Source organism: Enterobacter sp. HK169, assembly GCF_001719105.1.
Classification (GTDB): domain Bacteria; phylum Pseudomonadota; class Gammaproteobacteria; order Enterobacterales; family Enterobacteriaceae; genus Enterobacter; species Enterobacter asburiae_B.
This window is the reverse complement of the sequence record NZ_CP017087.1, coordinates 2,052,352-2,110,022: the sequence shown is the minus strand read 5'-3', so window position 1 is coordinate 2,110,022 and position 57,671 is coordinate 2,052,352. Positions and strand designations below refer to the sequence as shown.

49 protein-coding genes, 3 tRNA genes and 1 pseudogene (2 of these 53 only partly in view) are annotated in these 57,671 nt (G+C 56.0%); 34 read left to right on the top strand and 19 right to left on the bottom strand.

Going from position 1 to position 57,671, the window contains the following annotated elements; translation table 11 throughout:
• A protein-coding gene (locus EnteroDNA1_RS09940; protein ID WP_047060044.1) for an amino acid permease crosses the window boundary here: on the bottom strand, window positions 1–104 show its beginning. It extends 1,126 nt beyond the left edge of the window; only the first 104 of its 1,230 coding nucleotides appear in the window; it begins with the start codon at window positions 102–104; its stop codon lies beyond the left edge, outside the window.
• A gap of 119 nt (window positions 105–223) precedes the next feature.
• Entirely contained in the window at window positions 224–685 is a 462-nt protein-coding gene (locus EnteroDNA1_RS09935; RefSeq protein ID WP_032660189.1) for a multidrug/biocide efflux PACE transporter, read from the bottom strand.
• Between the two features lie 105 nt (window positions 686–790).
• Between EnteroDNA1_RS09935 and EnteroDNA1_RS09930 the strand changes: the two genes are divergently transcribed.
• From EnteroDNA1_RS09930 to EnteroDNA1_RS09905, 6 genes are all read left to right on the top strand, one after another.
• Complete coding sequence (locus tag EnteroDNA1_RS09930; protein ID WP_069303270.1) at window positions 791–1,657, top strand: LysR family transcriptional regulator; 867 nt, start codon at window positions 791–793, stop codon at window positions 1,655–1,657.
• 93 nt (window positions 1,658–1,750) lie between these two features.
• Window positions 1,751–2,929 carry an acetyl-CoA C-acetyltransferase gene (locus EnteroDNA1_RS09925; RefSeq protein WP_038417283.1) on the top strand — a complete coding sequence of 393 codons (1,179 nt, stop codon included), beginning with the start codon at window positions 1,751–1,753 and terminating at the stop codon, window positions 2,927–2,929.
• A gap of 235 nt (window positions 2,930–3,164) precedes the next feature.
• A complete protein-coding gene (gene kduI / locus EnteroDNA1_RS09920; protein WP_039263316.1) occupies window positions 3,165–4,001 on the top strand; it encodes a 5-dehydro-4-deoxy-D-glucuronate isomerase in 837 nt (278 codons plus the stop codon).
• A 63-nt stretch (window positions 4,002–4,064) separates the two neighbouring features.
• Window positions 4,065–4,826, top strand: coding sequence for a 2-dehydro-3-deoxy-D-gluconate 5-dehydrogenase KduD (kduD, locus tag EnteroDNA1_RS09915; protein WP_064673498.1), 762 nt, complete (start codon window positions 4,065–4,067; stop codon window positions 4,824–4,826).
• Window positions 4,827–5,139: 313 nt separating this feature from the next.
• Complete coding sequence (gene araE, locus EnteroDNA1_RS09910) at window positions 5,140–6,555, top strand: arabinose-proton symporter AraE (RefSeq protein WP_032660200.1); 1,416 nt, start codon at window positions 5,140–5,142, stop codon at window positions 6,553–6,555.
• Between the two features lie 131 nt (window positions 6,556–6,686).
• Window positions 6,687–7,379, top strand: coding sequence for an aspartate/glutamate racemase (locus EnteroDNA1_RS09905; protein WP_064673499.1), 693 nt, complete (start codon window positions 6,687–6,689; stop codon window positions 7,377–7,379).
• Here EnteroDNA1_RS09905 and EnteroDNA1_RS09900 read toward each other — a convergent pair.
• Complete coding sequence (locus tag EnteroDNA1_RS09900) at window positions 7,374–8,300, bottom strand: LysR family transcriptional regulator (RefSeq protein ID WP_064673500.1); 927 nt, start codon at window positions 8,298–8,300, stop codon at window positions 7,374–7,376. The genes EnteroDNA1_RS09905 and EnteroDNA1_RS09900 overlap by 6 nt on opposite strands.
• A 121-nt stretch (window positions 8,301–8,421) precedes the next feature.
• Between EnteroDNA1_RS09900 and lysA the strand changes: the two genes are divergently transcribed.
• Window positions 8,422–9,684, top strand: coding sequence for a diaminopimelate decarboxylase (gene lysA / locus EnteroDNA1_RS09895; RefSeq protein ID WP_069303269.1), 1,263 nt, complete (start codon window positions 8,422–8,424; stop codon window positions 9,682–9,684).
• On the opposite strand, the gene EnteroDNA1_RS09890 is transcribed toward lysA, so the two are convergent.
• Entirely contained in the window at window positions 9,654–10,691 is a 1,038-nt protein-coding gene (locus tag EnteroDNA1_RS09890) for a LacI family DNA-binding transcriptional regulator (RefSeq protein ID WP_033146449.1), read from the bottom strand. The two genes, lysA and EnteroDNA1_RS09890, sit on opposite strands and share 31 nt — an antisense overlap.
• A 228-nt stretch (window positions 10,692–10,919) precedes the next feature.
• On the opposite strand from EnteroDNA1_RS09890, the gene EnteroDNA1_RS09885 reads away from it, so the two are divergent.
• Window positions 10,920–11,396 (top strand): GNAT family N-acetyltransferase, encoded by a 477-nt coding sequence (locus EnteroDNA1_RS09885; RefSeq protein WP_069303922.1) that lies wholly within the window; start codon window positions 10,920–10,922, stop codon window positions 11,394–11,396.
• Here the strand turns inward: EnteroDNA1_RS09885 and galR are convergent.
• On the bottom strand, window positions 11,357–12,373 hold the full coding sequence (galR, locus tag EnteroDNA1_RS09880) for an HTH-type transcriptional regulator GalR (RefSeq protein WP_069303268.1): 1,017 nt from the start codon (window positions 12,371–12,373) through the stop codon (window positions 11,357–11,359). The genes EnteroDNA1_RS09885 and galR overlap by 40 nt on opposite strands.
• A gap of 623 nt (window positions 12,374–12,996) precedes the next feature.
• Between galR and aas the strand changes: the two genes are divergently transcribed.
• Together aas and lplT are read left to right on the top strand one after the other, a co-directional pair.
• The gene (gene aas, locus EnteroDNA1_RS09875; RefSeq protein WP_048979860.1) at window positions 12,997–15,156 is read left to right on the top strand and encodes a bifunctional acyl-ACP--phospholipid O-acyltransferase/long-chain-fatty-acid--ACP ligase; all 2,160 of its coding nucleotides are present in this window, start codon (window positions 12,997–12,999) and stop codon (window positions 15,154–15,156) included.
• Window positions 15,149–16,342 carry a lysophospholipid transporter LplT gene (lplT, locus tag EnteroDNA1_RS09870; RefSeq protein ID WP_047060028.1) on the top strand — a complete coding sequence of 398 codons (1,194 nt, stop codon included), beginning with the start codon at window positions 15,149–15,151 and terminating at the stop codon, window positions 16,340–16,342. Before aas ends, lplT begins: the two co-directional genes overlap by 8 nt.
• A 93-nt stretch (window positions 16,343–16,435) precedes the next feature.
• Here lplT and EnteroDNA1_RS09865 read toward each other — a convergent pair whose 3' ends face one another.
• The 3 genes from EnteroDNA1_RS09865 to mutH form a co-directional block, all read right to left on the bottom strand.
• The gene (locus EnteroDNA1_RS09865) at window positions 16,436–17,476 is read right to left on the bottom strand and encodes an NADP(H)-dependent aldo-keto reductase (RefSeq protein WP_069303267.1); all 1,041 of its coding nucleotides are present in this window, start codon (window positions 17,474–17,476) and stop codon (window positions 16,436–16,438) included.
• Window positions 17,477–17,607: 131 nt separating this feature from the next.
• Window positions 17,608–17,826, bottom strand: a complete 219-nt coding sequence (locus tag EnteroDNA1_RS09860) for a YgdI/YgdR family lipoprotein (RefSeq protein WP_008499668.1) — start codon at window positions 17,824–17,826, stop codon at window positions 17,608–17,610.
• Window positions 17,827–17,954: 128 nt separating this feature from the next.
• The gene (gene mutH, locus EnteroDNA1_RS09855) at window positions 17,955–18,647 is read right to left on the bottom strand and encodes a DNA mismatch repair endonuclease MutH (protein ID WP_069303266.1); all 693 of its coding nucleotides are present in this window, start codon (window positions 18,645–18,647) and stop codon (window positions 17,955–17,957) included.
• A 683-nt stretch (window positions 18,648–19,330) separates the two neighbouring features.
• Here mutH and rppH point away from each other — a divergent pair.
• The 12 genes from rppH (at window position 19,331) to recD (ending at window position 37,647) form a co-directional block, all read left to right on the top strand.
• Window positions 19,331–19,861: an RNA pyrophosphohydrolase gene (rppH, locus tag EnteroDNA1_RS09850; protein WP_013098553.1), complete on the top strand. Its 531-nt coding sequence runs from the start codon at window positions 19,331–19,333 to the stop codon at window positions 19,859–19,861.
• 12 nt (window positions 19,862–19,873) lie between these two features.
• Window positions 19,874–22,120 (top strand): phosphoenolpyruvate--protein phosphotransferase, encoded by a 2,247-nt coding sequence (ptsP, locus tag EnteroDNA1_RS09845; RefSeq protein WP_023309047.1) that lies wholly within the window; start codon window positions 19,874–19,876, stop codon window positions 22,118–22,120.
• Window positions 22,121–22,313: 193 nt separating this feature from the next.
• Window positions 22,314–23,189: a prolipoprotein diacylglyceryl transferase gene (gene lgt, locus EnteroDNA1_RS09840; RefSeq protein ID WP_069303265.1), complete on the top strand. Its 876-nt coding sequence runs from the start codon at window positions 22,314–22,316 to the stop codon at window positions 23,187–23,189.
• Window positions 23,190–23,195: 6 nt separating this feature from the next.
• Entirely contained in the window at window positions 23,196–23,990 is a 795-nt protein-coding gene (gene thyA, locus EnteroDNA1_RS09835) for a thymidylate synthase (RefSeq protein WP_014885081.1), read from the top strand.
• Window positions 23,991–24,174: 184 nt separating this feature from the next.
• A complete protein-coding gene (locus EnteroDNA1_RS09830) occupies window positions 24,175–24,639 on the top strand; it encodes a prepilin peptidase-dependent protein (protein ID WP_048979875.1) in 465 nt (154 codons plus the stop codon).
• Window positions 24,630–25,190 (top strand): prepilin peptidase-dependent protein, encoded by a 561-nt coding sequence (locus tag EnteroDNA1_RS09825; RefSeq protein WP_048979865.1) that lies wholly within the window; start codon window positions 24,630–24,632, stop codon window positions 25,188–25,190. Before EnteroDNA1_RS09830 ends, EnteroDNA1_RS09825 begins: the two co-directional genes overlap by 10 nt.
• The gene (locus tag EnteroDNA1_RS09820; RefSeq protein WP_039263328.1) at window positions 25,187–25,588 is read left to right on the top strand and encodes a DUF2509 family protein; all 402 of its coding nucleotides are present in this window, start codon (window positions 25,187–25,189) and stop codon (window positions 25,586–25,588) included. Before EnteroDNA1_RS09825 ends, EnteroDNA1_RS09820 begins: the two co-directional genes overlap by 4 nt.
• Entirely contained in the window at window positions 25,573–25,896 is a 324-nt protein-coding gene (locus EnteroDNA1_RS09815) for a prepilin-type N-terminal cleavage/methylation domain-containing protein (RefSeq protein WP_023309042.1), read from the top strand. The genes EnteroDNA1_RS09820 and EnteroDNA1_RS09815 overlap by 16 nt, the downstream gene beginning before the upstream one ends.
• A gap of 12 nt (window positions 25,897–25,908) precedes the next feature.
• Complete coding sequence (gene recC, locus EnteroDNA1_RS09810) at window positions 25,909–29,283, top strand: exodeoxyribonuclease V subunit gamma (RefSeq protein ID WP_069303264.1); 3,375 nt, start codon at window positions 25,909–25,911, stop codon at window positions 29,281–29,283.
• A gap of 140 nt (window positions 29,284–29,423) precedes the next feature.
• Window positions 29,424–32,291 (top strand): pitrilysin, encoded by a 2,868-nt coding sequence (ptrA, locus tag EnteroDNA1_RS09805; RefSeq protein ID WP_069303263.1) that lies wholly within the window; start codon window positions 29,424–29,426, stop codon window positions 32,289–32,291.
• Window positions 32,288–35,830 carry an exodeoxyribonuclease V subunit beta gene (recB, locus tag EnteroDNA1_RS09800; protein WP_069303262.1) on the top strand — a complete coding sequence of 1,181 codons (3,543 nt, stop codon included), beginning with the start codon at window positions 32,288–32,290 and terminating at the stop codon, window positions 35,828–35,830. The genes ptrA and recB overlap by 4 nt, the downstream gene beginning before the upstream one ends.
• Window positions 35,827–37,647 (top strand): exodeoxyribonuclease V subunit alpha, encoded by a 1,821-nt coding sequence (gene recD, locus EnteroDNA1_RS09795; protein WP_064673504.1) that lies wholly within the window; start codon window positions 35,827–35,829, stop codon window positions 37,645–37,647. Before recB ends, recD begins: the two co-directional genes overlap by 4 nt.
• Before the next feature lie 54 nt (window positions 37,648–37,701).
• Here recD and argA read toward each other — a convergent pair whose 3' ends face one another.
• Entirely contained in the window at window positions 37,702–39,033 is a 1,332-nt protein-coding gene (gene argA, locus EnteroDNA1_RS09790; protein WP_039263334.1) for an amino-acid N-acetyltransferase, read from the bottom strand.
• Window positions 39,034–39,260: 227 nt separating this feature from the next.
• Here argA and amiC point away from each other — a divergent pair, with 227 nt between their 5' ends.
• Window positions 39,261–40,514 carry an N-acetylmuramoyl-L-alanine amidase AmiC gene (gene amiC / locus EnteroDNA1_RS09785; RefSeq protein ID WP_029740496.1) on the top strand — a complete coding sequence of 418 codons (1,254 nt, stop codon included), beginning with the start codon at window positions 39,261–39,263 and terminating at the stop codon, window positions 40,512–40,514.
• Window positions 40,515–40,602: 88 nt separating this feature from the next.
• On the opposite strand, the gene EnteroDNA1_RS09780 is transcribed toward amiC, so the two are convergent.
• The 3 genes from EnteroDNA1_RS09780 to EnteroDNA1_RS09770 form a co-directional block, all read right to left on the bottom strand.
• Window positions 40,603–40,679: transfer RNA gene (locus EnteroDNA1_RS09780), tRNA-Met, on the bottom strand.
• 44 nt (window positions 40,680–40,723) lie between these two features.
• A tRNA-Met gene (locus EnteroDNA1_RS09775) sits at window positions 40,724–40,800 on the bottom strand.
• Window positions 40,801–40,844: 44 nt separating this feature from the next.
• Window positions 40,845–40,921, bottom strand: a tRNA-Met gene (locus EnteroDNA1_RS09770).
• A 208-nt stretch (window positions 40,922–41,129) separates the two neighbouring features.
• On the opposite strand from EnteroDNA1_RS09770, the gene mltA reads away from it, so the two are divergent.
• Window positions 41,130–42,227 (top strand): murein transglycosylase A, encoded by a 1,098-nt coding sequence (mltA, locus tag EnteroDNA1_RS09765; protein ID WP_033146436.1) that lies wholly within the window; start codon window positions 41,130–41,132, stop codon window positions 42,225–42,227.
• 75 nt (window positions 42,228–42,302) lie between these two features.
• Complete coding sequence (gene tcdA, locus EnteroDNA1_RS09760; RefSeq protein WP_048979243.1) at window positions 42,303–43,109, top strand: tRNA cyclic N6-threonylcarbamoyladenosine(37) synthase TcdA; 807 nt, start codon at window positions 42,303–42,305, stop codon at window positions 43,107–43,109.
• On the opposite strand, the gene csdE is transcribed toward tcdA, so the two are convergent.
• Complete coding sequence (csdE, locus tag EnteroDNA1_RS09755; RefSeq protein WP_023333259.1) at window positions 43,100–43,546, bottom strand: cysteine desulfurase sulfur acceptor subunit CsdE; 447 nt, start codon at window positions 43,544–43,546, stop codon at window positions 43,100–43,102. The two genes, tcdA and csdE, sit on opposite strands and share 10 nt — an antisense overlap.
• Window positions 43,546–44,750, bottom strand: a pseudogene (csdA, locus tag EnteroDNA1_RS09750) (cysteine desulfurase CsdA). The gene csdE and the pseudogene csdA overlap by 1 nt, the downstream one beginning before the upstream one ends.
• A gap of 192 nt (window positions 44,751–44,942) precedes the next feature.
• On the opposite strand from csdA, the gene EnteroDNA1_RS09745 reads away from it, so the two are divergent.
• From EnteroDNA1_RS09745 to rlmM, 4 genes are all read left to right on the top strand, one after another.
• Window positions 44,943–45,170, top strand: a complete 228-nt coding sequence (locus EnteroDNA1_RS09745) for a YgdI/YgdR family lipoprotein (protein WP_008499648.1) — start codon at window positions 44,943–44,945, stop codon at window positions 45,168–45,170.
• Window positions 45,171–45,519: 349 nt separating this feature from the next.
• Window positions 45,520–46,437 carry a glycine cleavage system transcriptional regulator GcvA gene (gene gcvA, locus EnteroDNA1_RS09740; RefSeq protein WP_023309032.1) on the top strand — a complete coding sequence of 306 codons (918 nt, stop codon included), beginning with the start codon at window positions 45,520–45,522 and terminating at the stop codon, window positions 46,435–46,437.
• A gap of 39 nt (window positions 46,438–46,476) precedes the next feature.
• The gene (locus EnteroDNA1_RS09735) at window positions 46,477–46,872 is read left to right on the top strand and encodes a DUF423 domain-containing protein (RefSeq protein ID WP_023309031.1); all 396 of its coding nucleotides are present in this window, start codon (window positions 46,477–46,479) and stop codon (window positions 46,870–46,872) included.
• Window positions 46,865–47,965 (top strand): 23S rRNA (cytidine(2498)-2'-O)-methyltransferase RlmM, encoded by a 1,101-nt coding sequence (gene rlmM / locus EnteroDNA1_RS09730; protein ID WP_069303261.1) that lies wholly within the window; start codon window positions 46,865–46,867, stop codon window positions 47,963–47,965. Before EnteroDNA1_RS09735 ends, rlmM begins: the two co-directional genes overlap by 8 nt.
• 54 nt (window positions 47,966–48,019) lie before the next feature.
• On the opposite strand, the gene xni is transcribed toward rlmM, so the two are convergent.
• From xni to queF, 5 genes are all read right to left on the bottom strand, one after another.
• A complete protein-coding gene (gene xni, locus EnteroDNA1_RS09725; protein ID WP_048979245.1) occupies window positions 48,020–48,775 on the bottom strand; it encodes a flap endonuclease Xni in 756 nt (251 codons plus the stop codon).
• Window positions 48,776–48,887: 112 nt separating this feature from the next.
• Entirely contained in the window at window positions 48,888–50,255 is a 1,368-nt protein-coding gene (locus tag EnteroDNA1_RS09720) for an L-serine ammonia-lyase (protein ID WP_033146431.1), read from the bottom strand.
• Between the two features lie 65 nt (window positions 50,256–50,320).
• Entirely contained in the window at window positions 50,321–51,616 is a 1,296-nt protein-coding gene (locus tag EnteroDNA1_RS09715) for an HAAAP family serine/threonine permease (protein ID WP_029741560.1), read from the bottom strand.
• 514 nt (window positions 51,617–52,130) lie between these two features.
• On the bottom strand, window positions 52,131–53,495 hold the full coding sequence (gene ppnN / locus EnteroDNA1_RS09710) for a nucleotide 5'-monophosphate nucleosidase PpnN (protein WP_023309027.1): 1,365 nt from the start codon (window positions 53,493–53,495) through the stop codon (window positions 52,131–52,133).
• A 116-nt stretch (window positions 53,496–53,611) separates the two neighbouring features.
• Window positions 53,612–54,454, bottom strand: coding sequence for an NADPH-dependent 7-cyano-7-deazaguanine reductase QueF (gene queF / locus EnteroDNA1_RS09705; RefSeq protein WP_069303260.1), 843 nt, complete (start codon window positions 54,452–54,454; stop codon window positions 53,612–53,614).
• A gap of 69 nt (window positions 54,455–54,523) precedes the next feature.
• On the opposite strand from queF, the gene syd reads away from it, so the two are divergent.
• The 5 genes from syd to gudP form a co-directional block, all read left to right on the top strand.
• Window positions 54,524–55,069 (top strand): SecY-interacting protein, encoded by a 546-nt coding sequence (gene syd, locus EnteroDNA1_RS09700; RefSeq protein WP_045888075.1) that lies wholly within the window; start codon window positions 54,524–54,526, stop codon window positions 55,067–55,069.
• A gap of 630 nt (window positions 55,070–55,699) precedes the next feature.
• On the top strand, window positions 55,700–56,029 hold the full coding sequence (locus tag EnteroDNA1_RS09690; protein ID WP_023309024.1) for a YqcC family protein: 330 nt from the start codon (window positions 55,700–55,702) through the stop codon (window positions 56,027–56,029).
• On the top strand, window positions 56,026–56,802 hold the full coding sequence (gene truC, locus EnteroDNA1_RS09685; protein WP_069303259.1) for a tRNA pseudouridine(65) synthase TruC: 777 nt from the start codon (window positions 56,026–56,028) through the stop codon (window positions 56,800–56,802). Before EnteroDNA1_RS09690 ends, truC begins: the two co-directional genes overlap by 4 nt.
• A gap of 24 nt (window positions 56,803–56,826) precedes the next feature.
• Entirely contained in the window at window positions 56,827–57,276 is a 450-nt protein-coding gene (locus EnteroDNA1_RS09680; RefSeq protein ID WP_023333248.1) for a flavodoxin, read from the top strand.
• 295 nt (window positions 57,277–57,571) lie between these two features.
• Window positions 57,572–57,671, top strand: the 5' portion of a protein-coding gene (gudP, locus tag EnteroDNA1_RS09675) for a galactarate/glucarate/glycerate transporter GudP (RefSeq protein WP_023309021.1). The gene runs 1,256 nt beyond the window's last position; the window shows 100 of its 1,356 coding nt (coding positions 1–100); the start codon lies at window positions 57,572–57,574; the stop codon falls past the right edge of the window.

Here is a 57,671-nt window from a genome sequence, read left to right as displayed (position 1 = left end):
GCGGAGCCCAGCTGAATGGGCAAGAACAGCGTTCCTGCGCCCACGGCCGTGCCATAGAGAGCGAAACTCCATAGAGTCTCATCTTTTGACCAAATTTTCGACATTAGAGCAACGTATCAACTATCAAACCATCGGAATGGCGTGCAATTTACCATAGTTATGCCTGAAGAGCGCAGTTGCTTCGACGGAGTTTGGCCGGAACGGGCGTCCGGCCAGAGGCGGTTTAGCCTGCCAGGGCTCGCCGTTGCTGGCGACGCTTAAGAAATTTCTCGCGCAGGCAATCGTATGCCCAGTTATAGAACATGGTGTAGGGCAGGAAGAACAGGAAGAAACCTATTTCCAGCGTGAATGCCTGAAGCAGGGTAACGCCCAGCACGGCGGCGACAATCGACACGCCAATCACAATAAACCCGCATTCGAACCCCAGCGCATGCAGCGCACGTACTTTTGCGGTACGTTTGACGCGCTGAACGGGCCAGAAACGGTCGAAGCCGAAGTTATAAAGAATGTTCCAGAGCATGGCGGTAGTGGCCAGAATAATGGTCAACCCCCCCATCTCCACCACGGAACGCTGCATGAGCCACGCCGCCGTAGGGGCGAGGATAGCCGTAGCAATCCCTTCGAAACAGACAGCATGAAAGATCCGCTCCGGCAGTTTACGTTGGAGTGCATCCTGATGTTGCATAGTCATAGACCTCATTAATTCGCCGGTATGGGCGTTGATGCAGCCTATTTTCATCGCTAAAGCTGATATATTAAAGATAGTATCCATCGCTAAAGTAGATAGGTTATGCGCTATTCACCCGAAGCCCTTAAGGCGTTTGTCGAGACCGTTGCGGCGGGCTCTTTTTCCGCTGCCGCGCGAAGGCTGCGTAAAAGCCAGTCGACGATCAGCACGTCAATTGCCAATCTTGAAGCCGATCTGGGTTTTGAGCTGTTTGACCGCTCGGCGCGCCAGCCGGTGTTAACGGTCCAGGGAGAACAGGTGCTGGGCTACGTGCAGGCGATCCTGGCCGCCAGCACGCGGCTGGATGAGCTGGCGGTGTCGCTAACGGCGCAAACGGAGGCGCGCCTGACGTTTGTCCTTTCCGATACCCTCAACCCGGACGTGCTGGAAGATATGATGAAGCAGTTTGACGCGCATTTTCCCCATACGGAATTCGAATGTCTGATTGGCGAGGAAGAGGACGTGATCGATCTGCTGCAAAAGGAGCGAGCGCAGATTGGCCTGACGGAAGCGCGCGACAGTTACCCTACGGATATTGGCGTCACCCGCCTGCCGATGCAGACCCGCATGGCGATCTACGTCGCGACCACGCATCCGCTGGCCGGACAACATGACGCTCAGCATGACGAGCTGCACGGCTGGCGAGAGCTGCGGCTCAGCACCTATCTTGAGCGCGAGGCTGAGATCGCGCGCGGGCCCGTCTGGTCAGCACCGAATTACCTGTTACTCTTGAGTATGGCGGTACAGGGATTTGGCTGGTGCGTGCTGCCGTGCGCGCTGGTGGATGAATTTGCCGCCGCGAAATCCCTGGTACAGCTCAATGTTCCCGGCTGGCCGCGGGCGATCGGCATCGATCTGCTGTGGAATAAACGATCCCCTCCCGGCGTTGCCGGCAGCTGGCTGCGGCAGTATCTGCAGGATGCGCGCTGATCCTTGTGATTAAACTCACTATTTTTAAACAATTAAGATAATTGCCAGTAACAATCCTCTACTATCGTCATGTCATTTAACACAGAGGTCGTGATGAAAGATGTCGTAATAGTGGGTGCGTTGCGTACAGCTATCGGCTGTTTTCAGGGAGCGCTCGCGCGTCACTCGGCGGTTGACCTGGGCAGCGTGGTGGTAAAAGCGCTGGTGGAACGCAGCGGGATCGCAGCACATGAAGTTGATGAGGTGATCCTGGGACAGGTTCTCACGGCCGGTGCCGGGCAAAACCCTGCGCGTCAGGCGGCGCTGAAGGGCGGGCTGCCCAATACCGTTTCGGCCATCACCATCAACGACGTCTGTGGTTCAGGATTAAAAGCGCTGCATCTCGCGACGCAAGCCATTCAGTGTGGTGAAGCGGACGTGATCATAGCGGGCGGGCAGGAGAATATGAGCCGCGCGCCGCACGTGTTGACCGACAGCCGGACCGGCGCACAGCTTGGCAACAGTCAGCTGCTCGACAGCCTGGTGCATGACGGGCTTTGGGATGCGTTCAATGACTATCATATGGGCGTGACGGCGGAAAACCTGGCGCGCGAGTACGGCATCAGCCGTGAGGTGCAGGATGCCTATGCGCTAAGCTCGCAGCAAAAAGCGCGTGCGGCAATTGATTCCGGTCGCTTTCGCGACGAGATTGTCCCGGTCAGCACGCAGCGTCAGAGCGGCGAGCGTATCCTCGTGGATACCGATGAACAGCCGCGCACTGACGCCAGCGCAGAAGGCCTGGCGAGGCTGAATCCCGCGTTTGAAATGCAGGGCTCGGTGACGGCGGGAAATGCCTCTTCCATTAACGACGGCGCTGCCGCCGTTATGATGATGAGCGAAAGCAAAGCCCTTGAACTCGATCTTCCGGTCCTGGCCCGCATCAAGGCGTTCGCCAGCGTAGGGGTTGATCCTGCGTTGATGGGGATCGCTCCGGTCTACGCGACCCGCCGCTGCCTGGAGCGCGCGGGGTGGCAGCTTTCGGATGTGGATCTGATCGAGGTGAACGAAGCCTATGCCGCGCAGGCTATCTCCGTCGGAAAAATGCTGGAGTGGGATCCCCTGCGGGTCAACGTTAACGGTGGCGCGATCGCGCTGGGCCATCCTATCGGTGCGTCCGGCTGCCGAATCCTGGTTTCGCTGGTCCACGAAATGAAAAAGCGCAATGCCCGCAAAGGGATTGCCACACTCTGTATAGGCGGCGGGCAAGGGGTGGCGCTGGCTATCGAACGCTAACCTCTTCTCATTAAAAATGACCTCCTCCGGGAGGTTTTTTTTCGCGTCCTTTTTCTCCCGGCGGCTTAATTGTGATCCGAACATCATTTTCGCTATAAACAAAAATAAAAATGAAACGTTGTTTTAAATATAATTGAAAAGCCCGCTTTATGCCGATAGTATGTGCTCATTATGAAAAACGGAACGCTGTTTCGTTTATTTCCGCCTTCGGGCATGATCACATCTGGAGGTTACCGTGGACGTCAGAGAAAGCATCCACAGTGCGCACGCCAAAACGCTGGATACTCAGGGGCTGCGCAATGCATTTTTAGTCGAGCAGGTATTCGAGGCCGACAGGTACACCATGGTTTACAGCCATATCGACCGCATCATTGTGGGCGGGATTCTGCCCGTCACGAAAAGTGTCTCCGTGGGCGGTGAGGTCGGTAAACAGCTGGGCGTGAGCTACTTCCTCGAGCGTCGCGAGCTGGGGGTGATTAACATCGGCGGGCCGGGCACCATCACCGTAGACGGAAAATGCTATGAGATTGGCCATCGCGAGGCGCTGTACGTGGGTAAAGGGGCGAAAGACGTGGTCTTTGCCAGCATCGACGGCAGCAGGCCTGCGAAGTTTTACTACAACTGCGCGCCGGCTCACTCCACCTACCCAACCAAAAAAGTGACCACCGCAGACGTCGCACCCGTGACGCTGGGTGACAACCTCACCAGCAACCGCCGCACCATCAATAAATACTTCGTGCCGGACGTGCTGGAGACCTGCCAGCTCAGCATGGGATTGACCGAGCTGGCACCGGGCAACCTGTGGAACACCATGCCGTGCCATACCCACGAGCGCCGCATGGAAGTCTACTTCTACTTCAATATGGATGAGGACGCCTGCGTGTTTCACATGATGGGACAGCCGCAGGAAACGCGCCATATCGTGATGCACAACGAGCAGGCGGTGATTTCACCGAGCTGGTCCATTCACTCCGGCGTAGGGACGAAAGCCTACACCTTTATCTGGGGAATGGTGGGGGAAAACCAGGTCTTTGATGATATGGACCACGTTGCGGTCAGCGATCTGCGCTAGTCGCGGGCGGTGAAGCATAAACCTGCCTGTGAGTGACAGGCTCTGAAAGAGTAAGGAATAAACATGATTCTGGATGCATTCTCTCTGCAGGGGAAAGTGGCTGTGGTTTCCGGGTGTGACACCGGGCTGGGTCAGGGAATGGCGTTAGGCCTGGCGGAAGCGGGCTGCGATATCGTCGGAATTAATATCGTTGAACCGACTGAGACCATCGAACGCGTGACGGCCCTGGGCCGCCGTTTCCTGAGCCTGACCGCTGACCTGCGTAAAATCGATGCCATTCCTGAACTGCTGGACCGCGCGGTGGCTGAATTCGGTCATATCGACATTCTGGTGAACAACGCCGGGCTGATCCGCCGCGAAGACGCGATCGGCTTCAGCGAGCGCGACTGGGATGACGTGATGGATTTGAACATCAAGAGCGTATTTTTCATGTCCCAGGCGGCGGCGAAGCATTTTATTGCCCAGGGGAAAGGCGGCAAGATCATTAACATTGCCTCTATGCTCTCGTTCCAGGGCGGCATCCGCGTGCCGTCTTACACCGCGTCCAAAAGCGCCGTAATGGGCGTGACCCGCCTGCTGGCAAACGAATGGGCGAAACATAACATCAACGTGAATGCGATTGCGCCGGGCTACATGGCGACCAACAACACGCAGCAGCTGCGTGCTGACGAAGAGCGCAGCGCGGCGATCCTGGAGCGTATCCCTGCGGGACGCTGGGGTCTGCCGAGCGATCTGATGGGGCCGATTGTCTTCCTGGCCTCCTCCGCATCGGATTACATCAACGGTTACACCGTGGCTGTAGACGGCGGCTGGCTGGCGCGTTAATTCCACCTGTACTAAGAACCTCTGCCTGTGGGCGGAGGTTTTTTTTGAGCAATAATTGGCTTAGTCCATATCGATAAAGATGAAAAATCCATACTAAAAAATCGAAAATGACGGCAATCACACTTTTATTGCTTAAATATTAACTGATTAGTAAAAATACGTGATTATTCGCCACCGGTTGAAATTGTAATGTCCATCACAGAACCGTATGCCGTAGCGGAATAATCCATAACTTCGCGATTTCCTGCCTGACACTTTTCCTCGCTTTCTCGTAATTTCAGTTAACGAATTTTGCTGTTGAGGCAGGAAAAATATGACATCGATAAATGACTCTACCCTAATGCCCGCTGCGCTGCGTGATACTCGCCGCATGAACCAGTTTGTCTCCATTGCCGCCGCCGTGGCGGGCCTGTTATTTGGACTGGATATCGGCGTCATTGCCGGCGCACTACCGTTTATTACCGATCACTTTACCCTCAGCAGTCGCCTGCAGGAGTGGGTGGTGAGCAGCATGATGCTCGGCGCGGCCATCGGCGCGCTGTTCAACGGCTGGCTGTCGTTCCGCCTGGGGCGCAAATACAGCCTGATGGTCGGGGCGATTCTGTTCGTTGCCGGCTCCATTGGCTCGGCGTTTGCCGCAAATGTTGAAATCCTCCTGCTCTCCCGCGTGCTGCTGGGCGTGGCGGTGGGGATTGCCTCCTACACCGCGCCGCTTTATCTCTCCGAAATGGCAAGCGAAAACGTGCGCGGCAAGATGATCAGCATGTATCAGCTGATGGTCACGCTGGGTATTGTGCTGGCGTTCCTGTCTGACACCTACTTCAGCTACAGCGGCAACTGGCGCGCGATGCTGGGCGTGCTGGCCTTACCGGCGCTGGTGCTGATCGTCCTGGTGATTTTCCTGCCAAACAGCCCGCGCTGGCTGGCGCAAAAAGGGCGTCACGTGGAGGCAGAAGAGGTTCTGCGCATGCTGCGCGATACCTCGGAAAAAGCGCGCGAAGAGCTGAATGAAATCCGCGAAAGCCTGAAGCTAAAGCAGGGCGGCTGGGCGCTGTTTAAGATCAACCGCAACGTGCGCCGCGCGGTCTTCCTCGGCATGTTGCTGCAGGCAATGCAGCAGTTCACCGGCATGAACATCATCATGTATTACGCGCCGCGCATTTTCAAAATGGCCGGATTCACCACCACGGAACAGCAGATGATTGCAACCCTGGTGGTCGGGCTGACCTTCATGTTCGCCACCTTTATTGCGGTATTCACCGTGGACAAAGCCGGGCGTAAACCGGCGCTGAAAATTGGCTTCAGCGTGATGGCGCTCGGTACGCTGATTCTGGGCTACTGCCTGATGCAATTTGATAACGGCACGGCCTCAAGCGGGCTTTCCTGGCTTTCTGTCGGTATGACCATGATGTGTATCGCAGGTTACGCGATGAGCGCCGCGCCGGTGGTGTGGATCCTGTGCTCCGAAATTCAGCCGCTCAAATGCCGTGACTTTGGAATCACCTGTTCCACGACCACCAACTGGGTGTCGAACATGATCATCGGCGCGACGTTCCTGACGCTGCTGGACGCGATTGGCGCAGCGGGAACGTTCTGGCTCTACACGGTGCTGAACGTAGCGTTTATTGGCGTTACGTTCTGGCTGATCCCGGAAACCAAAGGCGTGACGCTGGAACATATCGAGCGCAAGCTGATGGCAGGAGAGAAACTGCGAAACATCGGCGTGTGATTGTTTTGCATGTTTACGTATCCCAACGTATGCAGGAGCTAACCAATATTTGTTTTAAAAGGCGCTGAATACAGCGCCTTTTTTTATGTACTTCGGTTGTGTTAAAAAAGAAACAAAGAAAAGGAGGGATGATGAAAACGATCGGCCTGTTAGGTGGAATGAGCTGGGAATCGACAATCCCTTATTACCGCCTGATTAATGAAGGGGTAAAGCAGCGTCTGGGTGGTCTGCACTCCGCAAGCCTGCTGCTGCACAGTGTTGATTTCCATGAAATTGAAGCCTGCCAGTCGAGCGGGGAGTGGGATAAAGCCGGAGAGATCCTGGCCCAGGCGGCGCTGGGACTGGAGCGTGCCGGCGCCGAGGGTATCGTGCTTTGTACCAATACCATGCACAAAGTGGCGTCGCATATTGAGGACCGCTGCTCGCTGCCGTTTCTGCATATCGCGGATGCGACCGGTCGTGCGATTGCCGCATCCGTTATGCGCCGCGTAGCGCTTTTGGGCACACGCTACACCATGGAACAGGATTTTTATCGCGGGCGTTTGCACAGTGAATTTGGGATCGAGAGCCTTATCCCGGATGAAGACGATCGGGCGCGCATCAATCAGATTATCTTTGACGAGCTCTGCCTTGGCACCTTCAGCGAATCTTCCCGGGCGTATTACGTCAGCGTGATTGAAAAGCTGGCGCAGCAGGGGGCAGAAGGGGTGATCTTCGGCTGCACCGAGATTGGCCTGCTGGTGCCGGCCGAGCGAAGCCCCGTCCCGGTATTTGATACCACCGCCATTCACGCGGCAGATGCCGTGGCGTTTATGCTGTCATGAGGGGTTTTGCAGGTCAGGTAAACGAAGCGCCACCTGACGCGCGTGCTCCATTAAGTGTTCGGTGAAAGCGTCCACCAGCGCGGAAGCCGGACGGTGCAGCGGGCGGATCAGGCTCACGGTGAACGGGACGGACACGCTAAAGCGGCGGATGACGATCCCGCTTCCGGCATAGTCCAGCGCCGTGAGCGGATTCACCACCGCGACGCCGACGCCCGCCCGCACCATCGCGCAAATCGAAGCCGCGCTGTGCGTTTCCACCACCATTCGCCGTTTGACCTGATGCTCGGCAAACAGCGTATCCAGCAGCTGTCTGTAACTGTCTGTCTGCGAAAGGCTAATGTAGTTTTCCCCGTGGAAATCCTCCGGTGTGAGCACCGCCTTACCGGCAAGCCGATGTCCGGCGGGCAGAACGCACACTTCATCTAACGAGATCAGCTCCGTGCGTGCCGTTCCCGCTGGCGTGGAAAGGGTTTCGGTTAAGCCTAAATCATGGCGCTGGGCCGAAAGCCACTCTTCAAGCAGGGGGGATTCCTGAGGAACGATAGTGAGGCTGACCTCCGGGTATCGGGCCAGAAAGGGCTGCAGCAGCATCGGCAAAAACGATTGTGAAAAGACGGGCAGGCAGACGATCGACAGCTCGCCCTGGCGAAACTCGCGCAGGCTTTCCGCAGCACTCACTATTCTGTCCAGTCCGTACCAGGAGCGCTGAACTTCCTCGAACAGGCGTAACCCCTGCACCGTAGGGTGAAGCCTGCCCCGGGTACGCTCGAACAGCTTCAGCCCCAGCACTTTCTCGAAGCGGGCCAGCTCGCGGCTCACCGTCGGCTGCGAGGTATGCAGCATCTGTGCGGCTTCGGTGAGATTGCCGGTGGTCATCACGGCGTGAAAAATCTCGATGTGGCGTAAATTGACGGCGGGCATAGGGCACCTGAAAGCAGATAACTATCCATATCATTTTTGCATAGACTCGCGATAAAACGATATTTTTTATTCTCTTTGCGCTGTGGCGTAATCATCAAAACGCATTTACCCGGAGAAGACCATGCCACGCCCGCTGAACCAGACTGATACCGATTTGAACGCCGACAACCTGCTGCGCCTGCCTGCCGAGTTTGGCTGCCCGGTGTGGGTCTACGACGCGCAGATCGTTCGCGAGAAGATCGCCGCCCTGCATCAGTTTGACGTGGTGCGCTTTGCCCAGAAGGCGTGCTCCAATATTCATATTCTGCGCCTGATGCGTGAGCAGGGCGTGAAGGTCGACTCCGTTTCGCTTGGCGAAATCGAGCGCGCGCTGGCGGCCGGATTCGATCCGAAAGCCGACGGCGACGCGATCGTCTTTACCGCCGACGTGATCGACGATGCGACGCTTGCGCGCGTCCACGAACTGCAGATCCCGGTGAATGCCGGTTCTGTAGATATGCTGGAGCAGCTGGGTCAGGTTTCTCCCGGCCATCGCGTCTGGCTGCGCGTGAATCCAGGCTTTGGTCATGGTCACAGCCAAAAAACCAATACCGGCGGTGAAAACAGCAAGCACGGGATCTGGTATGCCGATATGCCTGCCGCGCTGGAGGTATTACAGCGCTACGGCCTGAAGCTGGTGGGGATTCATATGCACATTGGCTCTGGCGTGGATTATGGCCACCTGGAGCAGGTGTGCGGCGCGATGGTGCGCCAGGTTATCGACTTCGGTCATGATCTGGAGGCGATCTCTGCCGGTGGCGGTCTCTCCATTCCATATCGCGAAGGCGAAGAGGCGATCGATACCGATCACTATTACGGTCTGTGGAGCGCCGCGCGTGACCAAATTGCCGCGCATCTTGGTCACGCGGTGAAGCTGGAAATTGAGCCGGGTCGTTTCCTGGTGGCGGAGGCCGGCGTGCTGGTTTCGCAGGTGCGCAGCGTCAAAGAGATGGGGTCTCGCCACTTCGTCTTGATTGATGCAGGCTTTAACGATCTGATGCGTCCGTCCATGTACGGCAGCTATCACCACATTACCGCCCTGGCCGCCGACGGCCGTGATTTAACGCAGGCGCCGCGCGTTGAGACGGTCGTTGCGGGACCGCTGTGCGAATCGGGTGACGTGTTCACTCAGCAGGAAGGCGGCAAAGTGGAGACCCGCGCGCTGCCAGAGGTCAAACCGGGTGATTATCTTGTGCTGCATGATACCGGTGCCTACGGGGCGTCGATGTCATCTAACTACAACAGCCGCCCGCTGCTGCCGGAAGTGCTGTTTGATAACGGCAAAGCACGGCTGATCCGTCGTCGCCAGACCATTCAGGAACTGCTGGCTTTAGAACTCATCTGATGAAAGTACGGCCCCGTTGTAACCGAATCGCGTAACACCAGCGTGCCGGTAAACGGCGGGATAGCATCGACCGGCTGGTTTTTTGCCAGCCGGATTGCCTGATCGATGGCCGTGACAATCATATTGTCGATGGGCAGATAAACCGATGAGAGCGCAGGCTCCAGCCATTTCGCGCTTGGGGCATCGTCAAAGCCGAACAGTGAAATATCCTGCGGAATTTTAAGCCCCGCCTGGTGTAACGCTTTGGACGCCCCCAGGGCCATATCGTCGTTACAGGCAAACAGGGCGCTAAACGGCACTCCGTCGGCAATCAACTCCTTGCACAGCTCGTATCCCCGCGTCATTCCCGCATCGCCGTACTTTATCCGACGCTCGTCCAGACGAATGCCGTGCTTTTCCAGCGCTTTACGGTAGCCCATCAGCCGCGCTTTCCCGGTTGGGGTATGGATCGGAACGGTGATACAGGCGATCTCCCGATGGCCCTGGGCGATCAGGTAATCCACGGCCTTAAATGCGGCATCCTGCTGTTCGAAAAACACGCAGCGATCCGGCGCCTGGCTCACTTCACGGTTAATGACCACCAGCGGCGTTTTCACGGTGTTCATCAGTTTGACGATCGCTTTTTCGCTCATGTAGCGCGTGTAAAGCACGATGGCATCGCACTGGCGATCGGCCAGCATCTGCACCGCCTGTTCTTCCTGTTCCGGCGCGTCGTGACCGTCGGTGACGATCAGCTGTTTCCCGTGAGTTTCCGTCTGCCGCGACGCCTGCTGGAGAAGACGACCAAAGTAAAAGCCGTCGAAGGTCGAGACGACCAGGCCAATGCTGTTGCTGGTCTGGTTAGCCAGCGAACGCGCGAGAAAGTTCGGGCGATATCCCAGCTCTTCCATCGCAGCAAAGACCTGCTGACGCGTACTCTCTTTAACCTGACCTGTGCCGTTCAGCACGCGCGAGACGGTAGCCTTCGACACGCCCGCACGCAGTGAGACATCCAGCATTGTTGCCATTCTACATTCCTGCTTCCACGTAATGATTTGCAGTTTAACACAGACCTCACGGCGTATAAGCGATGCGGGAAGCGCAAAACTTCTGCCACGATCACGCTTTTTGGTCACGATTCGTCTGGCCTGCGTGAAGTAAAACTAAATAGTCTGACTCTGGTAAAATAATCGCCGAACCGAGCTGGGGCGACAGGCCAGCAAAACATGAGAAAACGCAGGTGAAACGTGAAAAATATAGCCATCCTCCCGCTTTACCAGGCACCGCACTATGCGGAGCAGGTCACCGACTGGCTCTGGCAGGCCTTTGGCGAAGGGCTTTCTCGGGAATTTTTCCACAGCATTGTTGAGCACAGCCAGACGCCGGGAGCATTACCGCTGACCTTTATCGCCGTAGAAGACGAACAGCTTGTTGGTACGGTAGGGCTATGGCGCTGCGATTTGATCACCCGTCAGGATCTCTTTCCGTGGCTGGCGGCGCTCTACGTTGACGACGCGGCGCGAGGCAAGGGGCTGGCAGGAAAGCTACAGCAGCACGTTATTACCTGGGCCGCGCAGGCGGGATATGAAGAACTGCACCTCTGGTCTGCCTGCCGCGACTTCTACGAACGTTACGGCTGGCAGTATATCGGTGATGGGCTGGAATACCCCAACACGCGGGTTCACCTCTATCGCTATTCGCTCTGCGCTTCCGCAGGTGAAGCAACGGAGTGACGGCGAACCAGCGTCGGGCTAAACAGATGCGTAATATCCGGCGGCTGGCGCTGTTCAGCCAGCGCTAGCGCCAGCTCGGCGGCCTGCGTTGCCATGGTGATTATCGGGTAGCGCACGGTGGTCAGACGCGGGCGCACGTAGCGAGAGACCAGCACGTCATCGAAGCCAATCAGCGAAATTTCTGCCGGTACCTCAATCCCGTTGTCATTCAGCACCCCCATTGCCCCAGCGGCCATCGAGTCGTTATAGCTGGCAACCGCCGTGAAATTTCGTCCGCGACCCAGCAGCTCGGTCATGGCCTGTTCACCGCCGCTCTCATCCGGTTCACCGTAGGCCACCAGACGGTCATTGCACGGCAGGCCGTTTTCGCGCAGGGCGTCGTAGTAGCCCTGCAGACGGTCTTCCGCATCAGAAATCGGGTGATTGGAACAGAGATAGCCAATCCGGGCATGGCCCTGTTGAATCAGATGGCGGGTCGCAAGCCAGGCACCGTAGCGGTCGTCGAGGGCCACACAGCGTTTTTCAAACCCGGGAATAATGCGGTTGATGATCACCATTCCGGGCATCTGCTTCATCAGGTGAATCAGCTCGGCATCCGGGATCATTTTGGCGTGAACCACCAGCGCGGCGCAGCGGTGGCGGATCAGCTGCTCGATGGCCTGGCGTTCTTTTTGCTCATTATGATAGCCGTTGCCGATCAGCAAAAAATTGCCCGTCTGATAAGAGACCTGTTCAACCGCTTTCACCATGGCACCGAAAAAGGGGTCGGAAACATCACCCACTACCAGCCCAATGGTTTCGGTGGACTGCTGGGCGAGCGCGCGGGCATTGGCATTGGGATGATAATTCAAGGATTCCATGGCGGTTTGTACCGCCTGGCGCGATGCGTCACTGGCTTTTGGGGAGTCGTTAATCACACGAGAGACGGTTGCCACCGACACACCTGCCAGACGGGCCACATCCTTTATTGTCGCCATTCATTACCTTCTTATTGGGGGTAAGCGTTTACACACCAAATAGTGTTGCGGAAAAGCGGCGCGCATTCAAGGGGAGCGGATTTCCGCGCTCCACAAACGTGACGCAGGACAACCCTGGTAGTGTAATCGTTACACGCGCATTCATGTCTGAAGAATGTCAATCTGAACCTTTGGTTACACTTTGCGTCAGGCTGTTGCGATTGGCCGATGGCGAGGGCGTTAAAGAGATTGATACAGTCAAAGTCCCAGAGGTATTGATAGGTGCAATCAACTCCGGTTGATTAACACGCTTTACACCAACCTGCGTTTTTACGCAGGTTTTTTTTGCCTGATAGTTCAATCTGTAACAGCAACAGAGAATATTCACACCTGGTTGCACTTAGGCTCATTCCCTTGCGTTTTCCTGCTGGCGAAGCGCAGGACGAACGGCCACAATCAAGATCCCAGAGGTATTGATTGGTGAGAATTCTTAGTACGGTTTCGTACTCATCTCTTGCACCAACCTGCGCGGATGCGCAGGTTTTTTTTCGCCTCCACTTTTGCTGTCGCTCCCGTATCACTTCTCGTGTAATCTGCCACCATTTACTATCAACCCTCCACACTGGCTGGCAAAGGGAGTTGAGATGCTATTTGGGTTCTTCCGTACACTGTTCCGTATTCTTTTTCGCATCCGCGTCACTGGCGATGCCCAGGCGCTTCGCGGTGAACGCGTTCTTATCACACCAAATCATGTTTCCTTTATAGACGGCATTCTGCTGGCGCTATTTTTACCCGTGCGCCCGGTGTTTGCGGTCTATACCTCTATCAGCCAGCAGTGGTACATGCGCTGGCTCACGCCGCTGATTGATTTTGTGCCGCTCGACCCGACAAAGCCGATGATGATTAAGCATCTGGTGCGTCTGGTTGAGCAGGGGCGTCCGGTGGTTATTTTTCCGGAAGGGCGTATTTCAGTGACCGGTTCGCTGATGAAAATTTACGACGGCGCGGGGTTTGTTGCCGCGAAATCAAAAGCGACCGTGGTGCCGCTGCGCATTGAAGGCGCAGAACTGACCCATTTCAGCCGCCTGAAGGGGCTGGTGAAGCAGCGTCTGTTCCCAAAAATCACGCTGCATATTCTGCCGCCCACGTCGTTACCGATGCCGGACGCGCCGCGTGCCCGCGATCGCCGTAAAATCGCCGGGGAAATGCTGCATCAGATTATGATGGAAGCGCGCATGGCCGTGCGCCCGCGCGAAACGCTGTACGAATCTCTGCTTTCCGCGCAGCACCGCTATGGCGCGAAGAAAAACTGCATCGAAGATATCAACTTTACCCCGGATACCTATCGCAAGCTGCTGACCAAGACCCTGTTTGTGGGCCGTATTCTGGAGAAGTACAGCAAGAAGGGCGAAAAGATTGGCCTGATGCTGCCTAACGCGGGCATCAGCGCGGCGGTGATTTTTGGTGCGGTTTCCCGGGGGCGCATCCCGGCAATGATGAACTACACGGCGGGGGTGAAAGGACTGACCAGCGCCATCACCGCTGCCCAGATTAATACCGTCTTTACTTCCCGTCAGTTCCTGGACAAAGGCAAGCTCTGGCATCTTCCCGAGCAGCTCACCCAGGTGCGCTGGGTCTTCCTGGAGGATCTGAAAGCGGACGTAACCACCGGCGACAAGCTGTGGATTTTTGCTCACCTGATGATGCCGCGTCTGGCGCAGGTCAAACAGCAGCCGGAAGATGACGCGATTATCCTCTTCACGTCGGGTTCGGAGGGCAACCCGAAAGGCGTCGTCCACAGCCACAAGAGCATTCTGGCGAACGTTGAGCAGATCAAAAGCATTGCCGACTTTACCGCGAATGACCGTTTTATGTCGGCGCTGCCGCTGTTCCACTCCTTTGGCCTGACGGTGGGGCTGTTTACGCCGCTGCTGACCGGCGCAGAAGTGTTCCTCTACCCAAGTCCGCTGCATTATCGCATTGTGCCGGAGCTGGTGTATGACCGTAACTGTACCGTCCTGTTCGGCACATCAACGTTCCTGGGCAACTATGCGCGTTTTGCTAATCCGTACGATTTCTATCGCGTGCGGTATGTGGTGGCCGGTGCGGAAAAACTGCAGGAGAGCACGCGTCAGATCTGGCAGGACAAGTTTGGCCTGCGCATTCTCGAAGGCTATGGCGTTACCGAGTGTGCTCCCGTGGTCTCGATTAACGTACCGATGGCGGCGAAACCGGGCACGGTGGGCCGAATTCTGCCGGGGATGGACGCGCGTCTGCTGGCCGTGCCGGGCATTGAAGACGGTGGCCGTCTGCAGCTGAAAGGGCCAAACGTGATGAACGGTTATCTGCGCGTGGAAAACCCAGGCGTGCTTGAGGTGCCGACGGCTGAAAACGTCAACGGCGAGGTTGAAACCGGCTGGTACGACACCGGTGATATTGTCCGTTTTGATGAACAAGGCTTTGTACAGATTCAGGGACGCGCGAAGCGCTTCGCCAAAATCGCCGGTGAAATGGTCTCGCTGGAAATGGTTGAGCAACTGGCGACGGCCGTCTCCGCGGATAAGATGCATGCGACGGTAGTGAAGAGCGATGCCAGCAAAGGCGAGGCGCTGGTGCTGTTTACGACCGACGCTGAGCTTAAGCGCGACAGGTTACTGAGCTATGCGCGTGAACACGGTATTCCTGAACTGGCGGTGCCGCGCGATATTCGCTACCTGAAGCAGCTCCCGGTGCTGGGTAGCGGGAAGCCCGATTTCGTGACCCTGAAAGGCATGGTTGAAGAGGCGGAACAGCAAAATGCGTGAGTCAGTACACACTAACACATCACTCAGGTCGAAAGGCATGATGGCCGTTATCGCCGCACAGTTTCTCTCTGCGTTCGGTGATAACGCGCTGCTGTTTGCCACGCTGGCGCTGCTGAAGGCCGAGTTTTACCCCGACTGGAGCCAGCCGATCCTGCAGATGGTGTTTGTGGGCGCTTACATTATCTTTGCTCCGTTCGTCGGGCAGGTGGCGGACAGTTTCCCGAAAGGCCGGGTGATGATGTTTGCCAACGGCCTCAAGCTGCTGGGTGCCGCCAGCATTTGCTTTGGCTTCAACCCGTTTATTGGCTACACGCTGGTGGGCATCGGCGCTGCCGCCTACTCCCCGGCGAAGTATGGCATTCTCGGAGAGCTGACCACGGGCGATAAGCTGGTGAAAGCCAACGGCCTGATGGAGTCGTCAACCATTGCCGCAATCCTGCTCGGATCCGTCGCGGGCGGCGTACTGGCCGACTGGCATGTCCTGGCGGCACTGGGCATCTGCGCGGTGGTGTATGGCGGGGCGGTTGTGGCGAACCTGTTTATTCCCAAACTGCCGGTGGCTCGCCCGGGGCAATCCTGGCGCTTTAAACCGATGACCGGCAGTTTCTTTACCGCCTGTCGCGTGCTGTGGCGTAACGGTGAAACGCGTTTCTCACTGATGGGGACCAGCATGTTCTGGGGCGCGGGCGTCACGCTGCGCTTCCTGCTGGTGCTGTGGGTGCCGGTGGCGCTGGGGATTACCGACAACGCGACGCCGACCTATCTTAACGCGATGGTGGCCATCGGCATTGTGGTGGGGGCCGGCGCGGCGGCGAAGCTGGTGACGCTCGAGACGGTAGCACGCTGCATGCCTGCAGGGATCCTGATTGGCGTCGTAGTGCTTATTTTCTCGCTGCAGCATGCATTATTGCCTGCGTATGTCCTCCTGATCCTGATTGGTATTCTGGGCGGTTTCTTCGTGGTGCCGCTGAACGCGTTACTGCAGGAACGTGGTAAGCAGACCGTCGGGGCGGGGAACGCCATTGCGGTACAAAACCTGGGTGAAAACCTGGCGATGCTGTTAATGCTGGGGCTCTACTCGCTGGCGGTAAAAGTGGGTGTGCCGGTGGTGGGGATTGGCGTCGGGTTTGGCGGGCTGTTTGCGCTGGCGATTGCGGGTTTGTGGATCTGGCAGCGTCGGCGTTGATAAGTGCGGCCTGATGCCCTCACCCCGGCCCTCTCACACAGGGAGAGGGAGCAAACCCTAAAAACGGCAACCTGCGTTGCCGTTTTGCTTTTATTACGGCGCAGGATACGTATAAACCTGATGCACCGCTTCAATCTCCGCTAACACCTCTTCACTCAGGTTCAGATGGAAACTCTCAATATTGGTTTTCAACTGTTCCATCGTTGTCGCGCCCAGCAGGGTACTGGCAACAAACGGCTGACGACGCACGAAGGCCAGCGCCATCTGTGCAGGGTCAAGACCGTGACGCTTTGCGATATCCACATAGGCTGCAATGGCTTTCTGCGTCTGCTCGCCGCTGTAGCGGGTAAAGCGGCTAAAGAGGGTATTTCTCGCCCCGGCCGGTTTCGCGCCGTTCAGGTATTTCCCCGTCAGCGTGCCAAAGCCGAGACAGGAATAGGCGAGCAGTTCCACTTCTTCATATTGCGTCACTTCGGCCAGACCCACTTCATAGCTACGGTTAAGCAGACTGTACGGGTTCTGGATGGTGACGATACGCGGCAGATCGTGTTTATCCGCCAGATGCAGATAGCGCATTACGCCAAAGGCCGTTTCGTTAGAGACGCCAATGTAGCGGATTTTTCCCGCGCGCTGGCACTCGGTCAGCGCTTCCAGCGTTTCCAGCAGCGTTACGGCGGGGGCGCTCTCATTCCAGCTGTAGCCGAGCTTACCAAAGCAGTTGGTTGGCCGCTGCGGCCAGTGCACCTGATACAGGTCGAGATAGTCGGTTTGCAGGCGCTTCAGGCTGGCGTCCAGTGCGGCGCGGATATTTTTGCGATCGAGGATCTGATTCGGGCGGATCCCGGTATCGTTGTTGCGCGCGGGACCACTGACTTTTGATGCAATCACCAGCTTTTCACGGTTGCCGCGTTTTGCCAGCCAGTTACCGACGTAGGTTTCGGTAAGTCCCTGCGTTTCCGGACGTGGCGGAACAGGGTACATCTCTGCAACATCAATCAGGTTAATCCCCTGGCTGACGGCGTAATCGAGTTGTGCATGGGCATCGGCTTCGCTGTTTTGTTCACCAAATGTCATCGTGCCCAACCCCAGTTGGCTTATTTCCAGAGCGCTGTGGGGGATACGGTGATAATGCATAGCCGGCTTCCTCAGTAGACTTATAGACCGCGTCAGGGCGTGCCCGACAAAGGAATATAAACATGGCAGAGGGGAAGCAAAAGGGGAAGAAAAAAATCAAAAAGGCCAGCAAGCTACTGACCTTTATCTGTTTATCGCTCGATAATTTGCGATACTTCGTCGCGATTGATCTGCATTTTATTGCCTTCCTGGTCACGGTAGCTGACCAGACCGGTATCATCGTCGACTTCGGGTTTACCGTCGGTCAGGATCATTCGACCATCTTTTGTCGCCATGACGTAATCGCTGCTACAGCCCGATACGGCAAACGCTAAACCGACTGCTGAAACTAACACTGCCCATTTTTTCATCGTTATCGTCCTCATCTGGCGCGTATCAAATCATAATCTAGTATTAACCCGATATGGCGACTTGAGGAAGCGGTAAAATCTTAAAAAGCAGTCGATTATGTTTGAGAGCTCGCAAAATAAGTAAAAAACTATGTTTTTAACAGGAAATGACGGGCAAGGAGTGCGCCGGTGAAATTCTTTTTGAGATAAAAACCGCGCGGTAACGTCAGTATCGGCTCACCTTTCGCGCCGATTGCCTCGGTAAGTGCTTTGCTGTTGGCCGCTTTCGGGCGCAATTGTAAAACTTCTCCGTGTCGGGCGGTGATGCGCTCTACCTGGCCAAGCACAATCATGTCCATCAGCTCCTCCCAGTCCAGACGCAGCTGTTGCTCCTCATCGTCGTTCGGGCTCCAGAGCAGCGGCGCGCCAACGCGACGGTCAGCCAGGGGGATCTGACGTTCACCTTCGACCGGTACCCACAACACGCGCTTCAGCTTGTGGCGAACGTGGCTGGTTTCCCACGTTACGCCGGTGTTGCCGCTTAATGGCGCAACGCAGACGAAGGTGGTCTCAAGGGGCTTGCCCTGGCTGTCTATAGGGATGGTTTTTAACTCCACGCCAAGCGCTGCAAAATCCTGCTCGGGTTTGCTTCCTGCGCTGGCACCCAGCCACAGCTCAAGCAGCATGCCGATCCAGCCTTTATCCCGTTTCAGATCCTTCGGGATCTGAAGCCCTGCCATTGCCGCCAGCTCGCCAAGCGAAAAGCCTGCAAGACGCCGTGCCTGCTGTAGCAACTGACCTTCGCTGGATGGCGGTGAGAGCAAGGGTGTAAGCGGATGCATAAAGGTAACCTTTTGATTAAAAAATAAACTAAGAAATTGTCCCCTATGGATAGAGTTTAACTATTTCTGTACCAATATTCCATGTCTATGATTTATAGGTTTTTTTATTGGTTTAAAATCGTTTTGCCAGACTCAGAAAACCGGTTGTTCAAATCTGGTCACTGACAATGAACAGGATCTTACACCATGTTATCCACAGAAAAATGGGATAACTGGGCATAACCCTGACTACTGTTTCAATTTACAGCCTTGACGTGCGATGAAAATCGAATTTTCAAACAAATTGTGACTAACTTATTGGCACAATCTGTGGATAAAACCGACGCTGTTCGATCTTTCATCAGCACGACGATCCCTGATGTGACGATCGTCACGATATTCTGTTTTGTGTTCATGGAAATACATTTAACTATTTGAAAATAATTGCATTATCTAATTAAGGTGAAAAAGGGGAGACTGCATCGTTTGAGGTTGTTCATCGGTAATCAGACACTTCTTCACAACTATATCCACAGAAAAGGTGAATAAAATTCCCTTCACCACCGCTCATCTGTTTATAACTCAGCACTTATTTGTGAGTTATTCAAATGTTATTAGGTTGCAGCCCTGTAAGAGAGTGGTTTACCGCCTCCCTGTAGTGTGAAACAATCATTCATATATAAGGTTTAGTTTGGGGTAGTCCGGTGATTGATGACGATGGCTACCGCCCGAACGTAGGAATAGTAATTTGTAATCGTCAGGGCCAGGTAATGTGGGCCCGGCGATATGGTCAGCACTCCTGGCAGTTCCCGCAAGGCGGGATCAATCCGGGAGAGTCCCCAGAACAAGCGATGTACCGGGAGCTTTTTGAAGAGGTCGGTTTAAGCCGAAAAGATGTTCGCATCCTGGCTTCGACCCGCAACTGGTTGCGTTACAAGTTACCGAAACGTTTGGTGCGTTGGGACACAAAGCCGGTTTGTATCGGCCAGAAACAGAAGTGGTTTCTGTTGCAGTTGGTGGGCAACGATTCAGACATCAATATGCAAACCAGCAGTACGCCGGAGTTCGATGGCTGGCGCTGGGTGAGCTATTGGTATCCTGTTCGTCAGGTCGTGTCATTTAAACGCGATGTTTACCGTAGGGTGATGAAAGAGTTTGCAAGTGTGGTAATGCAGCTTCAGGAGATCCCGCCTAAGCCGCAGAGCGCACCTGCCTGGCGACGTAAAAGAGGTTAAGCTACGCAAATCATGCTCACCCGCTTGCGAGAAATAGTCGAGAAGGTGGCCAGTGCTCCGCGTCTGAACGAGGCGCTGAATATTCTGGTCACTGACATCTGTCTTGCGATGGAGACCGAGGTCTGTTCGGTGTATCTGGCCGACCACGATCGGCGCTGCTATTACCTGATGGCGACCCGTGGTTTGAAAAAACCACGTGGACGCACCGTCACGCTCGCATTTGATGAAGGTATCGTGGGCCTGGTTGGGCGGCTGGCTGAACCCATCAACCTTGCTGACGCGCAAAAACACCCCAGCTTTAAATACATCCCTTCCGTAAAAGAAGAGCGCTTCCGCGCTTTTCTTGGCGTGCCGATTATCCAGCGTCGCCAGCTGCTCGGCGTGCTGGTTGTCCAGCAGCGCGAGCTACGTCAGTACGATGAAAGCGAAGAGTCTTTCCTCGTCACGCTGGCCACTCAGATGGCGGCGATCCTCTCCCAGTCCCAGCTTGCCGCGCTCTTTGGTCAGTATCGCCATACGCGCATTCGTGCCCTTCCGGCATCGCCAGGCGTAGCAATTGCTGAAGGCTGGATGGACGCCACGCTGCCGCTGATGGAGCAGGTTTACGAAGCCTCAACGCTAGATGAAGCGCTTGAGCGCGAGCGTCTTACCGCCGCGCTTGAAGAGGCGGCGAATGAATTTCGTCGTTACAGCAAGCGCTTTGCCGCAGGCGCACAGAAAGAGACGGCGGCCATCTTCGACCTCTATTCGCACCTGCTCTCCGACGCACGTCTGCGTCGTGAGCTGTTTGCGGAAGTGGATAAAGGCTCGGTCGCAGAGTGGGCGGTTAAGAAGGTCATCGAAAAATTTGCCGATCAATTTGCGGCACTGACCGACGGTTACCTGAAAGAACGGGCTGGCGATCTCCGCGCCCTGGGACAGCGTCTGCTGTTCCATCTCGATGACACCATTCAGGGACCGAATGCCTGGCCAAAACGGTTTGTGCTGGTCGCCGATGAACTCTCGGCAACGACGCTGGCTGAACTGCCTCAGGACAGGCTGGCCGGTGTGGTAGTGCGCGATGGCGCAGCCAACTCGCATGCCGCCATTATGGTGCGTGCGCTGGGTATTCCTACCGTTATGGGAGCGGATATCCAGCCGTCGGTACTGCACCGCCGTACGCTGGTAGTGGACGGCTATCGCGGTGAGCTGCTGGTCGATCCTGAGCCGGTTCTGCTCCAGGAATACCAGCGTCTTATCAGCGAAGAGAATGAATTAAGCAAGCTGGCGGAAGATGACGTTAACCTGCCCGCACAGCTTAAGAGCGGTGAGCGGATCAAAGTCATGCTCAACGCCGGTTTAAGCCCTGAGCATGAAGAAAAACTTGGCAGCCGCATCGACGGTATTGGCCTGTACCGTACTGAAATCCCGTTCATGCTGCAGAGCGGTTTCCCCTCCGAAGAGGAGCAGGTGGCGCAGTATCAGGGGATGCTGCAGATGTTTAACGACAAACCTGTCACCCTGCGAACCCTGGATGTCGGCGCGGATAAACAGCTGCCCTATATGCCGATCAGCGAAGAAAACCCGTGCCTGGGCTGGCGTGGGATCCGCATTACGCTCGATCAGCCGGAGATCTTCCTGATCCAGGTGCGTGCAATGCTGCGCGCCAACGCGGCGACGGGCAATCTCAGCATCTTACTCCCGATGGTCACCAGCATTGATGAGATCGACGAGTCCCGGCGACTGATCGAACGTGCTGGCCGTGAAGTGGAAGAGATGATCGGCTATGCGATCCCGAAACCGCGGATCGGGGTGATGCTTGAAGTGCCGTCTATGGTCTTTATGCTGCCGCAGCTGGCAAACCGTGTTGATTTTATCTCTGTCGGCACGAACGACCTGACGCAATATATTCTGGCCGTCGACCGTAACAATACCCGTGTCGCCAGTATCTACGACAGCCTGCATCCGGCGATCATTCGCGCGTTAGCGATGATTGCCCGTGAAGCGGAACAGTACGGCATTGATTTACGCCTGTGCGGTGAAATGGCCGGGGATTCAATGTGCGTTGCGATCCTGATTGGTCTGGGATACCGCCATCTGTCGATGAACGGTCGCGCTGTCGCTCGCGTGAAGTACCTGCTGCGGCATATCGACATCAACGATGCCCGCGAGCTGGCTGAACGCAGCCTTGACGCGCAGCTGGCCGCTGAGGTTCGTCATCAGGTCGCGGCGTTTATGGAACGGCGCGGTATGGGCGGCCTGATCCGCGGCGGCCGCTAATCATCTTTCGCCCTCTCCCTGTGGGGGAGGGCTCCAGCGCGCATAAAACCCTATACACATCTTTTACATCTCTGGCGCATCCTCCGCGCCCGCCTTGTGCTATGATTCGCAACTTTGGAGCCTCTGCTTACGGCAGAATCGCATTTCTACCGCTGTCCACTTTCAGCGGAATAACAACATCTTGTGGTGACAGATGAACAGTGGTTATCTGCATTTTCCGGAATTTGATCCGGTCATTTTCTCAGTAGGACCTGTTTCGCTTCACTGGTACGGTCTGATGTACCTGGTGGGCTTCATTTTTGCCATGTGGCTCGCTGGCCGTCGCGCCAGTCGTCCGGGCAGCGGCTGGACGAAAAACGAAGTTGAAAACCTGCTCTATGCGGGCTTCCTCGGCGTGTTCCTCGGTGGCCGCATTGGGTACGTGCTGTTCTATAACTTCCCGGTATTCCTGAACGATCCGCTCTATCTGTTCCGCGTGTGGGACGGCGGCATGTCCTTCCACGGCGGCCTGATTGGGGTGATCCTGGTGATGGTGATTTTTGCCAAACGCACCAAACGCAATTTCTTCCAGGTTTCAGATTTTATCGCACCGCTGATCCCGTTTGGGCTGGGCGCTGGCCGTCTGGGTAACTTTATCAACGGTGAGCTGTGGGGCCGCGTCGACCCGAGCGTGCCGTACACGATGCTCTTCCCGGGCTCCCGCGCAGAAGATATCGCGCTGCTGCCATCACACCCGGAGTGGCAGTCCATTTTCGATACCTACGGCGTGCTGCCGCGCCATATGTCTCAGCTGTACGAGCTGGCGCTGGAAGGCGTGGTGCTGTTTATCATCCTCAACCTGTTTATCCGCAAACCGCGTCCGATGGGCGCTGTCTCCGGCCTGTTCCTGATTGGCTACGGCGCATTCCGTATTATCGTCGAGTTCTTCCGTCAGCCAGACGCACAGTTTACCGGCGAATGGGTACATTACATCAGCATGGGGCAGATCCTCTCCATTCCGATGATTGTCGCGGGTGCCATTATGATGATTTGGGCGTATCGTCGTCGTCCACAGCAACAAATTTCCTGAGGAACCATGAAACAGTATCTTGAATTGATGAAAAAAGTGCTCGACGAGGGCACGCCGAAAAACGACCGCACCGGCACCGGTACGCTCTCTATTTTTGGCCACCAGATGCGCTTCAACCTGCAAGAAGGCTTCCCACTGGTGACGACAAAGCGCTGCCATCTGCGCTCGATCATTCATGAACTGCTCTGGTTCCTGCAAGGCGATACCAACGTTGCGTATCTGCACGAAAATAACGTCTCAATCTGGGACGAATGGGCAGATGAAAATGGCAACCTGGGCCCGGTTTACGGCAAGCAGTGGCGCGCCTGGCCAACGCCTGATGGCCGCCATATTGACCAGATCACCACCGTGATGAACCAGCTGAAAAACGATCCGGACTCGCGCCGAATCATCGTTTCCGCCTGGAACGTCGGCGAGCTGGATAAAATGGCGCTGGCACCGTGCCACGCGTTCTTCCAGTTCTATGTCGCTGACGGCAAGCTATCCTGCCAGCTCTATCAGCGCTCCTGTGACGTGTTCCTCGGCCTGCCGTTTAACATTGCCAGCTATGCGCTGTTAGTCCACATGATGGCGCAGCAGTGCGACCTGGAAGTGGGCGATTTTGTCTGGACCGGTGGGGACACCCATCTTTACAGCAACCATATGGAACAGACGCATCTCCAGCTGACCCGCGAACCGCGTGCGCTGCCGAAGCTGATTATCAAACGCAAACCGGCATCAATCTTCGACTATCGCTTTGATGATTTCGAGATTGAGGGCTATGACCCGCATCCGGGCATCAAAGCGCCCGTCGCTATCTGATGCGATAAAGCGTGACACAACCGGTGCTCTTTAGCGCCGGTTTTTTTTCGCCTTTATCCCGTTTCCCGAAGCACTATCCAGAAAGCGTGCAACGCGCTGCAACACTCCTGATTCTCCGGATAACGCCTCGTAAAACGAGGATCCGTCGCTCGTCATGTTCACCGCGCTTCGCCACACTCCCGATATGAAAAAAGAGAACGGTTTTACGCTTATCGAAACGCTGGTCGCGATTTCGCTTGTCGTTATCCTCAGCGCCTCAGGTCTTTACGGCTGGGACAGCTGGCAGCGGCAGCAGCGGCTGTGGCAAACCGCCAGTCAGGTACGAGATTACCTGCTGTTTCTGCGCAATCATGCCAACCGCTACAACCGCGACCATCAAATTACCCATCAGCGGATGGGAGGCATGGATTGTCTGCTGAGCTCTGCCGCGCAAGGCTGTGAGAAGGGCAATCCCTTTGTGCTGATACCACTCTGGCCTGAGGTCGCGATCGGCGAGGTAACGCCGTCGCTCGCGTTCTATGGATTAAAGGATACGGCATGGGCAGGGCGGATACGCGTTCAAAGTCGTGCAGGAGAATGGCTGATTATTGTCTCAAATGGAGGACGCATCAGGATGTGTAAGGTCTCTGCGGGAGGTTCATGTCGATGAAGCAGCGAGGTTTCTCACTGACTGAAGTTCTGATTGCCACGGCGATTAGCAGCCTCCTGCTGATAAGCGCATCGCGTTTTTTACCCGGCTTGCAGCGTGCGGTCTTAGCGCAATCCGGCCAGAGACAACTGGAGGAAGAGGTCTGGCACCACCTGTTCGCCCTGGGCAAACAGCTCCAGCGTGCGGGGTACTGCGCGGGAAACTGTCAGGGACAGGCGCTGGTGACAGCCAGGCAAGGAAGTTGCGTCATTGTGCGGTGGGATGCCAACAGTAACGGCAGCTGGGATAACAGCGCATCAGAAAATGACAGCACCGGTTTTCGACTGGAGTCTGGTGCGCTTGAAACCCAGCGTGGAGCGACCTCATGTGAAGGAAAAGGATGGGAAAAGCTCACGGACCCGGACAGGCTTACTATCGCGCATTTTGTGGTGAGGACAGTGGAACATGCCGGTTTTGCGCCAGAGGTGAATATCGAACTGGCGGCGATTCGTAAAGGCGAGAAGGGGGAGCCCTGGCAGGCGTTGTATACGGTCACGGGGTACAACCTGTGAATCGTCAACGCGGCATGTCTTCGCTGGCGATGGTTCTGCTTTTACTGGTGCTCGGTACCCTGATCCTCACCGGTCTCAATCAGCAGCTCACAACGTTTAGCGCGCTCGTCGGCGGTGAGAGCCGTTCGCTTCAGCAGCAGGCGACGGTGCAGTCCGCGCTTGAGTGGGGACGAGTTCAGAGCTGGTCGTCAGAGCCACAGGTTCAGTGCAAGAAGACTCCTGCGTGGCGAGCGTGTTTGCGCCAGCTGAGTGGGGCGCGTGTGCTGCTGATTGCCGGAGACAGCGACCTGCTGCTCTGGCGCTCAGGAGAGATTGTCGACGGGAACGTTCGCTTTTCGCCTCACGGCTGGAGTGATTTTTGTCCCCTTAAGGAGAGCGCGTTATGCCAGCTGCCGTGAACAGAGAAAAAGGGTTTAGCATGGTTGAGGTACTGCTGGCGATGATGCTGCTGGTGATCGTCGTGACGGCTTTGTCCGGTTATCATCGGGCGTTGGCGGCTCGGTTTACCCTGTTTAACCAGTATCGACAGCTCTGGCATCATGCCTGGAATCAGTCTCAGCTCTCAACAAATGTTCTCCCGGCTGGCTGGCAGGCCAGTCGGGGGCAGACAACGCACGCAGGATGTGTCAGCATCACGGTCACACTTATTTCTCCTCTGGGGCGGCGCGGTGAGATAACACGCCTGCATTGCCCGGTTAGCCAGTAGTCGGGAGCGTCTATGTTAAGGGTCTACCACTCAAATCGTCTGGATGTGCTGGAAGCGCTGATGGAATTTATCGTTGAGCGCGAGCGGCTTGACGATCCTTTTGAGCCTGAAATGGTGCTGGTGCAGAGCACCGGTATGGCACAGTGGCTGCAAATGTCGCTTTCCCGTAAATTTGGCATAGCCGCAAATATTGATTTCCCGCTGCCCGCGAGCTTTATCTGGGAGATGTTTGTGCGCGTGTTGCCGGACATCCCGGAGCAGAGCGCCTTCAACAAGCAAGGCATGAGCTGGAAGCTCATGGCCCTGCTGCCGGAAATGCTGCAGCACGATGAATTCGCCATGCTGCGCCACTACCTCAATGACGATACCGATAAGCGCAAGCTGTTCCAGCTGGCGTCGCGCACCGCCGATCTCTACGACCAATACCTTGTTTACCGTTCTGACTGGTTAATTCGTTGGGAAGCGGGCGAGTTGGTTGAAGGGCTACCGGAGGCGCAAATATGGCAGGCACCGCTGTGGAAAGCGCTGGTAGAGCATACGGAGAAACTTGGGCAGCCTAAGTGGCACCGTGCCAACCTGTACGATCGGTTTATCTCCATACTCGAGAATGCGTCGGAGCGCCCGGCCCGACTGCCGTCACGCGTTTTTATCTGCGGGATATCCGCATTACCGCCTGTTTATCTGAAGGCGTTGAACGCGCTGGGTAAACATATTGATATTCATATTTTGTTCACCAACCCTTGCCGACAGTATTGGGGGGATATCCTCGACGAACGTTGGCTTGCGCGGCTGGTGACTCGCCAACGAAAGCGCCTTTTTGAAGAACGTTCCGTCCCGCTGTTTAAAGACGGCTCGACTGCCGGGCAGCTTTTTGATGAAGACGGTATCCAGAACCTGCCCAATCCACTGCTTGCCTCGTGGGGGAAGCTGGGGCGTGACTACATTCACATGCTTTCAGACATCACTTCATCAGGCGAAGGTGACGTGGATGCCTTTGTCGATATTGCCCCGGATAGCCTGCTGCATCATATTCAGCTGGATATCCTCGATCTGGAAAACCGTGCCGTGATGGGCGTGACGGCGAAAGAATTCGAACGCAGCGACAGCAAGCGCAAGCTGGATGCTGACGATCGCAGCATCACGATCCATGTTTGCCATAGCCCTCAGCGTGAGGTCGAAGTGCTTCACGACCAGCTGCTGGCGATGCTGCAGGACGATCCCGAACTGACGCCACGCGATATTGTGGTGATGGTGGCGGATATCGACAGCTACAGTCCCTTCATTCAGGCCGTTTTTGGCAGTGCGACGGGCGAGCGATATCTGCCTTACGCTATCTCTGACCGTCGTGCCCGTCAGTCGCATCCGGCATTGCAGGCCTTTATCACTCTGCTTTCACTGCCGGATAGCCGCTTTATCTCCGAAGATGTCCTGGCGTTACTGGATGTTCCCGTGCTGGCTGCACGCTTCAACATCAATGAAGAGGGGCTGCGCTACCTTCGCCAGTGGGTGAATGAATCTGGCGTACGCTGGGGGATCGATGACGATAACGTTCAGGAGTTCGAACTTCCTCCAACCGGGCAGCACACGTGGCGTTTTGGCCTGACGCGTATGCTGCTGGGCTACGCCATGGAGAGCAGCCAGGGCGAGTGGAATGAGGTGCTGCCTTACGATGAGTCCAGCGGGTTAATTGCTGAACTGGTGGGGCATTTAGCGTCACTCCTGATGCAGCTTAACCGCTGGCGACACGAACTGATGCAGCCGCGTCCGCTTGAAGCGTGGATCCCGGTTTGCAGGGCATTGCTTAATGATTTCTTCCTGCCAGACAGTGACACCGAAGCGGCAATGGCACTGATTGAAACGCAGTGGCAGGCGATCGTCGATGAAGGCGTGAATTCCCATTATCAGGATGCAATCCCACTGTCGCTGTTGAGGGATGAGCTAACGCAGCGGCTTGACCAGGAGCGAATCAGCCAGCGTTTCCTGGCAGGCCCCATCAATATCTGCACCCTGATGCCAATGCGTTCTATTCCGTTTAAAGTGGTCTGTCTGCTTGGCATGAACGACGGCGTTTATCCGCGCGCGCTGGCGCCGCTGGGGTTCGATTTGATGAGCGCAAATCCAAAGCGGGGCGACCGTAGCCGCCGCGATGATGACCGCTACCTCTTCCTTGAGGCGCTCATTTCCGCCCAGAGTAAGCTCTATATCAGCTATATCGGCCGTTCCATTCAGGACAACAGCGAGCGTTTTCCCTCCGTTCTGGTGCAGGAGCTGGTGGACTATATCGGCCAGAGTCACTATCTGACGGGGGATGAAGAGCGCAACTGCGATGAAAGCGAGATGAGGGTGAAAGCCCATATCACCTGTTTCCACAGCCGCATGCCGTTTGACCCGGTGAACTACACGCCCAGCGAGCGCCAGAGCTATGCGCAGGAGTGGCTACCGGCGGCGAAAAAGGAGGGGAGTGCGCATACCGATTTCATTCAGGAGCTTGACCCGCGCCCTGTCGACACCCTGACCTTCGAAAAGCTTCAGCGGTTTTGGGCGCATCCGGTGCGCGCCTTCTTCCAGCAGCGATTGCAGGTCAACTTCCGTTCTGAAGAGAGTGAAATTCCTGATGCAGAGCCCTTTACGCTGGAAGGGCTGGAGCGCTACCAGTTAAACCTGCAGCTGTTGAATGCGCTGGTTGAAGAGGAAGATGCGGACAAACTTTACCGCCGCTACCGTGCTGCAGGACAGCTGCCCTATGGGGCATTCGGGGAAATTGTCTGGGAGGCGCAGTGTCAGGAGATGACCGCCCTGGCAGAGCGCGTAAGAGCGTGCCGACAGCCAGGGAAAAGCATTGAAATCGATCTCAACTGCAATGGTGTACAGCTCACGGGCTGGTTAACCCAGGTTCAGCCGGACGGGCTGCTGCGCTGGCGGCCTTCTATGCTGAGCGTTTCACAGGGTTTGCAACTCTGGCTGGAACATCTTGTCTACAGTGCGGATGGTCATAAAGGTGAAAGTCGGATTTTCGTGCGCAAAGAGGGCGAATGGCGCTTCCCGCCGATGGAGTCTGAGCAGGCGTTACGGTATCTGTCTTTGTACATTGAGGGCTACCGTCAGGGAATGAACAAACCGCTACTGCTGTTGCCGGAAAGTGGCGGGGCCTGGATAAAAGCCTGTTATGACGCACAGAATGATGCGATGTTAACGGATGAGGCGTCACTGCAGAAAGCGCGCAGTAAATTTATGCAGGCCTACGAAGGTAACATGATGGTACGGGGCGAAGGTGAAGATGTCTGGTATCAGCGCTTATGGCGAACGCTTGAGCCAGAGTACTTTGAGGCCATCACGGAAGAGGCGCAGCGCTACCTGCTGCCGTTGTTTAAATTTAATCAGTCCTGAGCGCTGTATAAAAATTGCGCAGTGTGGGGTGTTCAATTATGATGCACTTCTTATCACGGACTGATGTACCCAATAAAGAGATGTTGGCGTGTCCAGCACGCAATGTATTAATGATGTAGCCGTGATAAAGAGGTAGCACCTTGTTTAAAGCGTTTGTTTTGTTTTTCGCCCTCTGGGTACCTGTCACTCAGGCAGACTCCGGTTGGCAACCCGTTCAGGAAACTATTCGTAAAAGCGAAAAAGATACCCGTCAATATCAGGCTATTCGTCTTGATAACGGCATGACCGTGCTGCTGGTTTCCGATCCGCAGGCGGTGAAGTCCCTCTCGGCATTAGTGGTGCCGGTTGGATCGCTGGAAGATCCTGACGCGCATCCTGGGCTTGCACACTATCTGGAACATATGACGCTGATGGGGTCAAAAAAATACCCGCAGCCGGATAGCCTGTCCGAATTTTTGAAAATGCATGGCGGGAGCCACAATGCCAGTACGGCACCGTACCGCACGGCCTTTTATCTTGAAGTCGAAAATGATGCGCTGGAAGGCGCGGTCGATCGCCTTGCTGATTCCATCGCCGCCCCCCTGCTGGATAAAAAATATGCCGACCGTGAACGCAATGCCGTCAATGCTGAGTTGACCCTTGCCCGCACGCGAGACGGTATGCGCATGGCCCAGGTCAGCGCCGAAACCATCAACCCTGCGCACCCGGGTTCGCGCTTCTCCGGCGGTAACCTTGAGACGTTAAGCGACAAACCGAACAGCCCGGTGCTTGATGCCCTGCACGCGTTTCGCGATAAATACTACTCCGCCAACCTGATGAAAGCGGTCATCTACAGCAATAAACCGTTGCCAGAACTGGCAGGCATGGCGGCTAAAACGTTTGGCCGGGTGCCGAATAAAAATATCGACCTGCCGCAGATAGACGTACCGGTGGTCACGGATGCGCAAAAGGGCATCGTGATCCACTACGTGCCTGCGCTGCCGCGCAAAGTGCTGCGCGTGGAATTCCGCATCGATAACAACACCGCACAGTTTCGCAGTAAAACCGATGAGCTGGTGACCTATCTGATAGGTAACCGTAGCCCGGGTACGCTTTCTGACTGGCTGCAAAAACAGGGGCTGGTGGAAGGTATTCGCGCCGACTCCGATCCGGTTGTGAACGGCAATAGCGGCGTGCTGGCGATCTCCGCCACCCTGACCGACAAGGGCCTGGCAAACCGTGACGAAGTGGTGGCGGCGATCTTCAGCTACCTCTCTTTACTGCGTGAGAAAGGCGTCGATAAGCGCTACTTTGATGAGCTCGCCCACGTGCTGGATCTCGATTTCCGTTACCCGTCCATTACCCGCGATATGGATTACGTTGAGTGGCTGGCGGATACCATGATCCGCGTGCCGGTGGAGCACACCCTCGACGCGGTCAATATTGCCGACCGCTATGATGCCGATGCGGTAAAAGCCCGCCTGGCGATGATGACGCCGGAGAATGCCCGCATCTGGTACATCAGCCCGAACGAACCGCATAACAAGACGGCGTATTTTGTCGATGCTCCTTATCAGGTGGACAAAATCAGCGCGCAGACCTTCGCCGACTGGCAGAAGAAGGCCGGGGAGATTGCGTTAAAGCTGCCGGAGCTGAACCCCTATATTCCGGATGACTTCTCGCTGACCAAAACGACTAAAGATTACCCGCACCCGGCGCTCATCGTTGATGAACCGACGCTGCGCGTGGTGTACACCCCCAGCCGCTACTTCGCAAGCGAGCCAAAGGCCGATGTCAGCGTGGTGCTGCGTAACCCGAAAGCGATGAACAGCGCCAAAAATCAGGTGATGTTCGCGCTCAATGACTATCTCGCCGGGATTGCGCTCGATCAGCTCAGCAACCAGGCGGCCGTGGGCGGGATCAGCTTCTCCACCAACGCCAACAACGGTTTGATGCTCAATGCAAACGGCTATACCCAGCGTTTGCCTCAGCTGTTCCAGGCACTGCTGGAGGGCTATTTCAGCTATACGCCGACGGAAGAGCAGCTTGAACAGGCTAAATCGTGGTATGCGCAGATGATGGATTCTGCGGAGAAGGGCAAAGCTTACGATATGGCGCTTATGCCGGCGCAAATGCTGTCGCAAGTTCCTTATTTCCAGCGAGAGGATCGCCGCGCGCTGTTGCCTTCGATCACCTTAAAAGACGTGCTGGCTTACCGTGACGCGCTGAAAACCAACACGCGTCCGGAGTTCCTGATCGTCGGCAACATGAGTGAGGATCAGGCCAAAACCCTGGCAGAGAATGTACGCACTCAGCTCGGTTCGAAAGGCGACGAGTGGTGCCGCAACCAGGACGTGCTGGTTGAGAAAAAACAGAATGTGATTTTTGAAAAGGCGGGTAACAGCACGGATTCCGCGCTGGCCGCGGTATTTGTGCCAACGGGCTACGATGAATTCGCCAGCTCAGCGCAGAGTGCCGTTCTGGGGCAAATTATTCAGCCGTGGTTCTACAACCAGTTACGCACAGAGGAGCAGCTTGGCTACGCGGTGTTTGCCTTCTCCATGAACGTAGGCCGACAGTGGGGGCTGGGTTTCCTGCTGCAAAGCAGCGATAAACAGCCGGCGTATCTCTGGCAGCGTTACAAGGCCTTCTTCCCGCAGGTGGAAGCAAAACTCCGCGCCATGAAGCCGGAAGAGTTTGCTCAGATCCAGCAGGCCGTCATCGCACAGGTGATGCAGCCGCCGCAGACGCTGGGTGAAGAAGCCTCGCAGCTGAGCAAAGATTTCGATCGCGGTAATCTGAAATTTGATTCGCGTGATAAAGTAGTGGCCGAGATAAAACAGCTGACGCCGCAGAAGGTTGCAGACTTCTTCCATCAGGCGGTCATTAAGCCGCAGGGAATCACCATCCTGTCTCAGGTTTCCGGTAGCCAGAACGGGAAAACGGAGTACGTGAACCCGAAAGGCTGGAAAGTCTGGAAGAGCGTCAGCGCGCTGCAGCAATCTATGCCCTGGAGTAAGAAAGAATGACCGATACCGCTGAGTCCCTTGATCCCTTACGTTTACCTCTGCAGGGTGAACGATTGATTGAAGCCTCAGCGGGAACGGGAAAAACCTTCACCATTGCCGCGCTGTACCTGCGTCTGCTGCTGGGGCTTGGCGGCAACGCCGCTTTTCCACGTCCTTTGAGCGTGGAGGAACTGCTGGTGGTGACCTTCACCGAGGCTGCCACCGCTGAGCTGCGGGGCCGTATTCGCAGCAATATCCACGAGCTGCGCATCGCCTGTCTGCGTCAGAGCACGGATAACCCTCTCTACGCGAGCCTTCTGGAAGAAATTGCCGATAAGCAACAGGCAGCCCAGTGGCTATTGCTCGCTGAACGGCAGATGGATGAAGCGTCCGTCTTCACCATTCACGGTTTTTGCCAGCGTATGCTGAGCCTGAATGCGTTTGAATCCGGCATGCTGTTTGAACAGCAGCTTATTGAAGATGAATCCGTGCTTCGCTATCAGGCCTGCGCGGATTTCTGGCGTCGCCACTGCTACCCGTTACAGCGCGATATCGCCGAAGCGGTACATGCGCTGTGGAAGGGCCCGGAGGCGCTGCTGCGCGCTATCGATCGTTATCTGCAGGGTGAAGCACCGGTCATCAAATCCCCGCCGCCTGCGGATGAAACCCTGGCCTCACGCCATGAAAAAATCATCGCGAGAATTGCCGACATCAAGCAAAAATGGATTGAGTCCGTTGGCGAGATTGACGCAATCATCGAAAATTCCGGGATTGATCGACGCAAGTTTAACCGTGGCAATCAGGGGAAATGGATCGACAAGATCAGCGCCTGGGCGCAGGAGGAGACGCGAGGCTACCAGCTCCCGGATGCGCTGGAGAAATTCTCCCAACGTTTCCTGGCTGATCGGACCAAAGCCGACGGCATTGTGCCTGAGCATCCTCTGTTTGTGGCGATTGAAACCCTGCTGGCTGAGCCCTTAACGCTCAACGATCTGATGATTACCCGCGCCATGACGGAAATTCGCGACGCCGTCGCGCGTGAGAAACGCCGCCGGGGTGAACTGGGGTTTGACGACATGCTGAGCCGCCTCGATGCGGCGCTGTGCAGTGAAAATGGCGAAGCGCTTGCCGCCGCGATCCGGACCCGGTTCCCGGTGGCGATGATTGACGAATTTCAGGATACCGACCCTCAGCAATACCGCATTTTCCGCCGTATCTGGCGCCAGCAGCCCGGTACCGCGCTGTTGTTAATCGGCGATCCGAAACAGGCCATTTATGCCTTCCGCGGTGCGGATATTTTCACCTACATGAAAGCCCGTAGCGAAGTTGATGCGCACTACACGCTTGATACTAACTGGCGCTCCTCTCCCGGCATGGTGGAAAGCGTCAACGCGCTCTTCAGCCGCATGGATACGGCGTTTATGTTCCGGGAGATCCCGTTTCAGCCGGTAAAGTTCGCCGAGAAAAATGCCTCGTTGCGCTTCGAGTTCAACGGCGAGACGCAGCCTGCCATGAACTTCTGGCTGCTGGACGGGGAAGGCTGCGGCGTTGCCGACTATCAAAATGCCATGGCCCAGCACAGTGCCGCACAAATCCGCGACTGGCTCAGTGCGGGCGCGCACGGTAAAGCGCTGCTGTGGAAGGGGGATAAACCAACCCCGGTAAAGGCATCCGATATCACGGTGCTGGTGCGCAGCCGTCAGGAGGCCGCGCTCATCCGCGACGCTCTGACGTTACTGAATATCCCCTCCGTCTATCTCTCAAACCGCGACAGCGTCTTTGAAACGCTGGAAGCGCAGGAGATGCTATGGCTGCTGCAGGCCGTGCTGGCTCCGGAGCGGGAAAGCACGCTGCGTAGCGCATTAGCGAGCGCGATGCTCGGGCTGAACGCGCGGGATATTGATGCGCTCAACAATGACGAAGCCGCGTGGGATGCCGTGGTAGAAGAGTTTGTTCGCTACCGCGAAAAATGGCAGAAGCGTGGAGTCATGGCGATGGTGCGTGAGCTCATGGCGCAGCGCCACATTGCGGAGAATATGCTGGCGACAGCAGGCGGCGAGCGCCGTTTGACCGATATTTTACATATCAGCGAACTGCTGCAGGAAGCCGGTACGCAGCTGGAGAGCGAACACGCCCTGGTACGCTGGCTGGCGCAGCAAATTGCCGATCCGAACAGTAATTCGTCCAGCCAGCAGATGCGCCTTGAGAGTGATAAACATCTGGTGCAGATCGTCACCATTCACAAGTCGAAAGGCCTGGAATATCCGCTGGTCTGGCTGCCGTTTATCGCCAATTATCGCGTGCAGGATCAGGCCTTTTACCACGATCGCGAGTCTTTTGAGGCGGTGCTCGATCTCAGCAACGCGGAGTCCAGCGTTGAGCTGGCCGAAGCCGAGCGTCTGGCGGAAGACCTGCGCCTGCTTTACGTGGCGCTGACCCGTTCGGTCTGGCACTGCAGCCTGGGCGTTGCGCCGCTGTTCCGTCGCCGTGGCGAAAAGAGCGGGGAGAGTGATTTTCATCTGAGCGCGCTGGGGCGGCTTATTCAGCACGGCGAACCCAAAGATGCGGTGGGCCTGCGCCAGTGCATCGAATCGCTTTGCACGGAGCATGTTGCCCTGCATATTCCGTCGCAGCCCGACAATAGCCGCTGGCAGATGCCGGATCTGCGTGAGTCAGATCTCCATGCCCGCCAGGTTGTGCGTACCATTGCCGACGACTGGCGCGTCACCAGCTACTCCGGTTTGCAGCAGCACGGGCAGAGTATTGCGCAGGATCTGATGCCAAAACTGGACGTGGATGCCGCAGGAGCCGGTAGCGTACCCGCTGAGCCGGTGCTCACGCCGCACCAGTTCCCGCGCGGCGCCTCGCCGGGCACGTTTTTGCACAGCCTGTTTGAAGAGCTGGATTTTACCCAGCCGGTTTCCGAAGAGTGGGTGCTGAAAATGTTACAGAGTGGCGGCTACGACGCGCAGTGGCAGCCGGTTCTCACCGACTGGATCCGCGCGGTACTGCACGCGCCGCTCACGACGCAGGGGATCTCGCTGAACCAGTTGACTGCCAAAGATAAGCAGGTGGAGATGGAGTTTTATCTCCCCATCGCCAGCCCGCTCAGGGCCGAGGCGCTTGATGCCCTGATCCGCGAGTACGATCCGTTATCCGCCGGATGCCCGCCGCTGAACTTCCGCCAGGTGCAGGGGATGCTCAAAGGCTTTATCGACCTGGTTTTCCGCCACGAAGGGCGCTACTACCTGCTGGACTACAAATCGAACTGGCTGGGTGAAAGCAGCGAAGCCTACACCCAGGACGCGATGGCCTCTGCCATGCAAATGCATCGCTACGATCTGCAGTACCAGCTTTACACCCTTGCGCTGCACCGTTACCTGCGTCATCGCATGGCCGATTACCGCTACGAAACGCATTTTGGCGGCGTCATTTACCTGTTCCTGCGCGGAGTGGATGGTAACGACCCGCGTTCCGGCGTCTTTAGCACGCGTCCGGCTGCGGAACTGATTGAAAAAATGGATAACCTGTTTGCTGCAAGCACGGAGGAGGTAGCATGACGATGCAGGCGCTACTGCTGGACGCGGTTGAACAACGATTACTGCGTCACCTGGATGTGCAGTTCGCTATGATGGTGGCAGGCGAGGAGCCTGCCGTCATGCTGGCCGCGGCCATTCTGAGTAAAGACGCGGGGGAAGGGCACGTATGTCTGCCGCTGTCGCGTCTGGCGGTGGATGAGAAAATGCCTCCGGCTTTACAGGCGTGTTTCGCGCTGCTGGGTGACGAAGTGGACTGGCAGGGGATATTACTCGGCTCGCCTGCCGTGAGCGGAGCCGATACCGGGACGCCGATGATCCTTGTCGGCGAGCGTTTGTATCTTAACCGGCTGTGGCGTAACGAACTGACGGTAGCGCGCTTCTTCAGCGAGACCAACGCCCCGCTTCCCTGCGATGAAGCGCAGCTCCGGCAAACGCTGGATACGCTGTTTACCTCTGACGACGAGACAAACTGGCAGAAAGTGGCGGCAGCCGTGGCCTTAACGCGACGGATCTCGGTGATTTCTGGCGGCCCGGGCACCGGGAAAACGACCACTGTGGTAAAACTGCTTGCCGCGCTGATCCAGCTATCGGGTGAGAAAAAGTGCCGTATTCGCCTGGCCGCCCCCACCGGTAAAGCGGCGGCACGTCTGACGGAGTCGTTAGGCGGCGCGCTGCAAAAACTGCCGCTAACCGGGGAGCAGCTTGCGCTTTTCCCCAATGAAGCGAGCACGCTGCACCGTTTGCTTGGCGCACAGCCGGGTAGCCAGCGTCTGCGCTATCATGCCGGTAACCCACTGCACCTTGACGTGCTGGTCGTGGATGAAGCGTCGATGATTGACCTGACGATGATGTCGCGTTTGATCGATGCGCTCCCGCCTCACGCGCGCGTCATTTTCCTCGGCGATCGCGACCAGCTTGCCTCCGTTGAGGCCGGGGCCGTATTGGGGGATATCTGTACCTATGCCAGCCTGGGATATACCGCGGAACGCGCGCAGGAGCTGGCCCGTCTCACCGGATGTTCGCTCACGTCTGAAAACCATTCGCTCGCAGGGGCGCTGCGCGACAGCCTGTGTCTGCTGCAAAAAAGCTACCGTTTCGGCAGCGACTCCGGCATCGGCCAGCTTGCGGCGGCGGTGAACCGGGGCGACCGGCGCACCACCACAGCGGTATTTGACGGTACCTTTACGGATATTGAGAAAAAATCGCTGCAAAGCGGGGAAGAGTATCAGGCGATGCTGGACGATGCCCTGCAGGGGTACCAGCACTTTCTGACGGGCGTACAACAGCAAAGTACGCCGGAGCAGGTCATTGCCGCGTTTGGCGAATACCAGCTGCTCTGTGCGCTGAGGGAAAGCCCCTTTGGCGTCAGGGGTTTGAACGACAGGCTGGAACAACTGCTGGCGCAAAAACGCAAAATTAACCGCACCCTGCACTCGCGCTGGTATGAAGGGCGACCGGTGATGATCTCCCGCAACGACAGCGCGCTGGGATTGTTTAATGGGGATATCGGGATTGCGCTCGACTGCGGTCAGGGCCTGCGCGTCTGGTTCCAGATGCCGGACGGGAGTGTGAAGTCCTTCCAGCCCAGCCGTTTGCCCGAGCATGAAACCGCCTGGGCGATGACGGTGCACAAATCCCAGGGCTCCGAGTTTAACCATGCGGCGCTGATCCTGCCCACGCAGCTTTCACCCGTCGTTACCCGCGAGCTGATCTATACCGCCATTACGCGCGCGCGTCAGCGTCTGTCGCTGTATGCCGATGAACGGGTGCTGGTGCAGGCGATCGCCACCCGAACGGAACGCCGAAGCGGACTGGGCGCGATATTTGAGTCACTCTGAACAACGCCAGACATGCAGGCCGGGTACGCGCAGCGCGACCCGGCAAGCGTTGTATTATCCCAGGTCAGCCATCAGCACCTTTGAACGACGCTGATAGTTGTACATCTCTTTCTTCGTTTCCGGCAGAGAATCGATATCCACCGGCGTGAATCCGCGCTCCTGGAACCAGTGAATGCTGCGCGTCGTCAGGACGAACAGCTTGCTCAGCCCCATCTGGCGCGCCTGTGCCGCCACGCGTTCAAGCAGCATTTCGCCGCGTGAAGAGCTACGGTAATCAGGATGCACCGCCACGCAGGCCATTTCACCGATCTTCTCTTCCGGGAACGGATAGAGCGCGGCGCAGGCAATGGTCAGGTTATCGCGCTGAATAATGGTGAATTTATCGATCTCCATCTCCAGCTGTTCGCGTGAGCGACGTACCAGAATGCCCTGCTGTTCCAGCGGGCGGATCAGCTCCAGAATGCCGCCGATGTCATTGATGGTGGCGCGGCGGATCTGCTCCGCACTCTCCATCACAATCTGCGTACCAATACCGTCGCGGGAGAACAGCTCCTGCAGCAGGGCCCCGTCTTCCTGATAGCTGATCAGGTGGCTGCGGCGCACGCCGCTGCGGCAGGCCTTCACGGCGCCACGCAGGAAGCGGACGGTGCCGGAGTGGTAATCGCCTTCGGCTTCCAGCGCTTCCACGCGGGCCTGGGCTTCATTCGGGAAGAGTTCCGGTACGATTGTTCCTTCACCGTCCACGACGCCCTGGGAGGAGCAGAACCCAATCATTTTTTCCGCCTTCAGCTTGATCGCCAGCTGCGTGGCGATCTCTTCGGACGTCAGGTTAAAGCTTTCGCCGGTCACGGAAACGGCGACCGGGCCCATCAGCACGATGGCACCGCTGTCCAGCTGGCGGTGAATAGCTTCTTCATCAATACGACGAATACGGCCGCTGTGGCAGTAATCCACGCCATCGTCCACGCCGAGCGGCTGGGCAATGATAAAGTTGCCGCTCACGACGTTGATATGCGCGCCCTGCAGCGGCGTATTGTTCAGGCTCATGGAGAGACGCGCGGTAATATCCAGCTGCAGCAGACCCGCCGCCTGTTTCACCAGCTCCAGGGTTTTGGCATCGGTGACGCGGGTATGTTTATGGTAAATCGGCTCGTGGTGGTGAGCGGCCAGGTTGGCGTCGATCTGCGGACGCGCGCCATACACCACCACCAGGCGGATCCCGAGGCTGTGCAGCAGGCCAATGTCATTGACGATGCTGGAAAAATTTTCATGCTCAATGGCTTCGCCGCCAAGCATGATGACAAACGTTTTTCCCCGATGGGCGTTGATATAGGGAACAGAATGGCGGAATCCCTGGACCAGTTCGGTTCTACGTTCCTTCACCATGGCACAACCCTTAATGAATGTTTATTCGTAATTTCTGTATTTTTATTCGATTGTGGCCGCGTGTGCAAGCGCAAATTTTCCGCGACCCACAGAAATTGGTAAGTAATCCGTGCGTTAGCGTATGATTGTTTACCCTTTTATAGATGACAGTTTATGCGTCATTCGTTAAAGTTTTCGGTCAATTTGGACATTTTGTATATCAGTCAGTGTTCTTGCTCGGGAGAAGCATGTCGGGATCCAATTCAGCAATAAGCCGCCGCCGTTTGTTAAAAGGGGCCGGGGCAATGTGGTTGCTTAGCGTCAGTCAGGTCGGTCTTGCCGCCACGAGTCAGGTGGTGGCGGTGCGCGTCTGGCCGTCGTCGACCTATACGCGCGTGACGGTCGAATCCAATCGCGTGCTGAAATATAAGCAATTTGCCCTCAGCAACCCGGAACGCGTGGTGGTGGATCTCGAAGGCGTTAACCTCAACTCCGTGCTGAAAGGGATGGCGGCGCAGATCCGCGGCGACGATCCGTTTATTAAATCGGCGCGCGTCGGGCAGTTTGATCCGCAAACCGTGCGCATGGTGTTTGAGCTTAAACAGAACGTTAAGCCGCAGCTGTTCGCCCTGGCGCCCGTTGCGACGTTTAAAGAGCGTCTGGTGATGGATCTCTACCCGGCCAACGCAACGGATATCCAGGATCCGCTTCTCGCTCTGCTGGAAGACTACAACAAGGGCGATCTTCAGCGTCAGGTGCCGCCTGCGCAAAGCGGTCCGCAGCCCGGAAAAGCAGGGCGCGATCGTCCGATTGTGATCATGCTCGATCCCGGCCACGGCGGCGAAGACTCCGGCGCGGTGGGGAAATACCGCACGCGTGAAAAAGACGTGGTGCTGCAAATTGCCCGCCGCCTGAAGGCGTTGATTGATAAAGAAGGCAATATGCGCGCCTATATGACGCGCAATGAAGATATCTTTATTCCGCTGAAGGTCCGGGTGGCGAAAGCGCAGAAGCAGCGCGCCGATTTGTTCGTGTCGATCCATGCGGATGCCTTTACCAGCCGCCAGCCAAGCGGCTCGTCGGTGTTCGCGCTCTCAACCAAAGGCGCGACCAGTACCGCAGCAAGATTCCTGGCTGACAGCCAGAACGCCTCTGACCTGATTGGTGGCGTGAGCAAAAGCGGCGACCGCTACGTTGACCACACCATGTTCGATATGGTGCAGTCGCTGACCATTAACGACAGCCTGAAGTTTGGTAAAGCGGTGCTGGGCAAGCTGGGGAACATCAATAAGCTGCATAAAAACAGCGTTGAACAGGCCGGGTTTGCGGTACTCAAGGCACCGGATATCCCGTCCATTCTGGTTGAAACCGCCTTTATCAGTAACGTCGAAGAGGAGCGTAAGCTCAAGACGGCAAAATTCCAGCAGGAGGTTGCGGAGTCGATTCTGGCGGGGATACGGGCGTATTTCTCTGACGGGGCGACGCTGGCGCGACGCGGATAATGCTTTCAGCCGGGTAAACGCCCGGCAAATGCACAAACGACAGATACAAAAAAACACCCTTGAGGGTGTTTATTGTTTTCAGAAGTGTTGGTTGCGGGGGCCGGATTTGAACCGACGACCTTCGGGTTATGAGCCCGACGAGCTACCAGGCTGCTCCACCCCGCGTCCGTCTTTCTACTCGTGTAGAAACTTACTTCTTCAAATTTGATTGGTTGCGGGGGCCGGATTTGAACCGACGACCTTCGGGTTATGAGCCCGACGAGCTACCAGGCTGCTCCACCCCGCGTCCGTCTTTCTACAGTCGTAGAAGATACTTCATCAAATTTTAATTGGTTGCGGGGGCCGGATTTGAACCGACGACCTTCGGGTTATGAGCCCGACGAGCTACCAGGCTGCTCCACCCCGCGTCCGTGGATGCGCACTATACTCGGATAGGTTTGTGATGCAACCCCTTTTTTACATAAATCATGATTTTGTATGCAAATTGAACGACATGGCTCTGTTCGGACTATTTTTTGCGCAAAATTTGCCAAAGGGCATGCGATCGCATTTCATTAGCCCTGGCGGTTTGTTATCTTCATCACGCGGAAATGGGCAACTTAAAGACGAGATATAATGAAAGGACGTTGGGCGAAGTATCTGATGGCGGGCGCAATGGTAGCGATTCTTGCGGCCTGTTCTTCCAAACCGACCGATCGCGGTCAACAGTATAAAGACGGGAAGTTATCCCAGCCTTTCTCTTTAGTTAATCAGCCTGATGCCGTCGGCGCACCGATTAATGCCGGTGATTTCTCTGAGCAGGTCTACCAGATCCGCAACGCGTCGCCGCGTCTGTATGGCGCCCAGAGTAGCGTGTATAACGCGGTCCAGGACTGGCTGAAAGCAGGCGGCGATACGCGCAACATGCGCCAGTTTGGTATCGACGCCTGGCAGATGGAAGGGGCCGATAACTACGGCAACGTCCAGTTTACCGGTTACTACACCCCGGTTATCCAGGCACGACACTCGCGTCAGGGCGAGTTCCAGTATCCTATCTACCGTATGCCGCCAAAACGCGGTCGTCTGCCGTCTCGCGCTGAGATCTACGCCGGTGCGCTGAGCGAAAATTACGTTCTGGCCTACAGCAACTCCCTGATGGATAACTTCATCATGGACGTTCAGGGCAGCGGCTACATTGATTTTGGCGACGGGTCGCCGCTCAACTTCTTCAGCTATTCCGGTAAAAACGGTCACGCCTATCGCAGTATCGGTAAGGTGCTGATCGACCGCGGCGAAGTGAAGAAAGAAGATATGTCGATGCAGGCGATCCGCGAGTGGGGCGAGAAACACAGCGAAGCCGAGGTGCGCGAGCTGCTGGAGCAGAACCCGTCGTTCGTCTTCTTCAAACCGCAAAACTTCGCGCCGGTGAAAGGGGCGAGTGCAGTTCCGCTGATTGGCCGCGCGTCGGTAGCATCGGATCGTTCGATTATTCCTGCAGGCACCACGCTGCTGGCTGAGGTTCCTCTGCTGGACAATAACGGCAAGTTCAACGGTCAGTATGAACTGCGTCTGATGGTGGCGCTGGACGTCGGCGGGGCGATTAAAGGCCAGCACTTTGACATCTATCAGGGCATTGGCCCTGACGCAGGCCATCGCGCGGGCTGGTATAACCACTACGGACGCGTGTGGGTACTGAAGGCAGCTCCGGGAGCTGGAAACGTATTCAGCGGCTGATTGTGGTATTCTGAGCGCAATACGGATTACTGTTCAGGGTGAGGAAAACCTCACCCTTTTTACATCTGAGGTTTTATGTCTGTGGTAATCAGCGACGCCTGGCGCCAGCGTTTTGGCGGTACGGCACGTTTATATGGTGAAAAAGCCCTGCAGCTGTTTGCGGATGCGCACGTCTGCGTCGTGGGCATTGGTGGTGTGGGGTCGTGGGCGGCAGAAGCGCTGGCGAGAACCGGTATTGGCGCAATCACGCTGATTGACATGGATGACGTTTGCGTCACCAACACCAACCGTCAAATCCACGCCCTGCGCGATAACGTCGGCCTGGCGAAGTCTGAGGTCATGGCGGAACGTATTCGCCTGATAAACCCGGAATGTCGGGTCACGGTGATCGACGACTTTGTGACGGCAGATAACGTCGCGGAGTACATGAGCAAAGGCTACAGCTATGTGATTGACGCCATCGACAGCGTGCGGCCAAAAGCGGCGTTGATCGCTTACTGCCGTCGGTACAAGGTGCCGCTGGTCACGACGGGCGGTGCGGGCGGGCAAATCGATCCGACGCAGATCCAGGTGGCCGATCTGGCGAAAACGATCCAGGATCCGCTGGCGGCCAAGCTGCGTGAGCGCCTGAAGAGCGATTTTAACGTGGTGAAGAACAGCAAAGGCAAGCTCGGCGTCGACTGCGTGTTCTCGACCGAAGCGCTGGTCTACCCGCAGGCGGATGGCTCAGTCTGCGCGATGAAAAGCACGGCGGAAGGGCCAAAACGAATGGATTGCGCCTCAGGTTTTGGTGCGGCCACCATGGTGACCGCCTCCTTCGGCTTTGTGGCGGTGTCTCACGCCCTCAAGAAAATGCTGGCGAAGGCGGAACGTCAGGCCTGAGCCTGACGTGCGGCATCCAGTACCGCGTCGCTGAGCGCGATCAACCCCTGACCGCGCGAGGCGCTGAGCTGCGCGCGCAGCCCCAGTTCATCAAATAACGCCAGCGGCGAATGTGCCAGCAATTCCGCCGCGCTTTTCCCTTCCACAGCGGTCAGCAATACTGCCAGCAGGCCCCGGACGATGCGGCCTTCGCTGTCGCCGAAGAAGTGCAGCTTCTCGCCGGAGACGCTAACCCCCAGCCAGACGCGGTTTTCACAGCCTGCGATCTCTTTCGCCTGCGCTTTAAGATCGTCTGAAAGGGCCGGGAGCTGTTTACCCAGCAGGATTAGCTGTCGATATTTATCTTCCCACTGCTGGAGCGGGGCGAAGGTCTGTTTTAAGGTCTCTTCTGTGATGACGGTGCCAAACGGATGTCCGGCTAAAGCAGCGCTAGTCATTAATCCACCAGTATTTCAAGGGCGCGGTCAACGGCGGCAACCAGCGCGTCGACATCGCTTTGGGTATTGTACGGCGCAAACGAGGCGCGCAGCGTACCGTTAACGCCAAGCGCCGCCAGCAGCGGCTGGGCGCAGTGCTGTCCGGCACGCAGGGCAATGCCGTACCCGGCCAGCAGCGTCACCATGTCGCTATGGTGAACGCCCGCGAAATCAAAGGCCAGCAGGCTTGAATCCTGAACGCGGAACGAGCGGAAGCCCGGGCGCTTTTTGAGCTCTTCCTCTGCCAGCGTCGCCAGCCCCCGGCTCCAGCTTTCAGCCTGAACGATGTCTGTTTCTGCCAGCCACTCCAGCGCCGCGCTTAAGCCAATCACCCCCGCCACGTTCGGCGTACCGGCTTCCAGTCGATAGGGAACATCCTGAGTTTTGAAGCCATCGAACGACACTTCAGTGATCATTTTGCCGCCACCGAGCCACGGCGTCATTTTTGCCAGCAGTTCTGGCTTGCCGTACAACGCCCCAATACCGGTTGGCCCGTAGAGCTTATGTCCTGAGAAGGCATAGAAATCGATATCAAGCGCCTGCACATCAGCGGGGAAATGCACCACGCCCTGAGCGCCGTCGACCATCACCACCATCCCGCTGGCATGGGCTATGCGAATAGCCTGAGCCAGGTCCGGGCAACCACCCGTGACGTTCGACATCTGTCCGAGCGCCAGAATGCGGCTGCGGGGGTAATCAGCTCTGGGAGACGGGCAACGTCGGGAAGAAGGTCTGCACCCAGTGGAAGCTTCACCACGCGTGCACCCGTTTGCTCTGCCACCATCAGCCATGGCACCAGGTTGGCGTGATGTTCCGCCTCGCTGACGACGATCTCATCGCCCGGCTGAAGCAGCAGGCGCGCGTAGCACTGGGCCACCATATTGATGGCTTCGGTCGTGCCGCGCGTCCAGACGATGTTTTTCCCGCTTTCGGCATTGATCAGGCGTGCGACCTGATCGCGTGCGGCTTCATAGCGCGCGGTTAATCGCTGCGCTTCGGCAAACTGGCTGCGATGCACGTTCCCGGCGCTCAGACTGTAGAACTGCTGCGTGGCCTCAATCACCGCCTGTGGCTTAAGGGCGGTGGCGGCGCTATCCAGGTAAATACCGGCATCGGCCAGGGCCGGAAACTGTGCGCGGAACTGCGCAGGACTGAAAGCGTTCATGGGATTCCTCATTTCAATATAGCGATCGTCGCGCAATTTCAGCGGCAGGGCAAGGAGGTTGATATCTATCAGAATTGTCTGCTTATCCTTACGGCCTCAAAAAAGCAGGTTATGCTAAATAGTGTTAGGCGGATGTTTTAGCCTGTTATAAATCGAGGTTTGAATAGCATTAATTGCTAAAGGAGAATAATCATGAATAAGACAGCTGCAATCATTTCTGCCTGTGCGTTTACTTTTGCCCTGAGCGCCTGTTCCGGTAACAACTACGTGATGCACACCAACGATGGTCGTTCTATCGTTTCGGAAGGGAAACCGACTACCGATAATGATACCGGGATGATTTCGTACAAAGATGCTAACGGGAACAAGCAGCAGATCAACCGCACGGACGTGAAAGAGATGAAAGAGATCGAGCATTAACAGATCGCAGGCGAAAAAAAAGCACCGCAAATTGGCGGTGCTACATTAATCACTATGGACAGACAGGGTAAATGTACAGGAAGTGAAAAATTGGTAGCGTTGCTACCGTGGTCTGAATCGCAGACCAATTGCAAACACAACAACACAACATCACAACCGTAAGCCAAAAGCCCTTCAGAACACGCATTCCGAAAAAAGCTCTTCGTTCCGGCTCAGGAAGTGCCGCCACTATAGGTATTTGCTGGTAGTTCCTCAACGGACAAATTATAATGGCTCAGATAAAAAAAACTAATAGGTTAAACGTTGTTTCCTGTTTGTTAAATCCCGTTAACATCTAAGCCAGATAACCATGTCAAAGCGATTGCCACCTCTTAATGCATTACGAGTTTTTGATGCAGCAGCACGTCATCTGAGCTTTACCCGCGCAGCAGATGAGCTTTTTGTGACACAGGCCGCAGTAAGTCACCAAATCAAGTCTCTGGAGGATTTTCTGGGCCTTAAGCTGTTTCGTCGACGCAACCGTTCGTTGCTGTTGACCGAAGAGGGGCAGAGCTATTTTCAGGATATTAAAGAGATTTTTTCCCAGCTTACGGAAGCCACGCGTAAGCTGCAGGCTCGCAGTGCAAAAGGTGCTCTGACCGTCAGTTTATTGCCCAGTTTTGCCATTCATTGGCTGGTGCCAAGACTCTCAAGCTTTAACTCAGCTTATCCGGGGATCGACGTTCGAATCCAGGCGGTAGATCGTCAGGAGGACAAGCTGGCCGATGACGTGGATGTCGCCATTTTTTATGGTCGCGGTAACTGGCCGGGCTTGCGCGTTGAAAAATTATACGCAGAATATCTCCTGCCGGTCTGTTCTCCCCTGCTGTTAACAGGTGAGAAGGCGCTGAAGTCACCCGCTGACCTGGCTCAGCATACGCTTTTGCATGATGCCTCTCGCCGCGACTGGCAAACTTATACCCGTCAATTAGGTCTTACACATATTAACGTGCAGCAGGGACCCATTTTTAGCCACAGTGCGATGGTGTTACAGGCTGCCATTCACGGGCAGGGCGTGGCGTTGGCGAACAACGTCATGGCGCAGTCCGAAATTGAGGCAGGCCGCCTGGTTTGCCCTTTTAATGATGTACTGGTCAGCAAGAATGCGTTTTATCTGGTTTGTCATGACAGTCAGGCAGAACTGGGTAAAATAGCCGCCTTCCGGCAGTGGATACTGGCGAAAGCGGCAACCGAGCAAGAAAAATTCCGCTTCAGGTATGAGCAATAACGTTTGTGTGCCGGGCACGCATCAACTCAGGACTTAAACATGACCAGCCGATTCATGCTGATTTTTGCCGCGGTGAGTGGCTTTATTTTTGTTGCACTGGGCGCCTTTGGCGCACATGTATTAAGCAAGTCTTTAGGCGCAGTAGAGATGGGCTGGATCCAGACCGGCCTTGAATATCAGGCGTTCCACACGCTGGCTATTTTTGGGCTGGCGGTGGCGATGCAGCGTCGTATCAGTATCTGGTTTTACTGGAGCAGCGTGTTTATGGCGCTGGGTACCGTGTTGTTTAGCGGTAGCCTGTACTGCCTTGCGCTCTCACATTTGCGCCTGTGGGCGTTCGTTACACCTGTCGGCGGCTTCAGCTTCCTGGCGGGTTGGGTATTAATGTTTATCGGAGCTATCCGTCTGAAACGCAAGGGCGTTGTTCATGAATAAGGTTGTTTTATATTGTCGCCCGGGGTTTGAGAAAGAGTGCGCCGCGGAAATTACCGATAAAGCGGCGAAGCGCGAAGTCTTCGGCTTTGCCCGCGTAAAAGAAAACGCGGGTTATGTCGTATTCGAGTGCTATCAGCCTGAAGACGCAGACAAGCTGGCGCGCGAGCTGCCGTTCAGCTCGCTGATCTTTGCTCGCCAGATGTTTGTCGCGGGTGAGCTGCTGAAGGATCTTCCGCCGGAAGACCGCATCACGCCAATTGTCGGCATGCTGCAGGGCGTGGTGGAGAAAGGCGGCGATCTGCGCGTTGAAGTGGCGGATACCAACGAAAGTAAAGAGCTGATGAAGTTCTGCCGTAAGTTCACCGTGCCGCTGCGAGCGGCGCTGCGTGATGCGGGCGTGCTGACGAACTACGAAACGCCGAAGCGTCCGGTGGTGCATATCTTCTTTATCGCACCAGGCTGCTGCTATACAGGCTATTCGTACACCACCAACAACTCTCCCTTCTTTATGGGCATTCCGCGTTTGCGCTTCCCGTCCGATGCGCCAAGCCGTTCCACGCTCAAGCTGGAAGAGGCGTTCCACGTCTTTATCCCGGCGGATGAGTGGGATGAACGTCTGGCAAACGGCATGTACGCCGTCGACCTTGGCGCGTGCCCGGGCGGCTGGACCTATCAGCTGGTGAAACGCAATATGTGGGTATCGTCCGTTGATAACGGTCCAATGGCGCAAAGCCTGATGGACACCGGGCAGGTTACCTGGCTGCGGGAAGACGGTTTCCGCTATCGCCCGAACCGTAACAACATCTCGTGGATGGTGTGCGATATGGTTGAGAAGCCGGCAAAAGTCGCCGCGCTGATGGCCTCCTGGCTGGTGAACGGCTGGTGTCGTGAGACCATTTTCAACCTCAAGCTGCCGATGAAAAAGCGCTATGAGGAAGTATCGCAGAACCTGGCCTACATTCAGGAGCAGATGGACGAGCACGGTATTAACGTGGAGATCCAGGCGCGTCAGCTGTATCACGACCGTGAAGAGGTGACGGTGCATATTCGTCGCTGGTGGGCTGCGATTGGCGGACGTCGCGACGAGCGATAGTACGTGCTTTGTTTTGCCCGGTGGCGCTACGCTTACCGGGCCTACAGAAAAGCGTTAACGCTCTAATCTCAACTGCTGTAAATTCCCGTCCAGCTGTAAATCCGTCTGTAGCGTTGCGATTTCCCGGCAGATAAACGCCATCTCTTTATGCGCCTCCAGCTTCTTGCGCCACTTTTCTGGCACCTCATCCAGACGGGCGTAAATCCCTTCCAGACTCTGAAAATCCTTCAGCAGCTGCGCGGCGCTCTTCGGCCCAATACCGGCGACACCCGGAACCTTAGAGCTGCTGATGCCTGCCAGCCCCCAGTAATCCGGCAGTTGCTCAGGCGAGACGCCGAACTCGCTGGCAATAAACGGCGCGTCCAGCCAGCGTTTTTGAAAATAGTCGCGAATGCGGATAGTCGGAGAAAGTAGCTGGCAGTAGCCTTTGTCAGTTGAAACGATAGTGGCCTGATGTCCGGCGCTTGCCACCTTTACGGCCAGGGTGGCCGCGAGATCGTCGGCTTCATTTCCCTGTGCACCCCAGCAGGGAACGCCCCGCTGTTCAAATGCAGCGCGCAGCATGGGCAATTCAGCGTGAAGATCGTCCGGCATCGGGGCGCGTCCGGCTTTGTAGTCGGGCAGACGCTGGTGTCGCCAGCCCGTGTTGCGGGCTTCGTCATCAAATACCGCGACCGCGTGGGTGGGTTCACTGTGGCGAATAAGCTGTTCCAGCGCGTGCAGACAGGTGTCTTTACAAGGCGTCCCCTGTACCGCATGGATACGGCGGATCAGGTTAAGAGCATCGACGATAAGTAAATGAACGGCCACAGATAATCTCCCTTCTATCTCATGCGTGAAGGGTAACACTGTCAGCAGCGTGAAACTATGAATGGTGGGGAAAACAGGAAGAAGCCTCGCAAAACGAGGCTTCCTGAGGGGCTTAATCGCAGGTCACGATCTTCATCGCCAGGCCGCCGCGAGAAGTTTCGCGGTATTTGGCGTTCATATCTTTACCGGTTTCGTACATGGTTTCGATAACCTTATCGAGACAGACGCGCGGCTCGCTGGTGCGGCGCAGCGCCATACGTGCCGCGTTCACCGCCTTCACGGAGGCAATCGCGTTACGTTCGATGCACGGTACCTGTACCTGTCCGGCAACCGGGTCACAGGTCAGCCCAAGGTTATGTTCCATGCCGATTTCCGCAGCAATGCACACCTGTGTCGGGCTTGCACCCAGCAGTTCGGCCAGACCCGCCGCCGCCATGGAGCACGCCACGCCGACTTCACCCTGACAGCCCACTTCCGCACCGGAAATAGACGCGTTCATCTTATACAGCGAACCAATCGCACTGGCGACCAGCAGGTAGCGCGCCAGCGAATTCGCGTTCACTTCACGGATAAACTTGTCGTAGTACGCCAGCACCGCCGGAACGATACCGCAGGCGCCGTTAGTCGGCGCGGTGACCACGCGGCCCCCGGCAGCGTTCTCTTCGTTTACCGCCAGGGCGAACATGTTGATCCAGTCTACAACGGCCATCGGGTCTGTCGTCGTTTTGTCGGTGCTCACCAGCATACGGCGCAGCGCAGCAGCGCGACGCGGCACGCGAAGCTTGCCCGGCAGAACGCCCTCGGTGGTGATCCCGCGCTCAATACCGCCGCGCATCACTTCCCAGACGTTAGTGAAGTGCTGTTCGAGCTCTTCTTTACTGTGAAGCGCCAGCTCGTTTTTCATCATCAGGCCGGAGAGGGAAAGGCCCGTCTCCTGGCAGTGACGCTGAAGATCCGCCGCCGTTTTGTACGGATACGGCACTTCTACAGAAGAGGTATTGGTTTGACCAAAGTGGTCTTCGTCGACGATAAAGCCGCCGCCGATAGAGTAATACGTCTGGCTGTATACCGCTTTGTCGCCGGCCAGCGCGGTAATGCGCATGCCGTTTTCGTGCAGCGACAGGTTGTCCGCATGGAAATTCATGCAGTGGTCAACCGGGAATTCAACCTCATGCTCACCGTTCGCCAGCAGCAGGCGGCCGTGGGTGTTCACATCCTGGATGAAGCCAGGGATCGCATCAATATCAACGGTGTCCGGCAGGTTTCCCGCCAGGCCCATGATAATGGCGATATCGGTATGGTGGCCTTTCCCGGTCAGGGAAAGCGAGCCGTATACATCGACAACCACGCGGGTAATGTCATGCAAGATGCCGCGTGCAATCAAGTCATCCGTGAACTGCTTACCGGCTTTCATTGGTCCGACGGTGTGAGAGCTGGAAGGACCAATACCGATTTTGAAGATATCGAATACGCTAATCATGATGCGTCCATTGCTTTCAGTCAGAGAGGGAGGAGTGCGCCGTCCGAAGACGGCGCGGGTGATAATCAGAACATGGTGTACAGGGAGTAGAAGATCGCAGAGATTGCGATAAGACCCATGATAACCACAAAGACGTTGCTCACATGACCGCTGTACTTGCGCATAGCAGGGACTTTCTGAATCGCGTACATCGGCATCAGGAACAGAATCATCGCGATGACCGGGCCGCCCAGGGTTTCAATCATGCCCAGGATGCTTGGGTTCAGGGTCGCTACCGCCCAGGTGGTGAGCAGCATGAACAGCGCAGTGATTTTGTTCAGCTTGTTGATTTCAATGCTCTTGCCTTTACCGCGCAGAGATTTAATCACCATACCGTTGAAGCCTTCACGCGCGCCGAGGTAGTGGCCCAGGAAGGATTTGGTGATGGCGATAATCGCGATGATTGGTGCCATCCACGCAATGACCGGTGCGTTAAAGTGGTTCGCCAGGTAAGACAGAATAGAGATGTTCTGCTCTTTCGCTGCCGCCAGATCCACCGGGGAAAGGCTCAGTACGCAGCTGAAGACGAAGAACATTACGGTCAGTACCATCATGATGTGAGCGCGTGCCAGGATGCTGGAGCACTTCTTCTCTGCGCCATTACCGTACTCTTCACGTTTCGCCACAGCGAAAGAAGAGATGATTGGGGAGTGGTTGAAGGAGAACACCATTACCGGAATCGCCAGCCAGAGGGTCATCAGCAGGCCGTTACCGGTTGCCGATGCGCTGCTCAGGGACAGGGTTTCCAGCGCTGCACCGTTCCACTGTGGGATCAGGTAGCAAGCCAGTACCATCAGAGCAATAACGAACGGGAAGACCAGTACGCTCATTGCTTTCACAATCATCTGCTCACCGAAGCGAACGATGGTCATCATGCCCACGATCAGGATCAGCGACAGAATCGCACGCGGCGGCGGCGTCATGTGCAGCTGGTGCATCATGAAGCTTTCAACGGTGTTGGTGATTGCCACGCTGTAGACCAGCAGAATAGGGTAAATAGCGAAGAAGTAGAGCAGGGTAATCAGTTTACCTGCGCCAACGCCGAAATGCTCTTCAACAACTTCAGTGATGTCTTCGCCCGGGTTTTTACCGGACAGCACGAAGCGGGTCAGACCGCGGTGTGCGAAGAAGGTCATCGGGAAAGCAATGATAGCCATGATGATCAGCGGGATCAGACCGCCGACGCCTGCGTTGATAGGAAGGAACAGTACACCAGCGCCGATTGCTGTGCCGTAAAGGCCAAGCATCCACATGGTATCCGTTTTGCGCCAACCACTTCGGGATTCAATCGAAGCAACGGTGCTGGTTTGAGTGGTTTCCATCTGTATCTCCTGGAGGAAGCAAATTGTCAGGTTTTTAGTCAAATCCGATGAAAAAGTGCCTGACGGTAATATGAAATTCGTTCAGTGACGGTTTTTTAATAATTTTCGCCCGTAACTATTGGCGGGCGGAAAGATACATTCTAGTTATGAATCTATCAGTGATCCTGATCCCAAATGCAATAATCCACTTATGATGTGGGCATCTTTAGACCATTTATCTGTTAAAAAAACGTCAAAGAGAATTTACGGGCGCGAAGGCTACCACCAACGACATGCGAGCTGAAAGACTGGCCCGTGATATAGGTGTCTTTAGCTGTAAAGAAATGGGTTTTTAGTATTTTCTGGCAGGTAATTTGGATTAAGGCTGATAATTTACGGTTGAAAAAACAAGGTAATCGTTTGCGTTTGCGCATAGTTTGTAAAAGACATAAGTGATGCGTATGAATTACCTCGGTAATAAAAAAGCCGGGACGCGCAACAGAGCGACCCGGCTTTGATCAGATGCTGTTGAGCGTTATGTGCAGATTTCGTAGCAAGGAATATAGGCTGAGCCCGGCAGCTTCATGCGGTGCTGAGCGACAAAGCCCTGCAGCATGTCGTCCATGCGGCGCATCATCTCCGGGTCGCCGTGGATCTTGTACGGACCGTACTGTTCAATGGCGCGGATGCCCATCTCTTTCACGTTGCCCGCCACAATCCCGGAGAAGGCACGACGCAGATCGGCAGCCAGGACTTCCACCGGCTGGTCCGGATAGAGTTTCAGGTTCGCCATATTTTCGTGCGTTGGCTCGAACGGGATCTGCAGGTCCGGCGCAATACGGATTGACCAGTTAAAGCTGTACGCATCGCCGGTATCGCGACGGTTTTCTTTTACCAGCGGCATCGCTTTTTTCATCTGGCGCGCCACTTCTGCGGCATCGTCAATGATGATGCGATAGTGACGACGCGCGGCTTCGCCCAGCGTGTGCACGATAAACTCGTCCAGCACGCGGAAGTAGTCGGCGCTCTCTTTTGGACCGGTCAGGATCAGCGGCAGAACCTGATCTTTGTTGGCCGGGTTCATCAGAATACCCAGCAGATAGAGCAGCTCTTCCGCTGTCCCCACGCCGCCCGGGAAGATGATAATGCCGTGGGCGATACGGACAAACGCTTCAAGACGTTTCTCGATATCCGGCATGATAATCAGCTCGTTAACCAGCGGGTTAGGCGGCTCTGCGGCTATGATTGACGGCTCGGTCATGCCGATAAACCGTCCCTCTTTGTAACGCTGTTGCGCGTGTCCCACTGCGGCACCTTTCATTGGCGCTTCCATCGCACCCGGACCGCAGCCGGTACAGATATTCAGCTCGCGCAGGCCGAGCTGGGTGCCCACCCGACGCGCATAAAGGTATTCGGTTTCGTTAATGGAGTGACCGCCCCAGCAGACGACCATGTTCGGCGCTTCGCCAACGTGCAGGGCACGGGCGTTACGCAAAATGGAGAACACCAGGTTGGTGATATGGACCGAGCTTTCCAGGTCGAGATGCTGGAAACGGCCTGCGTTGTGGATCTGCCCGTTAACAAACAGGATGTCACGCAGCACGGCAAACAGGTTAGCCTGAAGTGAACGAATGATACGGCCGTCGACAAAGGCCTCTTCCGGCGGGTTGATGACTTCAAGCTTCACGCCACGCTCGCGGCGCAGCACGTTGATATCAAAGCTTTCGAAGCGGGACAGCAGTTCTTTACTGTTATCTGTCAGGCTTCCGGAGTTCAGTACGGCAAGTGAACAGTTACGAAACAGTTGATAAAGATCGCTGCTGGCCGTGCGCTTAAGCATGTCCACTTCCAGCTGCGACAACATATCCATTGAGCCAAGCGGGCTAATATGTGTAATCAAGTGAGCTCCTTACGGGACGATTATCGTCTTTCCCTGTTGATTACAATAGCCCTGGCGTGTGACGTTTCACAACCTAAAGCGCGGAAGATACCGCGCATATTGTGAAAATATTTATATTACTGACGCACCAGCCGCCCCGTTGCTGGCACAAAATCGGTGTTGGTGCGCCACGGGTTGATGTCCAGACCGCCACGGCGGGTGTAGCGCGCGTAAACGCTCAGTTTTTCTGGCTGGCAAAAACGCTGAATATCGCTAAAGATACGCTCCACGCACTGCTCGTGAAATTCGTTGTGATGGCGGAACGACACCAGGTAGCGCAGCAACTTTTCCCGGTCAATTTTCGGGCCTCGGTACTGGATCTGCACCGAACCCCAGTCCGGCTGGTGGGTGATCAGGCAGTTGGATTTCAGCAGGTGGCTGACCAGCGTCTCTACGACCACCTTTCCGCTCGCCGCGTTTTCGAGGTAATCGGCGCTGAATTCATAATTCTCCACCTCGATATCCTGATCGTCGATGCAGGTCCCGTTGAAGTGGGCGACCGGCTGCCCTTCCAGTTCGTGCAGGCGATACAGTGAAACGCTCACCTTTCCCTGCGCGCAGGCGCTTAAATCACGTTCCAGGGTGTGCTGAACGTCGTCCCAGCTGCTGAATTTTGTCTGGTTAAAACTGTTGAGATAGAGCTTAAAGCTTTTGGATTCCACGAGATTAACGCTGGCGTAATCCAGCTCAACGTGGCCCACCGCCACCTGCGGCAGACCGCGCGCGTTAAGCCACGAGAGTTCGTACAGCGTCCAGATGTCACCGCCGACAAACGGCAATGCGTCTGCATGCAGGCCCAGAGGATCGCGGTTCAGGCTGCGCGGCACGCCCTGCAGCAGGCTTGCATCGTAGGTATCGCGGTAATCGGTCGATTTACCCAGCGTTAAGCCGGTTAACGCCTGATGATTTTCGTAAGACATGTTTCATAGCCACTTTACAGGTACACTTATGGCCTGAGTTTATCCTGTCTGACAAGAAGAGAGAAATCGGTGGACATCGAAACTGCAAATGCCCTCACTAGCTTCACGACCCGCTATTGCGACGCATGGCATGAAAAGGACCAGACATGGCCGCAAAGTGCTGATTTGTATGGCGTACCTTCGCCGTGCATTATCTCTTCAGTCGACGATTACGTTATCTGGCAACCAAAACCTTTCGACGGCGAGCAAAATGTAAATGCGGTTGAGCGGGCAATGGACATTGTGGTACAACCAGCGGTTCATGCATTTTATACCACGCAGTTCGCAGGGGATATGCCTGCGCGCTTTGCTGATATCACGCTGACGCTGTTGCAGACCTGGAGCGAAGACGATCTGCAGCGTGTTCAGGAAAACCTGATTGGTCACCTGGTCACGCAAAAACGCCTGAAGCTTTCTCCGACGCTCTTTATTGCCACGCTGGACAGCGAACTGGACGTTATCTCCGTCTGTAACCTGTCAGGTGAAGTGGTTAAAGAGACTATCGGCACCCGCAATCGCGAGACTCTCGCCCCCTCTCTTGCGGATTTCCTTACCCGACTTGAGCCACTTCTGTAATCCATGATGCTATAGCGCGTGTGAGAGATCTCTTACAACGTTTGTGAGAGATCGCTGAAGATTCAGTATTACCTCATTTAATTCAGATTAATATCGCTCTGTTTTTCAATGAATTACCTGTTCATCGTATTGTTTTTAGGGATTTCTTACGGCTTACAACCCAGAAAGGGTGGGTTGTAAGACGAAGCGGAATAGCGGATTCTATTTCTGTCGACAGGACGCCGACACGAGAAACGAACATCAGGATGATGGCGTTTCTCACACAGGACTCGTCAGGATGGCGCTTCAGGAAGGCTTCAGGATGAAGCGAAGTGGATAACGCAGGATGCGTAAGGGACACCTCCAGGAAGGAGAACGAGAGCCGGTCAGGATGGTCGGTGGGTCAGGAAGGCCAGGACGTTTCAGGATGAGACAAACACGTCAGGAAGATGTGTGCAGGATGCATCGGCTTACGGATGACCAGGCCTTCGGGCGTCAGGAAAAGTTGTCACGGATGAGCAGGGAGCACGAATTGTAGCTGGAATGCTGCGAAACGAACCGGGAGCACTGTTTTTACAGTGCTCCCTTTTTTTATTTCTGCCTTCCGCAATGCTATGCTGCGCGCCGTTCACTTTTTCAGTTGAGGTTACTATGACGCAACACGATAGCGTTCGTGCTCAGTTGCACGCCATCGAAGCCCTTTTGCGCCAACATCAGCTGTGGCAGGAGACCGCGCCGCAGCCAGAAGCGTTCGCGAGCACTCAGCCCTTCTGCCTGGATACGCTGGCCCCGTTTGAATGGCTGCAGTGGGTGTTAATTCCGCGCATGCACGCCCTGCTTGAGGGCGGTCACCCGCTTCCGCAGGCGTTTGCGGTCTCTCCCTACTATGAAATGGCGCTCGAGGCGACGCACCCGGCGCGCGACGTGATGCTGGTCGAACTGGAAAAACTGGATGCCCTGTTTGCCGGTGAAGATGCATGACGCTTGAGATCCTCTATCAGGACGAGTGGCTGGTGGCGGTGAATAAACCGTCAGGCTGGCTGGTACACCGCAGCTGGCTCGATCGCGATGAGAAAGTGGTGGTGATGCAGACCGTTCGCGACCAGATTGGTCAGCATGTTTTTACCGCCCATCGCCTCGACAGGCCGACCTCCGGCGTGCTGCTGATGGGGCTTTCCAGCGAGGCGGGGCGTCTGCTGTCACAGCAATTTGAACAGCATCAGATGCAAAAGCGCTACCATGCGATCGTGCGCGGCTGGCTGACGGAAGCCGCCACGCTGGACTATCCGCTGGTGGAGGAGCTGGACAAAATCGCCGATAAATTTTCCCGCGATGACAAAGGTCCGCAGCCCGCAGTAACGGATTATCGCGGCATGGCGACGACCGAAATGCCGGTTGCAACCAGCAAATTCCCGACCACACGCTACAGCCTGGTTGAGCTTTTGCCTAAAACCGGGCGTAAGCACCAGCTGCGACGCCATCTTGCGCACCTGCGCCACCCGATTATTGGTGACAGCAAACACGGTGATTTGCGCCAGAACCGCAGTGCGGCCGAACACTTTGGCTGCCATCGTCTGATGCTGCACGCCAGCGAGCTGAGCCTGACGCACCCGTTTACCGGCGAACCGCTGACCTTCCGTGCGGGGCTGGACGACGTCTGGATGCAGGCGCTGTCACAGTTTGGCTGGCTGGGACAACTCCCCGAAAATGAAAGGGTTGAGTTTGTATCGGGCAACGTTCAGGATGAACGGTAAACGCATTCATTATGGGAAAATATCATGGCTGAAGTAGGCATTTTTGTCGGCACAATGTACGGCAACTCGCTGCTGGTAGCGGAAGAGGCTGAGGCAATACTCGCCAGCCAGGGCCATAAAGCCACGGTCTATGAAGACCCGGAACTGGCAGACTGGGAAAAGTATAAAGATAAGTACATTCTGGTGGTGACCTCCACCACCGGGCAGGGCGATCTGCCGGACAGCATCGTGCCGCTGTTTCAGGGCATTAAAGACCAGCTTGGCTATCAGCCAGACGTGCACTACGGCATCATTGCCCTGGGCGACAGCTCTTACGCCAACTTCTGCGGCGGCGGCAAGCAGTTCGATGCACTCCTTCAGGAGCAGAGCGCCCAGCGCGTCGGCGAGATGCTGCTGATTGATGCCGGTGAGCATCCTGAACCCGAAAGCGAATCGAACCCGTGGGTGGAGAACTGGGCAACTCTCCTTAAATAGTTATCCAGGCCGGGTAAGGCGTAGCCGCCACCCGGCGATACACCCCGCACCAAACGCCAATTCCGTGAACCACCTTCCATTCCCCTGGGCTTATGCCATAAACAACCTCTCATACACCCTTTAATACTGTGTTTCTGCACGGTGAGGTGATGAGGCACTCCTTCATATACTTTTCCGGTCACTATAAAACGGCGTCAGGCCGTACCAAAACGACAAAACACCAATCTCATTCTGATTACCCTACCGGTGCTGTACAGAATGAACCAGGCGAAAGCTATGTTTCAGGAGTGCAACAATGAGTACATTAAGCCACGCAGCGAGCAGTGCTGAAAAGCGCACTAATGCCCGCTACTGGATAGTGGTGATGCTGTTTATCGTCACATCCTTTAACTATG

Coding starts and splice junctions, on each gene's coding strand:
- EnteroDNA1_RS09935 (WP_032660189.1), bottom strand. CDS start 685: ATGCAACATCAGGATGCACTCCAACGTAAACTGCCGGAGCGGATCTTT.
- EnteroDNA1_RS09930 (WP_069303270.1), top strand. CDS start 791: ATGCGCTATTCACCCGAAGCCCTTAAGGCGTTTGTCGAGACCGTTGCG.
- EnteroDNA1_RS09925 (WP_038417283.1), top strand. CDS start 1,751: ATGAAAGATGTCGTAATAGTGGGTGCGTTGCGTACAGCTATCGGCTGT.
- kduD (WP_064673498.1), top strand. CDS start 4,065: ATGATTCTGGATGCATTCTCTCTGCAGGGGAAAGTGGCTGTGGTTTCC.
- araE (WP_032660200.1), top strand. CDS start 5,140: ATGACATCGATAAATGACTCTACCCTAATGCCCGCTGCGCTGCGTGAT.
- EnteroDNA1_RS09905 (WP_064673499.1), top strand. CDS start 6,687: ATGAAAACGATCGGCCTGTTAGGTGGAATGAGCTGGGAATCGACAATC.
- EnteroDNA1_RS09900 (WP_064673500.1), bottom strand. CDS start 8,300: ATGCCCGCCGTCAATTTACGCCACATCGAGATTTTTCACGCCGTGATG.
- lysA (WP_069303269.1), top strand. CDS start 8,422: ATGCCACGCCCGCTGAACCAGACTGATACCGATTTGAACGCCGACAAC.
- EnteroDNA1_RS09890 (WP_033146449.1), bottom strand. CDS start 10,691: ATGGCAACAATGCTGGATGTCTCACTGCGTGCGGGCGTGTCGAAGGCT.
- galR (WP_069303268.1), bottom strand. CDS start 12,373: ATGGCGACAATAAAGGATGTGGCCCGTCTGGCAGGTGTGTCGGTGGCA.
- aas (WP_048979860.1), top strand. CDS start 12,997: ATGCTATTTGGGTTCTTCCGTACACTGTTCCGTATTCTTTTTCGCATC.
- lplT (WP_047060028.1), top strand. CDS start 15,149: ATGCGTGAGTCAGTACACACTAACACATCACTCAGGTCGAAAGGCATG.
- EnteroDNA1_RS09865 (WP_069303267.1), bottom strand. CDS start 17,476: ATGCATTATCACCGTATCCCCCACAGCGCTCTGGAAATAAGCCAACTG.
- EnteroDNA1_RS09860 (WP_008499668.1), bottom strand. CDS start 17,826: ATGAAAAAATGGGCAGTGTTAGTTTCAGCAGTCGGTTTAGCGTTTGCC.
- mutH (WP_069303266.1), bottom strand. CDS start 18,647: ATGCATCCGCTTACACCCTTGCTCTCACCGCCATCCAGCGAAGGTCAG.
- ptsP (WP_023309047.1), top strand. CDS start 19,874: ATGCTCACCCGCTTGCGAGAAATAGTCGAGAAGGTGGCCAGTGCTCCG.
- lgt (WP_069303265.1), top strand. CDS start 22,314: ATGAACAGTGGTTATCTGCATTTTCCGGAATTTGATCCGGTCATTTTC.
- thyA (WP_014885081.1), top strand. CDS start 23,196: ATGAAACAGTATCTTGAATTGATGAAAAAAGTGCTCGACGAGGGCACG.
- EnteroDNA1_RS09830 (WP_048979875.1), top strand. CDS start 24,175: ATGAAAAAAGAGAACGGTTTTACGCTTATCGAAACGCTGGTCGCGATT.
- EnteroDNA1_RS09825 (WP_048979865.1), top strand. CDS start 24,630: ATGTCGATGAAGCAGCGAGGTTTCTCACTGACTGAAGTTCTGATTGCC.
- EnteroDNA1_RS09815 (WP_023309042.1), top strand. CDS start 25,573: ATGCCAGCTGCCGTGAACAGAGAAAAAGGGTTTAGCATGGTTGAGGTA.
- recC (WP_069303264.1), top strand. CDS start 25,909: ATGTTAAGGGTCTACCACTCAAATCGTCTGGATGTGCTGGAAGCGCTG.
- recB (WP_069303262.1), top strand. CDS start 32,288: ATGACCGATACCGCTGAGTCCCTTGATCCCTTACGTTTACCTCTGCAG.
- recD (WP_064673504.1), top strand. CDS start 35,827: ATGACGATGCAGGCGCTACTGCTGGACGCGGTTGAACAACGATTACTG.
- argA (WP_039263334.1), bottom strand. CDS start 39,033: ATGGTGAAGGAACGTAGAACCGAACTGGTCCAGGGATTCCGCCATTCT.
- amiC (WP_029740496.1), top strand. CDS start 39,261: ATGTCGGGATCCAATTCAGCAATAAGCCGCCGCCGTTTGTTAAAAGGG.
- mltA (WP_033146436.1), top strand. CDS start 41,130: ATGAAAGGACGTTGGGCGAAGTATCTGATGGCGGGCGCAATGGTAGCG.
- tcdA (WP_048979243.1), top strand. CDS start 42,303: ATGTCTGTGGTAATCAGCGACGCCTGGCGCCAGCGTTTTGGCGGTACG.
- csdE (WP_023333259.1), bottom strand. CDS start 43,546: ATGACTAGCGCTGCTTTAGCCGGACATCCGTTTGGCACCGTCATCACA.
- EnteroDNA1_RS09745 (WP_008499648.1), top strand. CDS start 44,943: ATGAATAAGACAGCTGCAATCATTTCTGCCTGTGCGTTTACTTTTGCC.
- gcvA (WP_023309032.1), top strand. CDS start 45,520: ATGTCAAAGCGATTGCCACCTCTTAATGCATTACGAGTTTTTGATGCA.
- EnteroDNA1_RS09735 (WP_023309031.1), top strand. CDS start 46,477: ATGACCAGCCGATTCATGCTGATTTTTGCCGCGGTGAGTGGCTTTATT.
- rlmM (WP_069303261.1), top strand. CDS start 46,865: ATGAATAAGGTTGTTTTATATTGTCGCCCGGGGTTTGAGAAAGAGTGC.
- EnteroDNA1_RS09720 (WP_033146431.1), bottom strand. CDS start 50,255: ATGATTAGCGTATTCGATATCTTCAAAATCGGTATTGGTCCTTCCAGC.
- EnteroDNA1_RS09715 (WP_029741560.1), bottom strand. CDS start 51,616: ATGGAAACCACTCAAACCAGCACCGTTGCTTCGATTGAATCCCGAAGT.
- queF (WP_069303260.1), bottom strand. CDS start 54,454: ATGTCTTACGAAAATCATCAGGCGTTAACCGGCTTAACGCTGGGTAAA.
- EnteroDNA1_RS09690 (WP_023309024.1), top strand. CDS start 55,700: ATGACGCAACACGATAGCGTTCGTGCTCAGTTGCACGCCATCGAAGCC.
- truC (WP_069303259.1), top strand. CDS start 56,026: ATGACGCTTGAGATCCTCTATCAGGACGAGTGGCTGGTGGCGGTGAAT.
- EnteroDNA1_RS09680 (WP_023333248.1), top strand. CDS start 56,827: ATGGCTGAAGTAGGCATTTTTGTCGGCACAATGTACGGCAACTCGCTG.